This window comes from Streptomyces sodiiphilus (genome assembly GCF_039529215.1).
GTDB classification, from domain to species: Bacteria; Actinomycetota; Actinomycetes; order Streptomycetales; family Streptomycetaceae; genus Streptomyces; species Streptomyces sodiiphilus.
This window is the reverse complement of record NZ_BAAAMJ010000002.1, coordinates 57,672-114,293: the sequence shown is the minus strand read 5'-3', so window position 1 is coordinate 114,293 and position 56,622 is coordinate 57,672. Positions and strand designations below refer to the sequence as shown.

Here is a 56,622-nt window from a genome sequence, read left to right as displayed (position 1 = left end):
GCCACAGCACCCCCGAACCGCAGCGACGGCACCCCGGCAGCAGGTCGGCGGGACGCCGCAGTGCATCCGACCTCGCGACCACGGGAGCCTTCTCTTGGCCATGCCGTCCAGCAGTACGACGACCAAGCACATCTTCGTCACCGGCGGGGTCGCCTCCTCGCTCGGCAAAGGGCTGACCGCCTCGAGCCTCGGTGCCCTGCTCAAGGCCCGCGGGCTGCGGGTCACCATGCAGAAGCTCGATCCCTACCTCAACGTCGACCCCGGCACCATGAACCCGTTCCAGCACGGCGAGGTCTTCGTCACCAACGACGGTGCCGAGACGGACCTCGACATCGGGCACTACGAACGGTTCCTGGACGTCGATCTGGACGGCTCGGCCAACGTCACCACCGGCCAGGTCTACTCCTCGGTGATCGCGAAGGAGCGGCGCGGCGAGTACCTCGGGGACACCGTCCAGGTGATCCCGCACATCACCAACGAGATCAAGCACCGCATCCGGCGGATGGCCACCGAGGACGTCGACGTGGTGATCACCGAGGTCGGCGGAACGGTCGGTGACATCGAGTCGCTGCCTTTCCTGGAGGCCGTGCGCCAGGTCCGGCACGAGGTCGGCCGCGACAACGTCTTCGTGGTGCACATCTCGCTGCTGCCCTACATCGGGCCCTCCGGGGAGCTGAAGACCAAGCCGACCCAGCACTCGGTCGCCGCACTGCGCAGCATCGGCGTCCAGCCGGACGCCATCGTGCTCCGGGCGGACCGGGAGGTGCCCGTCGCCATCAAGCGGAAGATCTCGCTGATGTGCGACGTGGACGACGCGGCGGTGGTGGCCGCGATCGACGCCAAGTCGATCTACGACATTCCCAAGGTGCTGCACGGCGAGGGCCTGGACGCCTACGTCGTGCGCCGACTGGACCTTCCCTTCCGCGATGTGGACTGGACGCAGTGGGGCGACCTGCTGCGCCGCGTGCACCAGCCCGATCACGAGGTCACCGTCGCCCTGGTCGGCAAGTACATCGACCTGCCCGATGCCTACCTGTCGGTCACCGAGGCCCTGCGCGCCGGAGGCTTCGCCAACCACGCCCGGGTCAGGATCAAGTGGGTCACCTCCGACGACTGCCGCACCGCCGCCGGCGCCCGGGAGCAGCTGGCGGACTGTGACGCGATCTGCGTGCCGGGCGGCTTCGGGGACCGCGGGGTGGAGGGGAAGCTGCAGGCGATCACCTATGCCCGGGAGAACCGGGTCCCGTTGCTGGGTCTGTGCCTGGGTCTGCAGTGCATCGTCATCGAGGCCGCCCGCAACCTCGCCGGCATCGAGGGAGCGGACTCCACGGAGTTCGACCAGGGCGCGGCGCATCCGGTGATCTCCACCATGGAGGAACAGCTGGACATCGTCGCCGGCGAGGGAGACATGGGCGGGACCATGCGGCTGGGCCTGTACCCCGCCAAGCTGGCCGAGGGCTCCCTCGTGCGCGAGGTGTACGGGGGCGAGCCCTACGTCGAGGAGCGGCACCGCCACCGCTACGAGGTCAACAACGCCTACCGCGGTGAGCTGGAGAAGAAGGCGGGCCTGGTCTTCTCCGGCACGTCGCCGGACAACAAGCTGGTGGAGTTCGTCGAGTACCCGCGGGAGGTCCACCCCTACCTGGTCGCCACCCAGGCACACCCGGAACTGCGCTCCCGGCCGACCCGGCCGCACCCGCTGTTCGCGGGGCTGGTCAAGGCCGCTGTGGAACGCCGGACCGCGGCCCGGAAGGACGCCTGAGCCGTGGTGCAGCAGTTTCGCGACACGCCGGCCGACTTGCCGGTGCTGGCCACGGCCACGCCCTTCGCGGGGAACAAGACCAGCGTGCGCACCGACGACATTCGGTTCCCGGACGGCTCGGTGGCGCGGCGGGACTACCAGGTCCATCCCGGCTCCGTGGCGGTTCTGGCCCTCGACGAGCGGGATCGCGTCGCGGTCCTCTCCCAGTACCGGCACCCGGTGCGCCACAAACTGTGGGAGATCCCGGCCGGACTGCTGGACATCCCCGGTGAGAACCCGCTGCACGCGGCGCAGCGCGAGCTCTACGAGGAGGCGCATCTGAAGGCGGAGGACTGGCGGGTCCTCGCCGACGTGTACACCACCCCGGGCGGTTGTGACGAGGCGGTCCGGATCTTCCTGGCCCGTGAGGTCTCCGCCGCGGACGGCGAGCGGTACGCCGTGACCGGAGAGGAGGCCGACATGCAGCACGCCCTGGTGCCGCTGGCGGATCTGGTGCGCGGTGTCCTGGCCGGTGAACTGCACAACAACTGCCTGGTGGTCGGGGTCCTGGCCCTGCAGGCGGCGCGTGCCGGGGACGGCCTGGACGCGCTTCGCCCGGCCGACGCCCCCTGGCCCGCCCGGCCGTATCCGGCCTGACGGCCCTGGCGGGCTCCTGCCGTGCACTACCCTCGGGCCGTGGCGGAACGGGCGGTGAACAGCCAGGGCCCGGGAACGGGCCGGGCCGCGGGACCGGGGCCCGCCGCGGCGGCTCCCTTCCTCGGGAGGCGCGGCGAGCTGGCCGGTCTCCGCGCGGATGTCGGCCGTGCCGGGCTCGACACGCTGGCCGGCCATGCCTCCGCGCGCTGCCGGGTGCTGCTGATCGCGGGACGCCCCGGCACCGGCCGCACCGCACTGGCAGAGGAGTTCGCCAAGGAGTGGGCGGCGGCGGGGGAGTGCCCGGACGGCGTGCTGCGGGCCAGGCTCACCGGCCCCGGGCGTGAACCCGCGGACACCGGCCGGGTCGCCCGTGACCTGCTGGGCGCCGTGGGGCGGCAGCCGCCGCCGGGCGCCCCCGACGAGGATCTGACCGCGCTGCTGCGCGACTGTCTGCACGGCCGCCGGGCGCTGCTGCTGCTGGACGACGTCCACTCGGCCGGGCAGCTCGCCGAGTTCGTCCCCGACGGCCGCGGCTGCCTGGTGCTGGCCGTTTCCGGGGGCCCGCTCACCGGCGTGAGCGACGTGCGTCCCTGCACGCTGGGCGGCCTGGACCAGCCCGCCGCCGTCCGGATGCTCGCCAGGGGAGCCGGCGGGACACGGATCACCGTCGATCCCCGGGCCGCCGAGAGCCTCGCGGAAGCGTGCGGACATCTGCCCGCCGCACTGGCCCTGGCCGCCGGATGGCTGTGGGCCCGGCCGGAGGCCGCGGTCGCGCACGCCCTGCGCGCGCTGCGTGAATCCGGCCCCGAGGGCCCGGGGGACGTCGCCGAGCCGCTGCGGCGGGCCTTTCGGCTGGCGTGCTCGGCGCTCACGGGCACGGCCCTGCGGACCCTTCGTCTGCTCGCCCTGGCACCGGCCGGGCTGGCCGACGCCCACACGGCGGCCGCGCTGTCCGGCTGTCCGGTACCGTCCGCGGCCGCGGTGCTGGAGGAACTGGCGGCACGCGGCCTGCTGCACGTGGTGCCGGAGGGGCCCGCCGGCCGCCCGGGCCGCGGGTCCGCCCCGTGGTACGCCGTGCCCGGTTGCCTGGAGCCCCTGCTGCTCGGGCTGCTCCGGGACGGCGAACGCCCCGCCGAGGCGCGGCTGGCCCGGGCCCGGACGCTGGAGCGGACGGTGAGGCGGCTGCGGTCGTGCCGGGCCGAGGCCGAGCCCTGCGGTTCCCCGGGCCGGGAGTGGCTGGACACGGTTCCGGCCTCGCTGCGGTTCACCGACCGGGCTGCTGCCGCGCACTGGCTGGAGACCGCCCTGCCCGTTCTGCGGGCCGCGGCGGACGACGCCGCGGTGGGCGGGGACCTCGACACTCTCACCCAGCGGCTGGCGGACGCGCTGATCGGCGCCCTGGAGGCGCATCGCGGGCGGGAGCGGGCAGCGGCGGAGGTCTACCCCCTGTACGAGCTGATCGCGCGGACCGCCGGGCGCCGGGGGCTGCCCCGTCGGGCCGCCGCGGCACTGCTGTCCCTGGGAGATCTCGATGCGGGCGCCGGCCGCCGGGACCGGGCGCTGACCAGGTACCGGGGCGCTCTGGAGACGGCGGGGGCGGAGGGGGACCGCGCGGACCCCGTGACCCTCGGGCGGGCCGCCGAATCCATCGGCGCCACCTACGCGGAGCTGGAGGACTGGCAGCGGGCCGCCGACTGGTACGGCAGGGCCCTGGCCCGGTGCCTGTCGAGGGACGACCGGGAAGGGTCCGCCCGCCTGCACGGGCGGATCGGTGCGGCCCTGACCCGTGCCGGACAGTGGGAGGAGGCGCTGCGTGCCTGGCGGGCGGCCGCAGCGGCGCATCGCAGGCTCGGCGACGAGGCGCGGTACGTGCGGGCGCTGAGCGAGATGGCCGGGGTACTGGAGCTCGCCGGGCGTCCGGGTGAGGCCCGCCGCACGGCGCGGGAAGCTCTCCGCAGGGCGGAGCGGTGCGGCGACCCGCGGTCGCAGTCGGCGCTGCGGAGTCTGCTGGAGAGGGCCGCTCCGGAAACAGAATCCTCTGCTGTCACTGAGCAAGCCTCCTGCGAAACGCAGAGTCATCGTGACTGAAGTTGATGGTTTGCAAGGCTGGACAGCGAGGAATCCTTCATTAGACTGGCTGGACTGCAGGCGATCCGGCTGCTTCCGGCATTCATCCCATATCCTGAAGCCCCGGATGTGTCCCTTATGTCCGGCAATCCCCAGCTGCCACCGTCAACGCAAGGACCGTGATCGACGTGAAGGTCGGCATCCCCCGCGAAGTCAAGAACAACGAGTTCCGCGTGGCCATCACCCCGGCCGGAGTGCAGGAGCTCGTCGCAGGAGGCCACCAGGTCTATGTGGAGCAGGCCGCTGGCCTCGGCTCCGCCATTCCCGACTCCGAGTACACCGCCGCCGGAGCCGCCGTGCTGGACAGTGCGGACGAGGTCTGGGCCGTCGCCGACCTGTTGCTGAAGGTCAAGGAGCCGGTCGCCGAGGAGTACCACCGGCTGCGCAAGGACCAGGTCCTGTTCACCTACCTCCATCTGGCTGCCTCCCGCGCCTGCACCGATGCCCTGCTCGAATCGGGCGCGACGGCCATCGCCTACGAAACGGTCGAGGCGGCGGACGGCGGCTTGCCGCTGCTCGCCCCGATGTCCGAGGTGGCCGGGCGGATCGCGCCACAGGTCGGCGCCTACCACCTGATGAGCCCGGCCGGGGGGCGAGGTGTACTGCCCGGCGGCGTCCCCGGTACCGCGGCCGGGGAAGCCGTTGTGATCGGCGGTGGCGTCTCCGGCTGGAACGCGACGCAGATCGCCGTGGGCATGGGGTTCCGGGTGACCCTGCTGGACAAGGACATCAGCAAGCTCAGGGAGGCGGAGAAGGTCTTCGGCGGGCGGGTGCAGACCATCGCCTCCAACGCGATGGAGCTCGAACGGGCGGTCCTGTCCGCCGACCTGGTCATCGGTGCGGTGCTGATCCCCGGTGCCCGTGCGCCCAAGCTGGTCACCAACGAGCTGGTCTCCCGGATGAAGCCGGGAAGTGTCCTTGTCGACATCGCGATCGATCAGGGCGGCTGCTTCGAGGACTCCCGGCCCACCACCCATGCCGAGCCCGTCTTCACCGTTCACGACTCGGTGTTCTACTGCGTGGCCAACATGCCCGGCGCCGTGCCCCACACCTCGACGTACGCCCTGACCAACGCCACGATGCCGTACGTCGCCGAACTGGCCGGCCGTGGCTGGCGCGAAGCGCTGCGCAGGGACCCGGTGCTGACCCCGGGGCTGAACGTGCACGACGGCCGGGTCGTGTACCGCCCGGTGGCCGAGGCGCACGGCCTGCCGTACACCGAGCCGGCCGCCGTGCTGAGCTGAGTGCCGGTCAACTCCCGGCGTCAACCGGACGTGTTCCGGATACCCCGGGTCCGGGGCCGGCTCCGCGCGGCGGAGTCCGGCCCCGTGCCGCGCCTGCCGGGCCTCGCGGCCCGGGGCGACACGCGGCGAACGTTCCCCTTCGGGCGCTTCATCCCCCCGGCCGGGTGTCCGGCCGGCGGTGCCCGCACCCTTGACAACCGGAGGTGCGAGGACCGACACATCCGGGCCGGAACGGCGGATTGTGTTGCTGTGGACCGCCGACACGCCATAGAGTCGCCAATCGTCGGCATGGTGCCACGCTGACTTAGTCCAGAAGTTTCCTGGTCCCCAAGGAGGTAGGACGACTTGTGAATGAGTCGACAATTACTCCCGGGGGAGGACGACCAGGAGTGCCGGGGCCTCAACACGGCCTGCCGGGCCTGACGGACGTCGGCTCCGTCGCTGTCCATACCTTCGCAACCCACCAGAACCAGCCCACTATGACAGCGCATCAGAGCACGGACGGTCATGAGACGAGTGCCATGACCTCGGACCGCACGGACGGCGAGCCAGGCCGTCTGCCCGATTACGAGGAGATCCCGGACGGGCATTTCTACGACCCGGACGCGGAGTACGAACCCGACCCCGAGTACGCCGCCACCATCGCGCCCGATGCGGCCAGGCAGCGCCGGGAGCGCATCGGCCCCACCGGCCGGCCGTTGCCGTACTTCCCGATCCCCGGCCCGCTGAACGAGCGGGGACCGGCAAAGATCATCGCGATGTGCAACCAGAAGGGCGGGGTCGGCAAGACCACCTCGACCATCAACCTGGGGGCCGCGCTCGCCGAGTACGGACGCCGTGTCCTGCTGGTCGACTTCGACCCGCAGGGAGCCCTGTCCGTCGGGCTGGGCGTCAACCCGATGGAGCTCGAACTCACCGTCTACAACCTGCTCATGGAGCGGGGCATGGCCCCCGACGAGGTGCTGCTCAAGACCGCTGTGGCGGGCATGGACCTGCTGCCGAGCAACATCGACCTGTCGGCCGCCGAGGTACAGCTGGTCAGCGAGGTCGCCCGGGAGTCGACGCTGCAGCGTGCTCTTCAGCCGCTGCTGCCCGACTACGACTTCATCGTCATCGACTGCCAGCCCTCGCTCGGCCTGCTCACCGTCAACGCGCTCACCGCGGCGCACAAGGTGATCGTCCCGCTGGAGTGCGAGTTCTTCGCCCTCCGGGGCGTGGCGCTGCTGACCGAGACGATCGAGAAGGTCCAGGAGCGGCTCAATCCCGAACTGCACCTGGACGGCATCCTCGCGACGATGTACGACTCCCGTACCGTGCACAGCAGGGAGGTCCTCGCGCGCGTCGTCGAGGCGTTCGACGACAACGTGTACCACACGGTGATCGGACGCACCGTGCGTTTTCCGGAGACCACGGTCGCCGGTGAGCCCATCACCACCTACGCCTCCAACTCCGTCGGAGCCGCTGCCTACCGCCAGCTCGCCAGGGAGGTGCTCGCCCGGTGCCACGCCGAGTGAGTCTGCCGGCAGCCGACGAACTGTTCCGAACCACCGGAGGGGCCGGGGTGCAGCCCTCGGCCCCCTCTCCCGAGCCCTCCCCGTCCGACGGTCCCGCGGGGCACGGCGGGACGGGCGGACGGGCGAGCGTGCCGCCAGGCCAGGGTGAGCCCCGGCCGCCCGCTTCCGCGGGCAGCGGTGACCCCGTCCCGAACGGAAGTGCTGTCCGCCGCGAGGGCGCGGCCGAGGGCGCGGCAGCCGAAGAGGCGCCCGTCCCCGGGCAGGGCCGCCGTCCGGCCGCGGGCAGGGCACCGGTGCCGGCCGCCCCGGACAGGACCGGATCGGGGCGCAACGGCGCGGCGGGGCCCAGGAACGGCCAGCCCTCCGCGAAGGCGGCTCCCCGCCGGGGCAGGGCGGCACGCCGCCCAAGCGGCCGGGAGCGGCACGACGAGAAGATCACGGTCTATGTCTCCGCCGAGGAGCTGATGGACCTGGAGCACGCCCGGCTGGTGCTGCGGGGCGAGCACGGCCTGGCCGTGGACCGCGGACGGATCGTCCGGGAAGCGGTCGCGGTGGTCCTGGCGGATCTGGAGTCCCGGGGGGACGCGAGCATCCTGGTCCGCCGCCTGCGCGGACGCTGATCCGCCGTTGCCGTGGCGGAGCCCGCCCAGGCCACCCCGGGGCGGTAATCTGCCCCGGGATGGCCGCCTCCGACGATTCCGTACCCGGTGTCCGTTCCGCGCGCCGGCCGCTGGGACGGGGGCCGGGGGTGCCGCCGGGTCCCGCTGCCGGGCCGCCCGCAACGGCGGGTGGCGGGTGTGAGAGCGGATCTGCGGAGCCCGGGCCGCCCGCTCCCGGGGAGAGGGGGAAGGCGGCGGGCGAGGAGAGGGCCGGGGAGCAGGCCCGGGCGGAGCACGCCGGTGCCGAGCCGGACGACGGCCGCTTCACGGTGGTACTGGACAACTTCGAGGGCCCCTTCGATCTGCTCCTCCAGTTGATCTCCCGGCACAAACTCGACGTCACCGAGATCGCTCTGTCGAAGGTGACCGACGAGTTCATGGCCCACATCCGTGCCATGGGCCCGGACTGGGACCTGGACCGCACGACGGAGTTCCTGGTGGTCGCCGCGACCCTGCTCGATCTGAAGGCGGCGCGCCTGCTGCCCGCCGCCGAGGTGGAGGACGAGGCGGACCTCGCGCTGCTGGAGGCACGCGACCTGCTTTTCGCGAGGCTCCTGCAGTACCGGGCCTACAAGCAGGTGGCCGGCATCTTCGCCGACCGGCTGGCCGCGGAGGCCCACCGCCATCCGCGCACCGTCGGTCTGGAACCCCACCACGCCGGACTGCTGCCCGACGTGATCCTCACCATCGGCCCCGAAGGGCTCGCCCGGCTCGCGGTGAAGGCCATGCAGCCCAAGCCGAAACCGCAGGTCTACGTCGATCACATCCACGCCCCCCTGGTGAGCGTGCGGGAGCAGGCCCAGGTGGTGATCGCCCGGCTGCGGGAACGGGGGGAGGCGACCTTCGCCGAGATCGTCCGGGACGCCCCCGACACCCTCACCGTGGTCGCCCGGTTCCTGGCCCTGCTGGAGCTCTACCGCGAGCGGGCCGTCATCCTCGACCAGGAGGAAGCCCTCGGCTCCCTGGTCGTGCGGTGGTGCGGCGGGGACGCGGGGCAGCCCCTGGTGACGGACGAATTCGATCAGGAGCCGGTGGCCGGCGAGGAGGAGAGCCAGTGAGCGAGCAGAACCGCCGGGATGCCCCGGCCGTCCCCGGCTCCGGGGAGGAGGCCGCCCGGCCCGCGCTGCGTCCCGCCCTGGAGGCGGTCCTCATGGTGGTGGACGAGCCCGCCACCGAGGAGCACCTGGCCAGGGTGCTCGGCCGGACCCGCCGGGAGGTGTCCACGGCACTGCGCGAACTGGCCGAGGAGTACACGCGGCAGGAACGCGGCTTCGAGCTGAGGCTGGTGGCAGGGGGCTGGCGGTTCTACACCCGTCCCGAATACGCCGACGCGGTGGAGAGCTTCGTCCTGGACGGGCAGCACGCCCGGCTGACCCAGGCAGCCCTGGAGACGCTGGCCGTGGTCGCCTACCGGCAGCCGGTCAGCCGGTCCAGGGTCTCCGCCGTCCGGGGAGTGAACTGCGACGGGGTCATGCGCACCCTCCTGCAGCGCGGTCTGCTGGAGGAGGCGGGCACCGAACCCGAAACAGGTGCGATCCTGTACGTGACGACGCACTACTTCCTGGAGCGGATGGGCCTGCGGGGCCTGGACGAGCTGCCGGAGCTCGCGCCCTTCCTCCCCGAGGCGGACGCGGTCGAAGGCGAGAGCCTGGAGGGGGTGCCGTCGTTCCAGGTGGACGACAGCGGCGACTCATAGACGGATCACTGATGCGAAGCAGCGGCAGTAACAGCAACCGGAACTACCGGGGCGCGGGCAATGGCCGCGACGACAAGCAGAAGAGGACGGGCCGTCCCCGGCCCGAGGAGCGCCGGTACGGCAAGGACGGCGCACCTGCCTCCCCGGCCGGCCGGGGAGGCAGGCCGGGCGGGAAGCGGCCCGGTCCCGAGCGGCCCCGGGAGTACGAGGCACAGATCGAGGAGCGGAACCGCAGCCGGCACGGCAAGCCGGCCGTCCGGCTGCCCAAGACCTTCGGCGAACCGGAGGGGGAGCGGCTGCAGAAGGTTCTGGCCCGGGCCGGGATGGGTTCGCGCCGCGCCTGCGAGGAACTGATCGGCCAGGCCAGGGTCGAGGTCAACGGCTCGGTCGTGAGGGAGCAGGGCACCCGGGTCGACCCGGAGAAGGACGAGATCAAGGTGGACGGCCTGACGGTCGCGACCCAGGCCCACCTGTTCTTCGCCCTCAACAAGCCGGTCGGGGTCGTCTCCGCGATGGAGGACCCGGAGGGCCGCCCGTGTCTGGGCGACTACGTGCAGAACCGCGAGACCCGGCTGTTCCACGTCGGCAGGCTCGACACCGAGACCGAGGGCCTGATCCTGCTGACCAATCACGGGGAACTGGCCCACCGGCTGACGCATCCCCGGTACGGGGTCGTCAAGACCTACCTCGCCGCCATCCAGGGCCCGCTCCCGCGCGACCTGGGCAAGCAGCTGAAGAGCGGCGTGCGTCTGGAGGACGGCTATGCCCGCGCCGACCACTTCCGTGTCGTGGAGAACACCGGCAAGAACTACCTGGTCGAGGTCTCGCTGCACGAGGGGCGCAAGCACATCGTCCGCCGCATGCTGGCCGAGGCCGGCTTCCCGGTGGACAAGCTGGTGCGCACCCGCTTCGGACCCATCGCGCTGGGCGACCAGAAGTCCGGCTGGCTGCGCCGGATGACCAACACCGAGGTCGGGAGGCTGATGAAGGAGGTCGGTCTGTGATGCGCAGTGCGCTGGTGATCGGCAGTGGCCTGATCGGCACGTCGATCGCACTCGCCCTGTCCGGACGCGGTGTCCGGGTGCATCTGGACGATGACGACGCCGACCGGCGGCGCACCGCGGCGGCCCTGGGCGCGGGCACCGAGACCCCGCCGGACGGTCCGGTCGACCTCGCCGTGATCGCCGTCCCGCCCGCCCGCATCGCGGCGGCTCTGGCCGCCGCGCAGCACCGCGGCGCCGCGCGCGGCTACGTGGACGTCGGCAGCGTGAAGGGCGGGCCGCGCCGTGAGCTGGCCGCCCTCGGCGGCGATCTCACCTGGTACCTGGGCAGTCACCCGATGGCCGGGCGGGAACGCTCCGGGCCGCTGGCGGCCACCGCCGACCTCTTCGAGGGGCGGCCGTGGGTGCTCACGCCGACTGCCGAGACCGACACCGAGGTGCTCAACCTCGCCCTGGAGCTGGTGGCGCTGTGCCGGGCGGTTCCGGTGGTCATGGACGCCGACGCCCATGACCGCGCCGTGGCCCTGGTCTCCCACGCTCCTCAGCTGCTGTCCAGCCTGCTGGCCGCCCGCCTGGAGAGGGCCGACGAGGCGGCGGTGCGGCTGTGCGGGCAGGGCATCCGCGATGTCACCCGGCTCGCCGCCTCCGATCCCGGCATGTGGATCGACATCCTGTCGGCGAATCCGGGACCGGTCGCCGATGTCCTGGCCGAGGTCGCCACCGACCTGGAACGCACGGTGCACGCCCTGCGCTCCCTGGAGTCCGCGGACGAGGCGAAACGGGAAACCGGCACCGCCGGCGTGGAAACCGTCCTGCGGCGCGGGAACGCGGGCCGCGACCGGGTCCCGGGCAAGCACGGGACGGCTCCCGCCCGGTACGAGACGATCGCGGTGTTCGTCAGCGACCGGCCCGGGGAGCTGGCCCGCATCTTCGCCGACGCCGGCCGGGCCGGGGTCAACATCGAGGATGTCCGCATGGAGCACGCCACGGGGCAGCAGGCGGGTCTTGTGCAGTTGATGGTCGAGCCCGCCGCCACCGCGGTGCTCACCGCGGCGCTGCGGGAACGAGGCTGGTCACTGCGCTCTCCCTGAGCATCCGGGGGCGGGAGAGCGGCCGTGGCGGATGCCGGTAGCCTTGCCCCGGGCCGCCGTGCCCCTTTTCCTTCTGTTCTCCCGTGCTGTGAGAGAGGTTCGATCCACCGTGGCTGCAACCACCCAGGAGGCCCACCCCGTCGTCATCGCCATCGACGGGCCCTCCGGCACCGGGAAGTCCAGCACCTCCAAGGCCGTCGCGGCGCGCCTGGGGCTGGACTACCTGGACACCGGGGCACAGTACCGGGCGATCACCTGGTGGATGCTGAGCGGGGGCATCGACATTCACGACCCCGCCGCGGTGGCCGCGGCGGCCTCCAAGCCGGAGATCGTCTCCGGCACCGACCCCCTGGCCCCGGCCATCACCGTCGACGGCACCGATGTCTCCGGGCCCATCCGCGGCCAGGACGTCACCGCGGCGGTCAGCGCGGTCAGCGCCGTTCCGGAGGTACGGTCCCGGATCACCCGGCTCCAGCGCACGCTGGCCGCCGGAGCGCCGCGCGGCATCGTCGCCGAGGGACGGGACATCGGCACCACGGTCCTGCCGGACGCCGACCTGAAGATCTTCCTGACCGCTTCGCCCGAGGCCCGTGCCGCCCGCCGGAGCAACGAGCTGAAGGGAAACGGCGGGACTCCCGGCGTGGCGGCGACCCGCGAGGCTCTGCTGAAGCGTGACGCCGCCGACTCCGGACGGACTACGTCCCCGCTGGCGAAGGCGGGCGACGCCATAGAGGTCGACACCACAGAACTGACGCTGGAACAGGTCATCGAGCGCGTGATCGGCCTCGTCGAGGAGCGGAAGCAGCGGGTCCGGTGAGCGCACCCCGAGCGCGCGGGGCCGCGGTCGGACGCCGCATCGGCATCGGCCTGATGCGCGGGCTGTGGCGCCCGCGGGTGCTGGGCTCCTGGCGCGTTCCTCCCACCGGTCCCGCCATCCTGGCGGTGAATCATTCGCACATCGTCGACGGTCCCATGCTCATGGGGACCGCGCCCCGGCCGGTGCACTTCCTGATCAAGAAGGAAGCCTTCGTCGGGCCGCTCGACCCGTTCCTGCGCGGCATCGGGCAGCTGAAGGTGGACCGCGACGGTACCGACCGGGCCGCGGTCACCGGCGCGCTCGACGTGCTCGCCGGCGGCGGCGTCCTGGGAATCTTCCCCGAGGGCACCCGCGGGGAGGGCGACTTCGCGGCTCTGCGCGCCGGGCTGGCCTACTTCGCGCTGCGCTCGGGCGCACCGGTGGTGCCCGTGGCGGTGCTCGGCAGCGCCGAGCGCCCGGGAAGGCTGATCCGCGGCCTGCCGCCCCTGCGCAGCCGCGTCGACGTGGTCTTCGGCGAGCCCTTCACGGCCGACGACGGCACGGGCCGGCGGACCCGGGCGGCCCTGGACGAGGCCACCGTCCGGATCCAGGAGCGGCTGAGCGCGCACCTGGCCGACGCCCGGCGCCGTACCGGCCGCCCGGGCTGATCCGCCAGGAACAGGACGGTCCTTGGGGGACACTGGACCGCAAACGGACCACGAGGAAACAGGACTGCATGAACGACCAGAACCACACCGGCGGCACCGGCGGGTCCGGCCCGCTGGGCGAGGCCGAGTACGCGGAGTTCATGGAGCTCGCCGCGGAGGAGGGCTTCGACGCCGAGGAGATCGAGGGCGAGCTGGCGGCCGCGGGGCCCCTGCCGGTCCTCGCCGTGGTGGGCCGCCCGAACGTCGGCAAGTCGACACTCGTGAACCGGATCCTGGGCCGCCGCGAGGCGGTCGTGGAGGACCGCCCGGGGGTCACCCGGGACCGCGTGACGTACGAGGCGGAGTGGGCCGGCCGCCGGTTCAAGGTGGTGGACACCGGGGGCTGGGAGCAGGACGTGCTCGGTATCGACGCGTCGGTGGCCGCACAGGCCGAGTTCGCCATCGAGGCGGCCGACGCCGTGGTCTTCGTGGTGGACGCCACCGTGGGGGCCACGGACACCGACGAGGCGGTCGTCAAGCTGCTGCGGCGAGCGGGCAAGCCCGTGGTGCTGTGCGCCAACAAGGTGGACGGGCCCTCCGCCGAGGCCGATGCCGCCTACCTGTGGGGGCTGGGGATCGGGGAGCCGCACCCGGTCTCCGCGCTGCACGGCCGGGGGACCGGCGACATGCTGGACGCCGTTCTGGAGGCGATGCCCGAGGCACCCGCCGAGACGTTCGGGGCCGCGCCCGGAGGCCCTCGCCGCATCGCGCTGATCGGCCGCCCGAATGTCGGCAAGTCGTCCTTGCTGAACAAGCTGGCGGGGGAGGAGCGGGTGGTCGTCAACGAGGTCGCCGGCACCACCCGGGACCCGGTCGACGAGCTCATCGAGCTCGGCGGGAAGACGTGGATGTTCGTCGACACCGCCGGCATCCGGCGCCGCGTCCACCTCCAGGAGGGAGCCGACTACTACGCCTCGCTGCGCACCGCGGCGGCCCTGGAGAAGGCCGAGGTCGCGGTGGTGCTCATCGATGTGAACGAGCCCATCAGCGTGCAGGACACCCGCATCATCTCGATGGCGGTGGACGCCGGACGCGCGCTGGTGATCGCCTACAACAAGTGGGACGCCCTCGACGAGGAGCGCCGCTTCTATCTGGAGCGCGAGATCGAGCGGGACCTGGTGCAGGTCCAGTGGGCGCCGAGGGTGAACATCTCCGCCCGCACCGGACGGCACATGGAGAAGCTGGTGCCGGCGGTGGAGACGGCTCTGGCCGGCTGGGAGACCCGGGTGCCCACCGGCAGGCTCAACGCCTTCCTGGGGGAACTGGTCGCCTCTCACCCGCACCCCGTCCGCGGTGGCAAGCAGCCGCGGATTCTCTTCGGGACCCAGGCAGGGACCCGGCCGCCGCGCTTCGTCCTGTTCGCCTCGGGTTTCCTCGAGGCGGGCTACCGGCGCTTCGTGGAGCGCCGCCTGCGTGAGGAGTTCGGCTTCGCCGGTTCCCCGATCCACATGTCGGTGCGGGTCAGGGAGAAGCGCGGCCGGAAGAAGTGAGGCGGCGGCCGNCCCCCCGGCGTCCCGGCGGCCGGGAGGCAGCGCGGCGGGCAGGTGCCCGCCGGGCTGCCTCCGGTGACTGCCCCAGGACCCGGTGCCCCGGCCGCGGACAGTACCGAACCCCTCGAACCGGAACTCCTCCTCACCGGTGCGGTCGCCGGGCAGCGCCCGGAACAGCCGGCGGTACTCGGCGTAGAGCGCGTCGTAGATCGGTGTGGCCGACCGTCCGGGCGAGGGGTCGTAGGACGGACGCATGCCCGGGATTCCGGCCATCCGGCCGTGCCGGGGGGGACGCTGCTGTCGGGATGGTTCGTAAGGCTGCACGACCAACCAACGAGCAGGCACGCCGACGGATGCGGTCCCGCGCGGCGGTGCACCTGATCGTCCCATTGCCCGGGCGGCCGGTGCGGTCAGGTACCGGCCAGCGGCATCGCCGCGGCCACCAGCACACCACCGGCCACGGCCTTCTCCAGGGCCTCGCGCAGCAGGTCCTCCCGCGGCTGCTTGCCGATCGAGCCCACCGGGGCGGCGTACACCAGCACCGTGTTGTGCTGAGTGGCACTGGCCCGCCAGCCCTCCGTGACCGGCAGCGCCTCGTGCGCGCGCCACCAGGCCGCCGGCCGGCCGTCGTCGGGCGAGGGCTGCAGGATGGCGTGCAGCCGCCCCACGGCCATCAGGACCGACCAGCCCGGCACCGCGGGGGGGAGCTCGGTGAGATCGCCGACCGGTGCGAAGCCGTGCTCGGTCAGCAGCGGGAGGAAGTCGTCCCCGGGGCCGCTGGAGCCGGGGCGGGCGATGGGCGCGCTGGGCTCCACCACGAGTGCGGGATAGAGATGGTCGCCGACGAGAATCTGCCCGCAGGTCACACCGAGCACCGCGTGGCCGGTTTCTGTCTCCGGCACGGCGCCCGCGCCCGTGGTCGGCTGGGACGCGGGTTCCTCCGGCCGGCCGGTGATCGACCGGACGGCCCCCTGCAACTGCTCCTCGGACACCGGGACGACCTGGGAGGGGATGCAGGTGGCGTGGGCGAAGGCGAGGACAGCGGTCTCCTCACCGACGAAGAGGACGGTGCTGGTCCGCTCCTGCTGGGTGTCGCCCGGGGTGCGGCAGGAGGTGCAGTCGTAGGTGCCCGGCGCGTTCTCTCCGGCCAGCAGCCGGTCGGCCTCCTCTTCACCGATCTCGGCGCGTACGTCGTCGCTCACATCGAGCAAGGGGGACACAGTTGCTCCTTGGGTCAGGTCCCGCCCCCATCGGCGGGGTGCCCCGTGCTCAACGGCGGGAACGTCCCCAGGTCACGCCCCGTTGCGTGAGGAATCGGCAGCGGGGTGCCCCGGCCCGTGCCGGGGCCCGGGGGCACCCCGGGTGAAATCCGGTGTCACCTGTTCACCCGCGGCCTTTTCCCATTCATTCCGCCGCTTCGGAGGAGGTCCTTACCGAATTGGCCCGGAGAGGATTCAGCCGCCGGTTCCGGGGAATCGGAGAATGCGCCCGGCGGGAGGAGGACCGGCGGAGCGGGTGGGGCCGCGGGCCGCCCGGAGCTGTGACAGAAGTGTGACAGCACATGGATCCCGGCGGTACTTCCGGGTGGGCGGGGCCAGGCCGTACGGTGGCGCCATGGCATCTGGATCTTCCGAAGGACCGGGCGGACCGGGCACCCCCGGGGACGCTTCCCAGGACACCACCGAGAGCTATCTGGGCCTGCCGGCCGACTCGGCCGAGCAGTTGGCGCGCGACCGGGGGTGGCGCACCGTCCGCCGCCTCGCCCCGGACGCGATCATCACCATGGAGTACCAGGAGGGACGGCTCAACCTCGCCGTCCGGGACGACGAGGTCGTCCGCTGCTGGCAGGGCTGAGAGGGGGTCAGCCGCCGCCGCGGCTGCCGACCGGGCGCACCGGCTGCGGGTGCTCGGCTCGTCCGTGCGGTCTGGCCGGCTGGCGCAGCCGGACCTCCGTCAGCCGGGGAGCGCCGCCGGCCCGGGCGCCCGCCACGGGCTCGCCGAGCGGCTGGACCGGCTCCTCCACCCGGGCGGCGAGCCCGGTGGGGCGCGGGGCGACCGGCGGCAGCACCGGTTCCACGGGCGGCGTCCGGGCGGCGCGCAGTCGGCCCCACAGGCCCGTCAGCCAGGTCTCGGCCCGGGCGATCAGCGGCTCGCACCAGGGCAGGGCCAGCAGAATCAGGAGACCCGCGGCCCACCCGAGAAGGACATCGCTCACCCAGTGCGTACCGATGTAGACGGTGGTGGCGCCGACACCCAGTGCGAAGACCGCCGCGATGACCGACAGTATGCGGCGGGCCCGGGGGGTGGTGGCGAGATAGGCCAGGATGCCCCAGGCGACCACGGCGTTGGCGGTGTGGCCGGAGGGAAATATATCCCCGGTCCCGAACATCTCGTTGGAGCCGACCGCCGTGGCGTAGTGCGGTCCTTCGCGGCCCATGCCCAGCTTGGCCGCACCGACGGTGACGTTCAGCAGCAGCAGCGCGGTCGCCATGACAAGCAGCGGCCGCAGGGTGCGCTGCCGCCAGGAGCGCCAGCCCAGCCAGGCGGCGATCAGTACCGCGGTGGGGCCGCGCTGGCCCAGCACGACGAAGTAGTCCAGGAAGGCGTGCAGGCCGGGCCATTGCTTGTACGGCCGGAACAGCATCACCTGCCAGTCCAGCCGGACCAGCCAGGAGGTGCTCAGGACGGCGGCCACGATGGCCGCGTAGAAGCCGAGCGTGGCCCCCAGCAGCGTTCTGCGGGTGCGGCTCATACCGGGAGGCGCGGCGTCGGGGCGCTGCGGCTCCTGCTCCAGGCGGGCAAGGATTCGGTCGGTACGCACTCTCTCGAGATTACAGGGGGTGATAGCAGTGCTTCGACTCGAGGCTGCTTTTGTGATGCCGATGTGATGTATGAGCGCCGCTATTCGGCGCACTCCCGCACGCATTTCCCGGCCCTTCCGGGCTGCTGATTAACTGTTCATGGACTTTCTGTGCTGCCGTTCGGGTTGTTTTCGTTATCTCTGCTCCACTCAGGTGAACGAGCGGGATCCGCGGCGCTTCGGACGGCGAGGGCGGCCGGCGGCGCCGCCGCGTGCCGGGTCGTGCGACGGGACGGACGAGATGCACGGACGGCCCAAGGGCTGACGTACTCTTCTGATCGTCCACCTCTGCACCGCGCCCGGGGCGTATCGCGCCCACGGGGTCCCCGACGGTGGCGGACGAGGTGTGAGCGTGCGTGACAGGGAGGTGTGGAGATGTCCGGGACGACCCCGCCCGGTACAGCCGGCACGGGCGCCCCCCGGCGTGCCGCGGGCCCGTTCACCTCCGGCGGGAAGAACCGCTGGACCGTGCTCGTCGTCCTGTGTGTCAGCCTCCTGCTGGTGGCGATCGACGCCACGGTGCTGCACGTGGCTCTGCCGGCGGTGACCGCGGATCTGCGGCCCGGGCCGATCGAGCTGCTGTGGATCGTGGACACCTACCCGCTGATCTGCGCCTCCTTGCTGATTCTTTTCGGCACGCTCGGGGACCGGATCGGCAGGCGCCGGGTCCTGATGCTGGGCTATGCCTGTTTCGGGCTGGCCTCCGCGCTGGCGGCACTGGCCGCCACTCCCTATCTCCTCATCGCGGCCCGGGCACTGCTCGGCGTCGGCGGTGCCATGATCATGCCCGCCACGCTGTCGATCCTGCGGCAGGTCTTCCCCGAACGCCGCGAACGGGCGCTGGCCATCGGCATCTGGAGCGCTGTGGCCGCCGTCGGAGCGGCGATCGGCCCGCTGGTCGGGGGAGCCCTGCTGGAGTACTTCTGGTGGGGCTCGGTCTTTCTGATCAACATCCCCATCATGGTGGTCTGCCTGCCGGTCGGCTACTGGCTGCTCCCGGAGTCCACGGGGGACCGGGCCGGCCCCTGGGATGTCCTGGGAGCGCTGATGGCCGCGACCGGCCTGTTCAGCGTCATCCTGGCGGTCAAGAGGATCGGCAGCGGGGACATCTTCGGGCCGGGCACGGTGCTGGCGGCCGGGCTGGGGGCTCTGCTGATGGCGCTCTTCGTCCGGCGGCAGCGCAGGCGCAGGTACCCGCTGATCGACCTCACGGCGTTCTCCCGGCCCGCGTTCGGCACCTCGGTGGGCTGCATCGTCCTGACCGTGCTGGCGCTGGTCGGCCTGGCCCTGATCGCCGCCCAGTACCTGCAGCTCGTCCTCGGGCTCAGTCCGCTCCAGACGGGCCTGCGACTGCTGCCGCTGAGCCTGGCCGCGATCGCCGCCGGGCTTCTGGGGTCACGGATGCTCCAACGGCTGGGTCCGCGGACGATGGTCGCCTCGGGCTTCGTGCTGACCGCGGTGGCGGTGCTGACGCTGACCACGATGGGGGACACCGACCGGCCCGCCGTGCTGATCGGCGGGTTCGTGATGCTGGGCTTCGGTCTGGAGACGACCCTCTTCGGTTCCTACGAGTCGATGCTGAGCGATGTGCCCGCCCGGCAGGCCGGCGGTGCCGCGGCGATCGGGGAGACCGCCTACCAGTTCGGGGCCGGTATCGGCATCGCGCTGCTCGGCAGCATCATGAACGCCGTGTACGCGCCGGCGGTCCGGGGGGTGGAGGGACTGTCACCGGGAGACGCCTCGGCGGCCGGTCACTCCCTGGGAGAGGCGTATGTCGTCGCCGGACGGCTCGGCGAGGCCGGGGAGGTGCTGCGCGAGGCCGCCCGCACCGCCTTCGTCCACGGCATGCGCCTGACGCTGGCCGTCAGCGCCGTGCTTCTGCTGCTGGGCGCCCTGGCGGCGCTGCGGCTGCCCCGTGGCATCGTGAAGGCGCACCGGCCCGCGCCGCAGCCGGAGAAGCGGGAGGACGCGCCCCGGCCGCTCTTGCCCACCGGGGTTACCCGGCCGTAACGTCGGGCCGCACTCGTATCCCGCTCGCCCGGAGGATCTCCATGACCGCCACGCCCCCGCTCGACCCCGCCGATCTGCTGGGCCTGGACGACCTGCTCGGTGACGAGGACCGGGAGGTCCGGCGGACGGTGCGGGCGTGGGCGGCCGACCGGGTGCTGCCGCACATCGCCGGGTGGTACGAGCGCGGCGAACTGCCCCAGGTCCGCGAGCTGGCCCGGGAGCTGGGGGCGCTGGGAGCCCTGGGCATGTCCCTGGAGGGCTACGGCTGCGCCGGTGCCTCCGCGGTCCAGTACGGCCTGGCGTGCATGGAACTGGAGGCCGCGGATTCGGGCATCCGGTCCCTGGTGTCGGTGCAGGGCTCGCTCGCGATGTACGCGATCCACCGCTACGGCTCCGAGGAGCAGAAGCAGCAGTGGCTGCCGCGGATGGCCGCCGGCGAGATCATCGGCTGTTTCGGACTGACCGAACCCGACCACGGCTCCGACCCGGCCGGCATGCGGACGCGCGCGGAGCGGGACGGCAGCGACTGGGTGCTCACCGGACGCAAGATGTGGATCACCAACGGCTCGGTCGCCGGGGTGGCGGTCGTGTGGGCCAGGACGGAGGAGGGGATCCGGGGCTTCGTGGTTCCCACCGGCAGTCCGGGATTCTCCGCTCCCGAGATCCACCACAAGTGGTCGCTGCGGGCCTCGGTGACCAGCGAGCTCGTCATGGACGGGGTCCGGCTCCCGGCAGAGGCGGTGCTGCCCGGTGCCCGCGGCCTGCGCGGGCCGCTGAGCTGCCTGACGCACGCCCGGTACGGCATCGTGTGGGGGGCGATGGGCGCGGCCCGGAGCTGCCTGGAGACGGCGGTGGAGTACTCCCGGACCCGGGAGCAGTTCGGCAGGCCGATCGGGGGGTTCCAGCTCACCCAGGCGAAGCTCGCCGACATGGCGGTGGAACTGCACAAGGGAGTGCTGCTGGCCCACCACCTCGGGCGGAGGATGGACGCCGGGCGGCTGCGCCCCGAGCAGGTCAGCTTCGGCAAGCTCAACAATGTCCGCGAGGCTCTGGAGATCTGCCGGACGGCGCGCACCGTCCTGGGGGCCAACGGCATCTCCCTGGAGTACCCGGTGATGCGGCACGCCACCAACCTGGAGTCGGTGCTCACCTACGAGGGCACCAGCGAGATGCATCAGCTGGTGCTCGGCAAGGCGCTGACCGGCCTGGAGGCGTTCCGCTGAGCGGCCGCCGTCCGGTCCTCCCCCGCTCGTGGGGCGGGGACCGGACGGCGCGTCAGCTCTGGTTGAAGAAGTCCCCCCGGGGGCCGCGGGCGGCGTTGCCGCTGAGGACCTGGTAGTCCGCGGGGGTCAGCAGGAAGACCCGGTTGGCCACCCGCTCGATGGTCCCCCGCAGGCCGAAGGTCAGCCCGGCGGCGAAGTCCACCACGCGCTTGGCGTCGGCGGCCTCCAGCGCGGTGAGGTTCACCACGACGGGGACTCCGTCCCGGAACAGCTCGCCGATGTGCCGGGCGTCCCCGAAGCCGTCCGGGGTCACCGTGGCGATCCGGCCGCCCTGGCCCTGCGCCGCCTCGGCCGTTCCCCTGACCCGGGGGTCGGTCGTCCAGGCCTCGGCGCTCTCCCCGGGCTCCGGCCCCTCGGCGTACTCGTCGTCGTAGTAGCGCATCTCCCGGTCGTCGACGAGGCCCAGCCAGGCACTCGCCTTGCGCACCGATCCCATGGACGCCTCCTCTCTCCTCCGCGGCCCACTGATTCCGTCAGCGATCCGCCGCGGGCCGTCCACTTCCCTATCGTCGTTGATGATGCGGACATTCCGCCAAGCGATCGGCCATATGAGCCGGGATTCGTGACGGTTCTGGTGCACGTGCCATGGCGCCCCATCAGCAGGATTGTCGTATTGATCCGCTGACAGAGCGTAAGTTCTGCGCCTGCCGCCGACCGGGTGAGCGGAGAGGTGGAAGGGCTCCTCGGCTTCCGCCGTGTCATGACATCCGAACGCCGGAGGGCGCTCAGCGGACCCGGACGGGGGATTTTCGGACAGGTCTAGTCCTCACCCTGTGGGGCGTGCCGCGTGCGCGGAGTGCCGGTGGTGGCCGCGATCCCCCGGGCGGTGGGACCGCACGGCCTGTTCGCGCGATTGTGCGGGGGTCGTACGGCCATGTGCGCGAGGCGTGATCTCGTCCTTGTGTCTGACCTGATGAGATCGGAATACTCACACCACCGCTTGGCATGGACGTGACCGGAGACGGTCGATCCGTGCTCTCTCCGGAGCCCGATGACTGATGACGGCTCCAACCCCCACAGGAGGAAACGAGCGTGACTCACCGACGTACCATCAACCGGCGCGTGCTCATCGCCGCCACCGGCGTCGCGGCCCTCATGGCCGGAACCTTCGCCGCGGCGCAGGCAAGTGCCAACCCCACCCCCACGAATGCTCCTGCGACCCTGTCCTCGGAGGCGGCCGGCGAACTGGCCACCACCCTGGCCGAGGACATGAAGGTCGATCAGGAGAGCATGTACTACGACGCCGAGACCCAGCGGCTCGTGGTGAATGTCGCCGACGAGATCATGGCTGCCGGCGTCGAGGCGAGCGGTGTCGAGATCCGGCAGGTCGACCACAGCCTGGCCGAGCTCAACGAGGTCAAGGCCGGCCTGGAGGATGTCGCGATCCCCGGCACCGCCTGGGCCATCGACCCCGTGACGAACAAGGTCCAGGTCTCCGTGGACTCCACCGTCACCGGTGACGACCTCGCCGCGGTCGAGGCCAAGGTCGCTGAGTTCGGTGACATGGCCTCGCTGGAGAACGACCCCGGCACGTTCGAGGCGTTCATCGCCGGCGGCGACGCCATCTACTCCTCCGGCGCACGCTGCTCGCTCGGCTTCAACGTCACCGCCGGCAACGGGGCCCGGGCCTTCCTGACCGCGGGCCACTGCGGCAACGTGGGCAGCAACTGGTCGGCCACCTCGGGCGGCGCGTCGATCGGCCAGATGACCAGGAGCACCTTCCCCGGTCAGGACAACGCGCTGGTGATGGCCACCGGCGCCGCCAGCCACCCCAGCGCCGTCAACCTGTACAACGGCAGCCAGCAGCAGATCACCGGTGCCGGCAACGCCACCGTCGGTCAGAGCGTGCAGCGCAGCGGCAGCACCACCGGCCGGCACAGCGGCTCGGTGACGGCCCTGAACGCCACGGTGAACTACGCGCAGGGCAGCGTGACGGGCATGATCCGCACCAGCGTCTGCGCCGAGCCCGGCGACAGCGGTGGCGCGCTCTTCGCGGGGTCGACCGCGCTGGGCCTGACCTCCGGCGGCAGCGGCAACTGCTCCTCCGGCGGCACGACCTTCTTCGAGCCGGTCACCCGCGCGCTGAGCGCCACCGGCGCCCGGCTTCCGTGAGGACCGTAACGAAGAGGTGAAAAGGCGCCCACCGTCGTGAACACGCGGCGGACGCGGTGANGGGCCCCCCGCGCCGGGGGCGGGGGGGCTCCGTCGGTGCGGTCACTTCGGAGAGGACCGCGGGGGGAGGCGCAGGGTGTTCGGGATCATCAGGCCGTGCCGTCACCGGTTGTCCGAAAATTTGCGCGTGGAGTGGACGGCGCACCTGTGCGGTCTCTGTCTCGCTCTGCGGCGCGCCCACGGACAGTCGGCCCGGCTCGCGACGAACTACGACGGGCTGCTGGTCTCCGTGCTGTACGACGCGCAGCGCGCGCCCGGGGAGAACGCCGGTGCCGGGGGGCGGCGCACGGCGGGGCCCTGCCCGCTGCGCGGCATGCGGACCGCTCCCGTGGCATGCGGAACCGGGGCCGATCTCGCGGCGGTGGTGTCGCTGGTGCTGGCCTCGGCGAAGATCCGCGATCACGTCCACGACCGGGACGGAGCCCTGGCCCGGCCGGCGCTGGCCGCCGCGGCACGCGGCGTCGCGCGACGCTGGGACCGGGCCGGTGCCCGGGGCGGTGCCCGGCTCGGGTTCGACACCGCTGTGCTGGTGGATGCCGTGGAACGGCAGCCGCGTCTGGAGGCGCTGGCCGGCCCGGGGAGTCCGGTGCTCGCGGTGACCGAGCCCGCCGAGGTGGCCACCGCTGCGGCCTTCGCCCACACCGCCCGGCTCGCCGGACGGCCCGCGAACGCGGCTCCGCTGGCCGGAGCGGGCCGGTTGTTCGGCCGGCTGGCCCACCTGCTGGACGCGGTGCAGGATCGGGCGGCCGACGAGGCGGCCGGGGGGTGGAACCCCCTGACCGCGACCGGCACCGGGACGGCGGAGGCGCGCAGACTGTGCGACGAGGCGGTGCGGGGGGTGGAGCGGGAGCTGGCGTCGGCGGAGTTCTCCGACGGCCGGCTGGTGCATGTCCTGCTGGTCCACGAACTGCGCCGGGCCGTGGACCGTACTTTCGGGGCGGCCTGCGCTCATACCGGACCCCCGGCTCCCGAGCCGCGCGGACGGGGACTGCTCGCCGGATGCGCGGTCTGGGCCGGGCTGCTGTGCACCTGCCGGATCTGCTGCCGGGAGACCTACCCGGACCCCTGGACCGGCAAGGAGCGGGAGGGCTGGTGCCACAAGGCCGACTGCTGCGATTGCTGTGACTGTTGCAACTGCGGGGGCAGCGATTCCTGCTGCGGGTGCGGCTGTGGGTGCAGCTGCTGCGACTGAGGCCGCGAGGGGCGACCGTGCGGCGGGCCGGGCGCCCGGCCCGCCGCACGGTGCCGCGGATCAGCCTTCCGAGCCGCGCTCGGCCGCCACCAGCTCCGCGATCTGCACGGCGTTGAGCGCCGCGCCCTTGCGGAGATTGTCGTTGGACACGAACAGCGCCAGGCCGTTCTCCGCCGTCTCGTCGCGGCGGATGCGCCCCACGTAACTGGCGTCCCGTCCGGCCGCCTGGAGGGGGGTGGGGATGTCGGACAGCTGCACGCCCTCCGCCCCGGCGAGCAGCTCACGCGCCCGCTGCGGGCTGAGGGGGCGCTCGAAGCGGGCGTTGATCTGCAGGGAGTGGCCCGAGAAGACGGGGACGCGCACACAGGTGCCCGAGACCTTCAGCTCCGGGATGCCGAGGATCTTGCGGCTCTCGTTGCGGAGCTTCTGCTCCTCGTCCGTCTCCTCCAGGCCGTCCTCGACGATGGAGCCGGCCATCGGCAGCACGTTGAACGCGATCGGCCGCACGTAGGTGGCGGGGGCAGGGAAGTCCACCGCCGTGCCGTCGTTCGCCAGCCGGGTGGCGTCCTGGCCGACGGCGCTGCGGGTCTGCTCGTCGAGCTCCCGGACGCCGGCCACCCCGCTGCCGGAGACCGCCTGATAGGTCGCGACGACCAGAGCGGTGAGCCCCGCTTCGGCGTGCAGCGGCCGGAGCACCGGCATGGCGGCCATGGTGGTGCAGTTCGGATTGGCGATGATGCCCTTCGGCCGCCGGGCGGCTGCCTGGGGGTTGACCTCCGAGACGACCAGCGGGACGTCCGGGTCGAGCCGCCAGGCGGAGGAGTTGTCGATCACCACGGGGCCGGCCTGCGCGACCTGCTCCGCCAGGGCCCGGGAGGTCGCGCCGCCCGCCGAGAACAGGACGATGTCCAGCCCGGAGTAGTCGGCCGCGGCCGCGTCCTCGACCGTGATCTCGCCGTCCTTCCAGGGCAGAGTGCGTCCCGCGGACCGGGCGGAAGCGAACAGGCGGAGCTGGTCGACCGGAAACTTCCGCTCGGCCAGAATCTCCCGCATCACACCGCCGACCTGGCCGGTGGCTCCGACGATCCCGATCTTCATGAGGCTCCTCGTTGTCGTGTCACTCGTTCTTGCGTCCCGCCCCTGCCCCCTACCCTGCCCCCCGCGGTCCAGCGGGGGCCACTTCTTTGACATCGGTCACACCGGGGGAACGGGCACTCCGAGAAGAAGCGCCTCTCCCCGGGTGACCTTCAGCCCTCCAACAGGGCCGGCAGTTTGCGCATGTCGTCGAACACGACGGTGCCGGGTCCCTCGAGCCAGGCGGCGGGCGTCAGGCCCCCGGCGTACCCGTAGGAGCGCATGCCGGCCGCCCGCGCGGCCCTCACGCCGTACTGGCTGTCCTCGACCACCGCGCAGCGCTCGGGGTCGACGCCCGACCGGGCGGCGGCGTGCAGGAAGAGGTCGGGGGCGGGCTTGCCGCGCGGCACCTCGGCCGCGCTGAAGATGCGGCCCGCGAAGCGGTCGTAGAGCCCGGTGCGTCCCAGGGTGCGCCGCATCTTGGCGTGGCTGCCGCTGGAGGCGATGCAGTGCGGGACGTTGAGGGCGTCCAGCGCCTCGGTGATCCCGGGCACCGCGGTCAGTCCGGCGTCGATCGCCTCGTTCAGCCGCCGCACGTACTGCTCGGCCCATACGGCGGCCGCGGCGTCGCCGAGGCGGGCGGCGATCTGCTCGCCGACCGCGCTCTCGGAGCGGCCGAGGAACCGGTCGATGATCTCCTCCTCGGTGAGCGGCCAGCCGAGTTCGCTCCCGAGGCCGGCGCAGACCCGCAGGGCCAGGGGCTCGCTGTCCACCAGCACGCCGTCGCAGTCAAAGATGATCAGTTCAAGGGGAGGAGCCACCCGGCCAGGCTAGCGCCGGGGATACGGCCTGCTGCCGCGGGGCTGCTCCTCTTCCTGGCCCGCCCCTCCTGGAGGGGAGCGATCGGATCCGGCCGCGGGGATGATCCTCCACCCGGGTGACCTGCCGTTCCCTGGGGTCGCACAGTTGTTCGATGGCTGGTTTATGGTGGGAGGCGGACAGTGGTGTGGTGGGGGATGCGGACGTGGCAGGAGGTGCGGATGTCCGGGTTTGTGCATCTGCACGTGGCCTCCGGGTTCTCCGTCCGGTACGGCGCCTCGCACCCCGAACGGCTGGCCGAGCGGGCCGCCGAGCGCGGCCTGGACGCCCTGGCCCTGACCGACCGGGACACCCTGGCCGGGGCCGTGCGCTTCGCCAAGGCGTGCGGCCGTTTCGGTGTGCGGCCGCTGTTCGGTGTGGAACTGGCCGTGGACGATCCGCTGGAGGAGGCGGGCCGCGGGCGCACCGTACGGCGCCGGACCCCGGTACGCGGCGGAGCCTTCACCGATGAACCGGCGCAGCGGGTGGTCTTCCTCGCCCGCGGCGGAGCGGAGGGCTGGGCCCAGCTGTGCCGGCTGGTCACCGCGGCCCACGCGGGGGGCGGGGAACGCCCGGTGCTTCCCTGGTCCGGTATCACGGAGAGCGCGGTGGACCGGCTGACCGTGCTGCTCGGGCCGCACTCCGGGCCCGGACGGGCCCTGGCGGCGGGCCGCCCCGACCGGGCGGCGCGGCTGCTCGGTCCCTGGCGGGACGTCTTCGGGGACGCCCTGCGGCTGGAGGCCGAGGCGGGCGGGCCGCTGCGGACGGCCGCCCGCACGCTCGGTCTCGCCGCGGAGGAGCGGATCGTGCCGGTCCTGACCAACGCGGTGCGCTACGCGGACCCCGGGCAGGGGCCGGTCGCCGACGTGCTGGACGCCGCCCGCCGGCTGGTCCCCATCGACCCGCGCGGGCAGAGGGACGGTGGGGAGCGATGGCTGAAGGGGGCGCCGGAGATGGCCGAGGCCGCCGCCCGTATCGCGGATGCGGCCGGTTACGGGCGCGCCGCCGCCCGCCGGCTGCTGGAGCACACCGCCGCGACGGCCGCCGGCAGCCGGGTCGACCCGGAGGACGACATCGGCATCGGCCGGGTGCACTTCCCCGAGCCGCACCTGGTGGGGGCGGACAGGCGCACCGCGGACCGGGTGCTGCGCTCACGGTGCACGGCCGGCCTGGTGGCCCGCCGCCTGGAGCGGGATCCGGTGCGCCGGGAGCGGCTGGACCGGGAGCTGGAGATCATCGGCCGGCTCGGCTACGCCTCCTACTTCCTGACCGTCGCCCGTGCGGTGGACGACATAAGGGAGCTGGACATCCGGGTCACCGCCCGGGGGTCCGGGGCGGGCTCGCTGGTCAACCATCTGCTCGGCATCGCGCATGCCGACCCCGTGGAGCACGGCCTGCTGATGGAGCGCTTCCTCTCCCCGCGCCGCGCGGTGCTCCCGGACATCGACATCGACGTGGAGTCCGCCCGCCGGCTGGAGGCCTACCGGGCGATCTTCGCCCGCTTCGGGGGGCAGCGGGTCGCGACCGTCGCGATGCCCGAGACCTACCGGGTCCGGCACGCGGTCCGGGACGTCGGCCTGGCGCTGGGGATGGATCCGGCCGAGGTGGACCGGCTGGCCAAGGCGTTCCCGCACATCCGGGCGCGGGACGCCCGCTCGGCACTGGCCGAACTTCCGGAACTGCGCGGTATCGGCGCCGGTGAGGGCGGGGAGCGGATGTGGGAGCTGGTGGAGGCCCTCGACGCGCTGCCCCGGGGCATCGCCATGCACCCGTGCGGAGTGCTGCTCTCCGATGCCTCGCTGCGCGACCGCACCCCGGTGGTGCCGACCAGCGGGGAGGGCTTTCCCATGTCCCAGTTCGACAAGGAGGACGTGGAGGATCTCGGGCTGCTCAAGCTCGACGTGCTGGGGGTGCGGATGCAGTCCGCCATGGCACACGCGGTCGCGGAGGTGGCCCGGGTCACCGGGGAGGGGCCGGATCTGGACCGGATCCCCGAGGGGGACCCGGAGACCTACCGGCTGATCCGCTCCGCGGAGACGCTCGGCTGCTTCCAGATCGAGTCGCCGGGCCAGCGGGACCTGGTGGGCCGGCTCCAGCCGTCCTGTTTCCACGACCTGGTTGTCGACATATCGCTGTTCCGGCCGGGTCCGGTCGCGGCGGACATGGTCCGCCCCTTCATCGAGGCGCGGCACGGCCGCAGGGCCCCGCGCTACCCGCATCCGGATCTGGAGCCCGTGCTGCGCGAGACGTGCGGGGTGGTGGTCTTCCACGAGCAGGTCATCGGGGTGCTGTCGGTCATGACCGGCTGTGACCCGGCGATGGCGGACGAGGCCCGGCGGGCGCTGTCCGACCGCGAGCGGCAGGGGCGGGTGCGGGCCTGGTTCGCCCGGGAGGCCGGCCGGCGCGGGTACTCGTCCGACGTCGTCGCCCGCACCTGGGAGATCGTCGAGGCCTTCGGCTCCTACGGTTTCTGCAAGGCGCACGCCGTCGCCTTCGCGGTCCCCACCTACCAGTCCGCCTGGCTGAAGGCGCATCACCCCGCAGCCTTCTACGCGGGCCTGCTGGAGCACGACCCGGGGATGTATCCCAAGCGGCTGCTGCTGGCGGACGCCCGGCGCCGGGGGGTGCCGGTGCTGCCGCTGGACGTGAACCGGTCGGACACCGGCTATCGAATCGAACTGGTGTGCGGGGGAGAGGGGAAGGGAGAGGACGAATGGGGTATCCGGCTGGCGCTGGGGGACATCCAGGGCATCAGGGCGGAGGAAGCACACCGGATCGCCGCCGGGCGTCCCTACGCGTCCCCGGCGGACCTGCTGGACCGGGCCCGGCCCTCCCGCCCGGTCTCCGAACGGCTCGCCCGCGTCGGGGCGCTGGACTCCTTCGGCGCCAACCGCCGCGACCTCCTGCTGCACCTCGCCGAACTGCACCGGCAGCAGCGGGGGAGGGGAGCCGGCGACCGGCTGCCGGTGCCCGGCGAGGGCCTCCCGCCGCGGGCCGGGCTGCCCGACCTGGACGCGGGGGAGCGGCTGGACGCCGAGCTGGGGATCCTCGGGATGGACGCCTCCGGGCACCTGATGACCGGGTACCGGGCCTTCCTGGAGGAGCTCGGTGTCCTGTCCGCCCGCCGGCTGCGCGACGCCCGGCACGGGGAGACGGTCCTGGTCGCCGGAGCCAAGGCCGCCACCCAGACGCCGCCCATCCGCTCCGGGAAGCGGGTCGTCTTCGTCACCCTGGACGACGACACCGGGCTGGCCGACTGCGCCTTCTTCGAGGAGAGCCATGCCGCCTGCGCACACACGGTCTTCCATTCCTGGCTGCTGCTGGTGCGGGGGGTGGTCCAGCGGCGCGGTCCGCGCAGCCTGAGCGTGGTCGGCGAGGCCGCCTGGGACCTCGCCGGACTGGCGGCACTGCGGGAGAGCGGCGGGCTGCCGGCGGGGGCCGCCGGGCTCGCCGCCCCTCCCGCCGCCGGGCCGGACGGAGGCGCCCCGCCGGAGAAGCGCGGGATCGAGCTGTCCACCGGCTACACCCTCCACCCCTGGGCCGATCTTCGTCCTGCCGGGGAGGCGCCCGGAAGCCGCAGACTGTGGCACGCCAGCCCCGGGAGCGCGGGATGAGCGCCACGGGCCCCGGCGCAGGGGAAGCGGGCGCCGGGAATGTGCTCTACGTGTGCTTCGAGGAGTGCCCGGAGGAGAGGTATCCGCTCCTGCTCGGCCTGCTGCGCGAGATCACCCCCGTCGTCCAGCCGCTGCCGCCCGACGCCGCTCTCGCCGATGTCCGCGGCGGTCTGCGGTACTTCGGGCTCGACGCCACCGGACTGGCCGGGATGATCCGGGTCCGGGCGCTGGCCAGGTACGGCACCGACTGCACCATCGGTGTGGCGGGCAACCCGCTCCTGGCACGGATGGCGGCCCGGGCCGGTGCCCCCGGCGCGGTTCGGGAGGTGCCCGGCGACCCCGCCGCCGTCGCCGCGTTCCTGGACGGCAGGCCGGCCGCCGCCCTGCACGGTGTCGGGCCGGCTGCCGCCCGCGCCCTGTGCTCCTACGGCCTGGACAGCGCGGGCCGGATCGCCGCGGCGCCTCCCGCCACCGTCCAGCGCATCCTCGGGGCGGCGGCCGGGCGCCGCGTCCACGAGCTCGCCCGCGGTATCGATCCCACCTCCGTCACCCCGGGGGACCTGCCCCGCTCGGCGGCCGCGGAGTACCGCTTCGGCCGTGACGAACTCGACGCCGGGCGCCGCCGCCGCGCCCTGCTGACGCTCGCCGACCGGCTCGGCCACCGGATGCGGGGGGAGGGCCGGGTCGCCCGTGCCCTGACCCTGACGGTGCGGTACGCCGACCGGTCGGTCACCACCCGCTCCAGGGCCCTGGCCGAACCCACCGCCCACACCCCGGCGCTGGCCGCCCTCGCCTATGCCCTGCACGACGGACTCGGCCTCCAGCGGGCCCGGGTCCGTTCGGTGGCGCTGCGGGCGGAGCGTCTGGCCGACGCGGCGGGAGCGGCGCGCCAGCTGTCCCTCGACCCCGGGGACGAGCGGCGGCGCCGGGCCGAGGCCGCCGCCGACCGGGCCCGGCGCCGTTTCGGGCCCCGGGCGGCCGGTCCGGCAGGAGCGCTGGACGAGGACGCGGCGTGAGACCTGCCGGCGTCGTCCGCGTCCCCGCCGGGCCGGCTGCCCGGGGGAGCCGGACCGGCGTCACTCGTACAGGCGACGGGCGTAGGCGGGACCGTAGTGCTGCTCCAGGACCTCCAGCGGGTCCCCGGGCCGCTCCAGTGCCTTGGAGATCCGGGCGCGCGAGGGCAGGGCCGAGGGCCGCCAGCTGTCCGGGTCCCAGGTCCCCGACCGCAGGAAGGCCTTCGAGCAGTGGTGGAAGACCTCCTCGACCTCCACCTGCAGCGCCAGCCGCGGACGGTGGCCCCGGACGGTCATCCGGTCGAAGAAGGGGGCCTCGCGCACGATCCGGGCCCGTCCGTTGACACGCAGGGTGTCCCCCCGGCCGGGCAGCAGGAAGATCAGCCCCACCTGGGGATTGGCCAGGATGTTGCGGAACCCGTCCATCCGCTTGTTGCCCGGCCGTTCCGGCAGCGCGATCGTGCGGTCGTCCAGCACGAGTGCGAAACCCGCCGGGTCGCCCTTCGGCGAGACGTCGCACGAGCCGTCCGCTCCCGCGGTGGCGACCAGGCACAGGGGGGAACGGGCCAGCCATTCGCGGTCCAGCGGGTGCAGCCGGTCGCGCACCTTGTCCCGGGCGTGGGGGGCGGGCTCACCGGCCACCTCCCGCAGTTCCTCCTCGGAGGTGATCTCCACCAGCTCACTCCCGCTCAACTCCCGCCCCTTCCAAGAGTGTTCTGCCCGGTTGCCGTGAACCGAGCCTACCGGCGCCGCCGGCGGACGAGGCGGTGCCGCCGCCTCCCTGAGGTGGGGGGAAGAAGGCGGCGGCACCGGGTGCGGGGGGACTCGTGGGGGGCGTGCGGGGGCGTGGAGGCGGTCAGGCGCGGTGGCGTCCGGCGGCACGGCGGCGGGTGGCGAACAGCACCACGGCTCCGGCGGCCAGGGCGCCGGCTCCGGCCAGGGCCGCCGGCGCGAGACCGCTGTCCGAGCCGGTCGCGGCGAGGCGGGCCTCCTGCGCCGTTCCGCCCTGCGGGACCGGACCGCCCGTCGCCCCGTTCTCCCCGGCCTGCCCGGTCTCCCCGGCGTCCGCGTCGCCCGGGGCTTCGCCGGCATCGGCGGGCTCCGGTGCTTCGGTGTCACCGCGCGTTCCCGTGTCCGGAGTGCCCCGGCTCGGCATGCCCGGAGTGCTCGGCCGGGCCTGAGTCCGCCTGGCCGTCCTGAGTCGTGTCCGTGGACCGAGGGGTGGCCGCGGAGCCGTCGAAGACGACGTCGGAGCAGGTGTAGAAGGCTTCCGGGGAGTCGGAGCGCTGCCAGACGCTGTAGATCAGGTGGCGGCCGGGTCCGCCTGGGAACCTCGGAGTCGATGACGTAGGCGCCGTTCTCCAGAGCCAATAGCAACCCGAAGGACCCCTACGCCGTGAACAACACCTTCTACGACGACCTCCACACCTACGTGGAGGATACGACCGGTGTCCCAGTGCCCGACCTGGCGGCTGGTGACTCCCCGGCCGACCGGCGTCTTGTCGCGGCCCTGGGCCGGGCCGCGACCGCCGCGGCGAAGATCACCAAGGGCAAGGTCGACCCGGCCGCCCCCACCGGACTGCGGTACGCCCGCATCCACACAGACGCCATCGTCCGGGAGACCGACCGGTGGATAGCCGACACCCTTGGCCACAAGGGCTTCGGCTCCGCCTGACACTGGAATGCCCGGCGACCGTGGGAGGCCGACACCGCTCCAGTCTCACCTCGCCGGCTGGGTCTTACTGGGCGCACGACGTGCGCCCGCGACCGTCTGGGGCGGTCCATCAAGGGCTCTGCTGCCGAAACCTACGCGGATGATGGCGTACTCCGCTGGCGGCCCGGCCCGGCCCGGCCTCAGGCCGGTAGGTGGTCACCACGACCGGCGGCGGCTGCGCGGCTGTCTGGAGGACCTGCGTGTGAACCGGGTGCTGCTCATCCTGGACACCACCACCCTGGGGCGGCTGAGAGCGAGACCTTCGGCCGTTGCCGTCAGGAGGCCCGCTGCTTGCGTTCCAGTCCCTTCGCTGAGGCGCGGCGTGCGGGGTCGAGCACGTCCACGGCCGAGCCCGCGCCGTGATCCGGCTCTTCACCCCATTCTCGGAGACGGGCCGCGACGCGGCCGAGGCACTCGTCTCCGGGCGGCACGTCGAGGTAGAACAGTGACTCGTCCGGGCGGCGGTCGTCTCCGCCCCAGCGCACGAGGCCGTCGAGCTCCGCGAGGATGTCCCGGACGACAGTCTGCTGCTGCGGGTGGCAGCCGCCCTTCAGGCCGGGCGGGTAGTGGCCGGGGCGGATCTGCACTGCTGTTCCTGATGCCTGGTTACTCTCCGGCAGCCCTTTGCGGACGGCCGCGGGGCTGCGCCAGCCGACCACGTCTCCGTCCCGCAGCTCCTCGATCTCGTTGTGGAAACGTCGGATCACGTGGACGAGGATGGCCTCCACGTCTCCGGTGCGCACAGCGACTCCTTCGAGCGGAGCCCCTGTGACCGGGCGGGTCCAGACGGACCCGCCGTCGTCGACGACCTTCTCCATCGGTCAGCTGTTGGGACTGTCGCCTCCCGCCAGTACACGTCTGGCGGTCTCTTCGGCCCTCGCCGTTTCTCTGGTCGAAGTGTTCCCTGAACGCCTCGTAGTCGAAGTTGTTGCCCGAGGCCGGTGCAGGTTGGCGGACGCCTGCCGTGAAGGCGTCCGGGATCACGAGTGAGCTGATACCCACAGCTCCGACGATGCCCGCGGAATACTGCAGAACCTTTCGCCGGGATACTCCCTGGCCATCCTCATTTCTTCCTCCTGAGGTGGATGGGCCATCCTGCGGTCTTCGTCTGTCGGTTTCCGAGCGCTAGGCCGGCGGACATCACTGCCGCCAACGCCAGGACCGCGACCACCGGATTGACATAGCCGGGTACGCCGGCGGTGTAGCTGGTGCCGTCGCTCATGGAACACACCAGGCGAAGCGGGATGTACTGGCCCTCGTAGCCGTCGACGGCTGTCATGCGGTCACGTCCCACGACCTCCATGCAGGCGTTGAAGGCGGAGTCGCCAGTGGTGAAGACCAGTTGGATGACGCCCCAGGTGTAGCAGGCGACGGATCCGGCTCCGCACAGGACGGCCAGGTCCCTCCACCGGGCGTCAGCCGTCTTTGGCGGTCCCCCTCGCTGGGCCCAGGAGGAGCAGAGGAACACCGCGCAGACAGCGACGGCGACTGGCCCGGCGAGGATGAGCCCCAGCAGTACGGCCGGACTATGCGTCGCGAAACGATCCGCTGACATTCGGAGTCACGCACCCCGGATGATGCTGTTGCACCGCTCGAAGATCTGGTAAAGCGCCATACGCTTCTGCGCGTGTTCCTCCGCTTCGTTTCCCCACCCCTGGGAGCGTCGCAGGACCTCGAATATCTCCCGGTCGGTGTAGTCCAGTCGCGGGCGGCGGATGATCGTCTCTCCGCCCGGCGGGTTGACGCCGCCCGGCTTGCCGTCGGCCCCCCACATATGGATCAGCGGGACCGTCGCGATACTGAAGTCGTTGTTCTGGTTGAGCTGGTGCCACATGACCCACAGGTCACTGTCAACGTCTGGGTCGAGGATCGGTCCTTCGGCAAGGGCATTGTTGATGCAGTGGTTCCAAGCAATGATGCCGACCGTGCCGCTGATCTGAGCGACCCCTGCACTGGAGTCACGCACGGGGGTGATGGTGCTGCCGCCGGTTGCGGTGTGGCAGTAGACCACAGCGGCATCAACAGTGAGATCCATCAGGTCATAGTGGCACATCTCCCAGTAGGCGGAGGTCTGGATGAGCGCCTTGCGCATCTGGTAGCGGTGGGAGATCTCCGTCATCAGCCGGCCCTCTGCCATGATCGACTCAAGGCACTCACTATGGGAATAGATCCTGTTGAGCGAGGATTCCGGGAAGCCGATCGACTCCATGTACGCGCCCACGTCGTGCTGGAGACTGAGATAGTAGGCGCCGTCGAAGTAGGTGTCCGGCAGTCCGATGCGCGGGGGGTTGAAGCTCCCCTGTCCGACATCGCGACCGGAGGCGATGTTGTTGTCGATGTTGATGTACCCGTCCCCAGAGCCGACGCTGATCGTTGCGATCTGGTCGTAGGCCCAGTCCCGCGGAAGGGAATAACCGTAGTTCCCCGAGAACCCGGCGGACATGTCGGAGACGAAACTGGCAGTGGAGAGCTCGGCGTCACCAACCCGCGTGCACACGTTGCGAGGCCGTAGACACCCACTTCGTAAGGGCTTCCGAAGACGGCCATGCCGTCCCGGATGCCGCGAAGTGCGGAATTATCCCCTCCGTCACCTGGTAGTCGAGTGCGTCGAAGTCGACGGCGAAGAAGATGCGCGTGCCGTACTTGAACCCGTAGTCGTGAGAGGCGTTGGCCTCGATTCGTCAGCGGTGATCACTGCGAGGCGAGGTGGTGAGTTCGCCCCGTTTGTTCCGCCGGTGGGCGGACGGGACCGTCGCGTGTCGCCGCGGGCTGCGCCGGGTTCCACGGGCCCGGGGACTGCGGGTGCTCTCCTTTCTGGTCCTTGTCGGGGCGGTTCTGTGCGGGTCAAGTGGGCTGTAGGCCGGCGAGCCGGTTCCAGGCGAGGGCGAAGGCGGCCGACCAGGGCCACGACGCGTCGAGGCGGAGGTGCCGGACGCGGGCATGTCGGGCGAGGCGGCCGGCCTGGTGGTAGATCCGCATCCGCATGGTCTGGGGCTCGGCGTCGGCCAGGTCCTCTTGGTCGTGCAGGGCGAGGAGGCGGAGCCAGGCGTCGAGGTCGGCCGCGACGTTCGCCGCGAGCATCCAACCGCGGTTCGAAGTCCACGACTTGGCGGGCAGGTTGTGCAGGCCCATCGCCTTGTTCGTGCGGACCCGGTCCTCCACGACGGCGTGATGACGGTGCAGGGCATCAAGCCATTGCCGTCTGGTGGGAGCCTGGGACGCCCCAGAACTTCGTGATGTTGGTGGCGATGATCGAGTACTTCCAGCCGGTCTTCTTCTCGAGGTCGGTGAGGTTCTCGGTGTGCCGGCCCGACGGGCGGACCCGGCGGGCTATCAGGCGCATGCCCTTCAGCCAGCCTTCCCGCTTGTTGAGGCCGGTCAGCTCCGCGAGGCCGCTGTGATCGCCGTCGTGCGGTTCGCCGTCCTGCTTCAGGCTGGACTCCCAAACAGATTCGGGGAGTTCGGCGATGGCGGTCTCGTCGGCGGGGGTGATGGTCCAGCCGGTGGTGAAACGGACCCGGCGTCGGGTGGTGGTCAGCTTCTCCATGTGTTCGTGCAGGCCGTGGGTGGCGCCGGCCCCGTCGAGGCGGATGAGGATCTTCGCGCTGGAAGAACCGGGGATCTGCTGCAGGGCCTGGTCGAGGATGCTGATGTGGTCCGCGGCGGTGTTCGATCCGGCGCTGCCGGTCCGCAGCAGCATGGCCAGGCACTCCTGCGTGTTTGCGTACCACGCGGCCAGCGGATGGAAGCCGAACGTGCGCTTGAACGTGGCCGAGGCGCCCTCTTTCTTGGAGGCGGCGGTGATGATCGTGGCGTCGATGTCGACGATCACCCAGCCATGGAGGCGTTTCCCGGCGACGGTCAGCCAGGGAAAGCCCTCCGGCCGCGGGGCCAGCCAGGTCCAGACGATCCGGCGGACCCTCGCGTGGGCGCGGGCCACAGCGGCCAACGTGGTGTCGTCGAGGCCGGCCAGCAGCCGGCGGATCGTGGAGGCCGAGGCGGACGGGCCGAACACCCGCTGCTGGTGGAGCGCGAGTTGCTCGGCCTCGAGCACGCTGCGGGCGCCGAGCGCGATCGATATCGCGAGGTGGACGAACACTGCGGCGCGGTCGCGCCATCCGCTCCCGCCCGCCGGGAACACCCTGGTCAGCGCGGTGATCAGCCCGCTTCGGTCCGCCAGACGACGCAGGAGCACGGCTCCGCTGTGGCCGACGATGCCCTTGCCGTCGGCCCCGACCCGCAGGCCGTGGTCCCACGCGGTAACGTTGCGCACCGGAAAGGTGTCCTGACTTCTGTACCGGATATGACTTCAGCAATCACATCCTTGCAGGTCACGGGCACCTTTCTACTGCCAGGGCGTCAGCTCACCCAATTCCGCTGAACAGTCGAGGTTGACGGCTGCCAGCGCGGCGGCCTTCCCCTGCTCGTAGCTGAAGTACTGCGCTCCGTTGCCATACGTCTGGTAGATCGGCAAGACCCGGAGTCCGTTCTCGGCGATGGTGGCCAACTCGCCAGGCTGGATCGCCATCTCGGGCAGGCCGGCGACGCTGGGGTTCGTCAGGTAGCGCCCGATGTAGCGGTATCCCTCAGCCTTCAGGGTGTCGGCCCTCGCCTGAGTAATCTTCGTGGCGCCGTCGCACGCCGTTCCGCGGCGGGTGGCATCCCCGGTGGAAACCGGCAGCGAGGCCCAGGTCTGGTAGTCGCCGATGCCGGATACAGGGAGGCGGCAGAAGCTCTGGAACTGCGAGACGGCGCTCGACATGGTGTTGTCGAAGACACTTGAGAAGGTGACATCGGGACGCTGGTCGAGAACCATCGCAGCGCTGAACAGGAGCGGCCAGGTACCCCTGGAGCCGAGATGGACGGTGTTCTGCCGCGGACCGGCCTGCGTACCGGGCCCGAAGACACCGTTGGCCGTGCCGTCCGCCATGCCCAATTCGTACTGGATGGCCAGCAGCATGGATCTGGCAACATCGCGCGAGTGGTGTCCGTCGCAGGGGATGATGAAGAAGTCCTGCCGGTTGGCATACCGCCACAAGACTGACGAAATGCGCTTGTGATGCGAAACTTGCCCCAATAGCTCAATTTCTGCCAATTCCAGGCGTGTGTGGGCCCGTCATGCGCGCCCTATGCGCGTTCCGAAAGTCGAAGGAACTGTGAAGCGTATCCGGATCGTCCTCATCTCCGTTGGCATCCTGCTCGGTGTGCTGGCGCTCGGCGGCATCGGCGTGGCAGCCGTCAACATCTACCAGCAGCTGAACGCGACGCCCGACCACCCGCCCGCGGCCCGCCCGATGATCCCGTCGGCGCCACCGGAAGCGGACGAGAAGAAAGCGGAGCAGTGGGGCGATATGCTCCGCACGCGCGCGGCGGGCGCCGACTATACGATGAACGACGCGGCCGACCTCGACGAGGGCTGACGCTCCGCTGCCGCGGAGGTCACCTCGATCTCCAGCAACGAGGTCGTGCGTCATGTCGTCATCCGCACCGCTCTGGAGCCTGACGACCGGGCGGCGGTCGGCCAGATTGCCACCGTCTTCTCGCTCTGGCAACAGAGCGGCGCGGACGTGGGGGAGCTCGCGCCCCCGGGAGCGGGCTGGGTCCAGCCGGGAACTGGAGGAGCCGTCTCGGTCTACGCCACCGACAGTTCCCTGCTACTGGCCAACGTGGAGTTCTGACCGGTGCCCCTCTGGTCCGGTGCGGCACCGATCCTGCCGCCGGTGACCCAGCCGGCTGGAAGCCGACTCACCCCCGCGGTCACCCAGGATCAGCGCTCAACCGGATCGACGAGTTCCGGGCCGAGCACGGTCACGATCCGGTGGTGGGGAATTGCTCGCTGGTCGCGCCAGGCCGATCGAAGCTGGGTGTAGCTCGGGGTCGCGGTGAGGGTGGGGTGAGCCTGACTTTCATGAAGCCTTTGCCGTCGACAATGACTATGAGGGGCGGGATGCACACGTTGAGTGTGGGCCGTTGAGGTAGGTCCCGGTGAGGATGCCGTCGTGGCCGGTGGCTCGGGCGGTGGCGTCCAGGTTGGGGTGATCGGTTCCGCCGGGGGCGGTGAGGGTGTCGAAGTCGACGGGGGTGAGTTCGGGTTCGCCCTGCCAACGTACGGCTCCTGGCTGAACTGGATCGAGGCCGAGTTCGCAGCCCTGCGCTACTTCGCACTCAACGGCACCGACCATCGCAGCCACGATGAACAGAACGCCGTCATCGCCGCCTACGTCGGCTGGCGCAATGCCCGCGCCGGGCAGAAGACAGCCTTCGCGCCCGACTCGCCGATCCGCTCATGGACCGCGGGGCATCAGGTTCAGCGGCCCGAACTCGTCGACACATATCACTCGACCGTCGGCGGGCGGAGTGTCGTACAACGCCAGGTTCCAGGTGGTGGTGGTCTTCCAGGAGACCTTGCCGGCGCGCAGGATCCGGCGCAGGGTCTCCCGGCTGATGGCCGCGGTCACCTTCTGCTTGCCCAGGTGCTCGGCAAGCTTGCTCAGGCTCCAGGCGGAGAACTGCAGTGATCTTCCAGTCAGCGGGGGACGTCCGGGCGATCAGGCAGATGTGCTCGCGCACCTCGTCACTGATCGTCTTGGGGCGTCCCTCGCTCCATGCCGGGTCCAGCGCGTCGAGCCCTCGTTCGTTGAAGGCGTGGATGACGTCGCGGACGTAGTCCTCGCCGACCTGCATCAGCGTGGTGATGTTCTTGACCGTCCGGCCCTGAGCGGACATCAGGACCACGATCGCCCGGCGGAGTCTCACCGGGTCCTTCGCGGTCCGGCTGATCCGCTGCAGCTTCCGGCCCTCCTCCATGGTCACCGGCCGCACGAACACACTCGGTCGACGTCCGACGATCACCTCCAAGATCAGGTCCTGGAGACAGTCTGCAGTCCGACGAGCAGCGGGCCGATTACCCGGCCAAGGCTGTGTGACGAACCGCCAACCCGGCCCGTCAAGGAAAACACGCTGGTGGAAGGCCTGCTGACGATCCTTATGGTGCGGTTGGGGACGGGCTCACAGGTGGTTAAGGATCCCCGTCGCCGTGCGGTGCGGGAGCCGCGGCGAGAGGGCACGGGCCTGACGGGCAGTGCCGGAAAGAGGGACACGGAGTTGACAAGGTTAGGCATGCCTAACCTAAATTGATCTGTGTGGACGGGCGGTCTCCGGCCCCCGCCGCGACGAAGGGCACCCGCATGCCGACTCCGGTTCTCCGCCGCTCCCCTCTGAGCGGCACCGCATCCGCGGCCACCGGCCGGCGCGCCCGTGCCCGGGCCGCTCCGGCCTGACGCACCCCCAGCCCTCCCCTCCCGGCCGGCCGCCCAGCCGACGGCCACGACACACGCAAGGGACACCAGACCCCCATGAGCATGCCCGGCCACGCTCCGCCCGTGCCCGCGCCACCCACCCTGCTGGAGCCCGACCTGCTGGCCGCCGACCCGGCCGGGCTCGCAGACGTCGGCCGGCTCGTCACCGAGCTGACCCGCGAGGCGGCCGGTGCGCTGCGCCGCCGCTCCGGCCCGCTGCCGGCCGTCACCCCGCAGGAGCTGGCCCGGTCGGTCGACCGGCAGCTGCCCGACGGCCCGCTGCCGCGCACCGGGGGAGGCAGGGCCGCGCTGCACGCCCTGGCCAGGGCCTGCGCGGCCGGCACCGTGGACCTCGCCGACCCGCGGGCGGCAGCGCACCTCCAGCCGCCCTCCCTCACGGTGGCGGCGGCCGCGGATGTCCTGGCCTCGGTGTTCAACGCCTCGGTCGACACCTGGGACAGCGGGCCCTACGCCGTCGAACTCGAACGCCGGGTCATCCGCGCACTCGCCGGTCTCACCGGATTCGGGGCCGGCTCGGACGGCGTGCTGACCCCCGGCGGCACCGCCTCCAACCTCCAGGCCCTTCTCATCGCCCGTGACACGGTGCTGCGCGACCGCCGCGACGTGCGCGGGCACGGGCTGACCCGGCTGCCCGTCCGGCCGGTGGTCCTGTGTTCCGAACTCGCCCACTTCTCCGTGTCGAGGGCCTGTGCTGTCCTCGGACTGGGCGAACACGCCGTGCGCCCCGTCCCGGCCGACTCCGCGTACCGGATGACTCCGGAGGCGCTGGACCTGGCCCTGCGCTCCCTGGCGGCGGACGAACTCCCCCTCGCCGTGGTCGCCACGGCGGGAACGACCGACTTCGGCTCCGTCGACCCCCTCCCCGGGATCGCCGCCGTCACCCGCGAACACGGGGTGCGCCTGCACGTGGACGCCGCCTACGGGGGAGGAGCGCTGTTCTCGGACCGGATGCGCCCCCTGCTGGCGGGCATCGAGGCCGCCGACACCGTCACGCTCGACCTGCACAAGACCGCCTGGCAGCCCGCCGCCGCGAGTGTGCTGCTGGTCCGCGACCGCGCCGGCCTGGAGGCCACCACCGGACTGCGGGTGGCCTACCTCAACCCGGACGACGACGGCGAGGCCGGCTACGACGGACTGCTCGGCCACTCCCTGCAGACCACCCGCCGCGCCGACGTCCTCAAGGTCGCCGCGACCTTCCTGGCACTCGGTCAGGAAGGCATCGGATCCATGCTGGAGGCCTGCCACGACCTGGCCCGGCACGCGGCCACGGCGGTGCGCTCCCACACCCGCCTGGAACTCGTCACCGAACCCGCCCTGACCACCGTGGTGTTCCGCTACCTGCCCGCCACCACCACGGACCCGGAAGCCTGCGACCGCATCAACGGCGCCCTGCGCAGACGGCTGCTGAGCGAGGGAACCGCGCTCATCGGCCGCACCGAGTCCGGCGGCGCGGTGCGCCTGAAACTCACCCTGCTCAACCCGCAGGCCCGCACCACGGACATCGACGAGCTGCTGGCCGCGGTGGTCGCGGCCGGCCGCGCGGTGGAGAGCGGGACCCCGCAGCCGACAGTGCCAGGGCCGGCGGAGCCGGCCGACCGGAAGGAAACCCCCCATGAGTGACACCGCCGCCCCCGCTCCCGCCGACGGGACGCCGGTGCTGGACCTGGCCGCGGTCGGCATCGGCCCGTTCAACCTGTCGCTGGCCGCTCTCGCCGACACCGCGGGTGGCTTCTCCTTCGAGGCATGGGACCGGCGCCCCGTCTACGACTGGCATCCCGGCCTGATGTTCGACTGGGCCAAGCTCCAGGTCAGCTTCCTGGCGGACCTGGTCTCCCTCGTTCGGCCCGACAGCCGCTGGTCCTTCCTGAGCTACCTGGCCGACCGGGACCGGATGTATCCGTTCTACATCGCCGAGCGTTTCCACATGCCGCGCCGCGAGTACGCCGACTACTGCGCCTGGGCCGCCCACCGGATGCCCGGCTGCACCTTCGGCACCGAGGTGGAGCGGGTCGAGTGGGACGCCGCCCGTGAACTGTGGGAGCTCACCCTGCGGGACACCACGAGCGGCGCGGAGCGCACCCGGCTGGCCCGCAACGTCGTCCTGGGTGTCGGCAGCGAGCCCGTCCTGCCGCCCGCGCTGCGCGATGCCGGCGAGCGGGTCATCCACTCCGCCGAGCACCTGCACCGCGTCGACGGCCTGATCGGCGACGGCGTGCGGGACATCACCGTCGTCGGCTCGGGCCAGTCCGGGGCCGAGGTCTTCCTCGATCTGATGCGGCGCCAGCGCGACACCGGCTGGGCGGTCACCTGGCTCACCCGCTCCTGGGGCTTCGCCCCCATGGACTACTCGAAGCTGGTGCTGGAGTACACCACCCCGGAGTACATGACGTACTTCCACGGCCTGGCCCCGGAGGTGCGGGACCGGCTGGCCGCCTCCCAGTGGCAGTTGCACAAGGGCATCAGCACCGAGACCATCGACCTCATCCACGACGAGTTGTACGACCACCTGCTCGACGGCGACCGGCCGCCGGTCCGGCTGCTCCCGGCCACCGCCGTCCGCGCCGCGGAGAAGACCGGGGACGGGGTCCGGCTCACCCTGTCGCACGCCGACACCGGTACCGAGGCCACGCACGAGACCGGTGCCGTCATCGCGGCCACCGGCTACGCCCCCCGCCGCCCGGAGTGCATCGCCCCGCTCGACACTCTTGTGCGGTGGGACGAGAAGGGCCGCTACGACGTCACGCCCGGGCACCGCGTCCGCACCGTCCCCGAGGTCACCGGAGGGCTGTTCGTGCAGAACGCCGAGCAGCACACGCACGGGGTCGCCTCCCCCGACCTCGGCATCGGCGCCTACCGCAGCGCGGTGATCCTCAACGCGGTGGCCGGACGGGAGGTCTTCCGCCTCCCGCGGCACACCGCCTTCCAGACCTTTTCCCCCCGCTGACACCTCCGCCGCCCGCCACCGGTCTGCGGGCGGCGGGCGGCGGGGGAGTGGGGCACAATCACCGGCGTGACTTTCACCATCGACCCGGGGGCGGCGACCCCGCCCTACGAACAGCTCCGCTCCCAGATCGCCGCCCGGGCGCGCAGCGGTGGCCTGCCCGCCGGGTACCGGCTGCCCACCGTGCGCGGGCTGGCCGGTGAACTCGGGCTGGCGGCCAACACCGTCGCCAAGGCCTACCGGACGCTGGAGGCGGACGGGGTGATCGAGACCCGGGGCCGCAACGGCACGTTCGTGGCGGCGTCCGGCGGCGCCGCGTCGCGGCAGGCGGCGGCCGCCGCACTGGAGTACGCGCAGCGCGCCCACCGTCTCGGCCTGGACCGGGAGGCCGCCCTGGAAGCGGCCGGGGAAGCGGTCCGGGCGGTCTACGACGGAACCTGACCGCGGCCGCTCCGCCACAGCCACACGGCCGTGTCGCCGGGCAGGTGCCCGTCCTCGATGCGGTCACTGGCCAGCAGCACGCCGCAGTCCGCGGGCAGCGGCAGCGGGGTGGACGAGAAGTTCACCGCGCACCGCAGATTCGGTCCACGCCCGAAGACCAGGGCCCCTTTCGGCGCGTCGAGCCACCGCAGCGGCCGGCCGGCGAACCCCGGCTGCTCGCGGCGCAGTCGCAGGGCCGCCCGGTAGAGCTCCAGCATCGAGCCGGGCGCTCCGGACTGGGCCTGTGCGGTGAGCTCGCGCCAGGCCGCCGGCTGCGGCAGCCAGGGCGCGCTGCCCGGCGGACCGAAGCCGAAGGGCGGGGCGCTGCCGGACCACGGCAGCGGGACGCGGCAGCCGTCCCGGCCGCGCACGGTGTGGCCCGAGCGTTCCCACTTCGGGTCCTGCAACAGTTCCTCGGGCAGGTCCTCCACCTCCCACAGGCCCAGCTCCTCGCCCTGGTACAGGTAGGCGCTGCCCGGGAGCGCCAGCATCAGCAGCGCCGCGGCCCGGGCCCGCCGGGTGCCCAGCGCCAGGTCGGTGGTGGGGGTCACGGTCTCGTCGGAGCCGACCGCGGTGTCGCTCCGGCCGTAGCGGGTGACGTGCCGGGGCACGTCGTGGTTGGACAGCACCCAGGTGGAGGGCACGCCGAGCGGGTCGAGCGCGCCGAGACTGCTGTCGATGACCTCGCGGAGCGCCGCCGGCTCCCAGGGCGAGCGCAGATAGGAGAAGTTGAACGCCGTGTGAAGTTCGTCCGGGCGCAGGTAGCCGGCCAGCCGTTCGTCGCGGACGTGGGCCTCGGCGACGAAGAGCCGGTCGCCGGCGTAGCCGTCGGCGATGGCGCGCCAGGAACGGTAGATGCCGTGGACACCGTCCCGGTCCCAGTGCGGGTGGTCCGCGGTACGCGGGTCCGGGCCGAAGACCGCCTCCTCCGGGAGGCCGATATCCGGCAGGTCCGGATGCTTGTCCAGGCCGTGGGCGACATCGATGCGGAACCCGTCCACCCCGCGGTCGAGCCAGAACCTCAGGATCGACTCGAACTCCTCCCGCACTTCCTGGCAGGCCCAGTTCAGGTCGGGCTGCTCGGGGGCGAACAGGTGGAGGTACCACTGGCCCGGGGAGCCGTCCGCGTTCGTGGTCCGGGTCCAGGCACGCCCGCCGAAGCGGCTGCGCCAGTCGTTCGGCGGCCGGGAGCCGTCCGGTCCGCGGCCGTCCCGGAAGATGTAACGCTCCCGGGCGGCCGACCCGGGCGGCGCGGTGAGCGCCTCGGTGAACCACGGATGCTCGTGGGAGGTGTGGTTCGGGACGAGATCGAGGACGACCCGGATGCCGAGCGCGTGGGCCTCGGCGATCATCTCCTCGGCCTCGGTGACGGTCCCGAAGGACGGGTCGATGCCGCGGTAGTCGGCCACGTCGTAGCCGCCGTCCGCCATGGGCGAGGGATACCAGGGGTTGATCCACACGGCGTCGGCGCCGAGCTCGGCGAGGTAGGGCAGGCGGCTGCGCAGCCCGGCGATGTCGCCCATGCCGTCGCCGTTGCCGTCGGCGAAGCTGCGGATGTAGATCTGGTAGATGACGGCGGTGCGCCACCACGGAGCGGCGGTGGGGGTGCGGTGGGGGTCGGAGTGCGGCACGGGAACTCACCTGCTCGTCGGGGGAAAGTCGGGGGAAAGTCGTCAGCGGTCGTCGGGGCGCCTCAGGGGGGCGTCAGGGCTTCGGGAGGGCGCCGGGAGGAGGGGCGGGCGGTGCGCACCGGACCGGTGGTGCCCCGGATCACCAGCCGGGTGGGCACCACGGTGTGGCCCGGTTCCTCCCCCCTTCCGGCCAGCGCGCCGATGATCTGGCGGGCGAGGAGTTCGCCCTGCCGGGCGACCGGCTGCCCGATGGTGGTCAGGTCCAGCAGCTCGGACGTCTCGTGGTCGTCGAAGCCGATCACGGACACGTCCGCCGGTGCCCGCAGGCCCATCCGGCGCAGGGTGCGCAGCGCGCCGAAGGCCATCTGGTCGGATTCGGCGAACACCGCGGTGGGCGGGTCGGGCAGGCTCAGCAGGCGCGCCATGGCGGCGGCACCCTCCTCGATACCGGCGTGTCCCCGGGCCTCCAGCTCGGAGTCGGGGACGATGCCCGCCTCGGTGAGTGTCGCGCGGTAGGCCTCCCGCCGGGCGATGGGGGTGGCGAACCCCCGGGGATCGTCGGGTGCCCCGGTGATCATTCCTATCCGCCGGTGGCCGAGGTTGATCAGGTGCCGGACGGCGGTGGCGGCGCCCGCCCGGTTGTCGATGCACACGCCGCCGAACCCCGGAATCCGGCTGCCGAGCACGGTGACCGGTACTCCCATCGACGCCAGCGCCTCGGTCTCCGGCGCGGACAGCGGCAGGTTCAGGACGATCAGGCCGTCCACCCTGCGCCGCAGCGGCATGCGGGTGAAGAACCGCCGGTGCACGCGTGCGTCACCCAGGTTGTGCAGCAGCAGGTCGAGGTCGTGGGCGCGCAGGACCGCGTCGATTCCGGCCAGCACCTGGCCGTAGAACCAGCGGTTGACGAACGGCAGCACGACGCCCACGGTGCCGGTCCGTCCCGAGGCGAGCCCGGCGGCGTGCGGGGACACCGAGTAGGAGAGCTCCTCCGCCGCGCGCAGGACCCGTTCCCGGGTCGCCTCCGACACGTGCGGCAGCCCTCGCAGGGCTCTGGAGACGGTGGCGGTGGAGACGCCGGCCCGGCCGGCGACATCGGTGATGCTGGCTCTCATCGGCGACGGTCCCTCCCCTCGGGCCGCAGCAACGTACTGCCGGGACGGCACCGGCCGCAATCGTTTTCACCGGACGATCCGGGTGGGACCGGCCGGCACTGTCGTGATCAGGACAGTTTCGGAGCGGGACGGCACGGATCCCCTGAGGCAGCCTGTGAGCAGTGATGCAATCGTTTACATCCGTCCCCGCCCGGCAGCCGGACCCGGCGGCGCCCCTCCGGGAGGGCGGCTAGGGTGCCCGGATGACCGGTTCTCGTCCCACCGCCCTTGTCCGCCGCCCCGGCCCTCGTCTCGCCGAGGGTCTTGTCACGCACATCGAACGCTCCTCGGTGGATCCGGCTGCGGCGCTGCGGCAGTGGCAGGGCTATGTCGCGGCGCTGGAACTGCACGGCTGGGAGATCCGCGAGGTGCCCTCGGCCGACGACTGCCCCGACGCCGTGTTCGTCGAGGACACCGTCGTCGTCCACCGCAACGTCGCGCTGATCACCCGCCCCGGCGCGGCCTCCCGGCGTCCGGAGACCGAGGCTGTGGAGGAAACGGTCGCCGCATTGGGCTGCGCGGTGGCCCGCGTCCGGGAACCGGGCACCCTGGACGGCGGGGACGTCCTGAAGGTCGGCGACACCGTCTACGTCGGCCGCAGCGGGCGGACGAATTCCGAGGGAATCCGGCAGCTGCGCGCGGTCTTCGGTCCGCTGGGTGCCACCGTGGTCCCGGTGCCGCTCGACCGGGTGCTGCATCTGAAGTCCGCGGTGACCGCTCTGCCCGACGGCACGGTGGTCGGCCACCGGGCGACGGTCGGCGACAGTGGCCTCTACCCCCGGTTCCTTCCGGTTCCCGAGGAGAGCGGTGCCCATGTGGTGCTGCTGGGCGGAAACGCCGTGCTGCTGGCGGCGAGTGCTCCGAGGACCGCCGAGCTGTACGCGGACCTGGGCTACACGCCCGTTCCCGTGGACATCGGCGAGTTCGAGAAGCTGGAGGGGTGTGTGACCTGCCTCTCGGTCCGTCTGCGGGAGCTCCCGGGTGTCTGAGAAGATCGTCTTCCGCCCTGCCGGCGGGGGTGCCGTGCCACCTGCGTGCGCCGGTGCGCCGTGGCGGGCTCCGGCCCACCTCGGTGTCGTCAACACCGTTGGCGGGCAAGGTGAATTACGGGACCGGGATACCCGCACGTCCTCGGGGCGCGTTAGGGTTGTCCTGCCCGGACCGGGTGCCCTCGTACGGGTGGGAGAGTCATGGATCAGATAACAGCGCGCAGCAGGCCGCGGGTGCCTGCCATCGATTGCGGGAGCGGTGCCGGCAGCTCGCGCCTGGACCGTCACCTGAGCGTGCTCTCCGGTCCTCCCGTGCCTCAGCGCGACACGGAAGAGGCGTTCACGCTGATGCGTGAGCTGACCCGGCGCGACGAGGAGTCGGTGCGGACCAGCCGCGGGGCGAAGGTTCTGCTGCTCGCCCCCCTGCGCCGGCTGCGCCGGACCCTGTTCGGCGGGCGCGGCTGACGTCATCCGGCCGCCGGCCGGTATCGCTCACTCGGGTGCGGCGTCGACCGTCACCGAGAAGGAGAACCGGTCACCCCGGTAGTGGATGCGTACCACATCCACGGCCTGGTCCTTCTCGTCGTAGGCAACGCCGGTGCAGTGCAGGATGGGGCTGAGCAGCGGCACGTCGAGCAGCTGGGCGGTCTGCGGGTCGGCCAGCCGGGCCTGGACGGTGTTGGCGATCCGGCTGACGGAGACCCCCGCCACGTCCCGCAGCACCTTGGTCATCGGCCACCGTTCCAGGTCGGCCGGGTCGATACGGCCCGCGACCTGGGGGTGAAGGAGGTTCTCCGCCCAGTTCGCCGGCTCGCCGCTTTCCCGGTCGCAGCGCAGCCGGCGGAAGCTGATGACCTCCGAGACGCCGGGGAAGTACGGCACCAGCTCGGTGGGGACCGGCACGGGCCCATGTCCCAGCAGGGTGGTGCGTTCACCGGACTGCTGGGCCACGATGGCGTCGACCGTACCGAGCAGCCGCACCGGGGCCGCCGGGCGGGCATCGGGTTCGATGAAGGTGCCGCGGCGCCGGTGGCGGCTGATGAGCCCCTCGTTCTCCAGTTCCTTGAGCGCCTGCCGCATGGTCAGCACGCTCACGCCGTAGTGGCCGGCGAGCTGCTCCTCGGTCGGCAGGCGCAGCGGAGCCTCAGGGGCCCGCCCCAGGATCGAGGCCCGCAGCGACTGGGAGACCTGGTACCACAGTGGCAGCTTCCGGTTCAGCGCGAGTGAATCGGGTGCGAATACGGTCACGGCGGGCGCTCCGGGAGGATGATGGTACGAGGTTATGAGAAGTGCCGCTCCAGACCCTGCCACACCTCGTCGTACCCGCGCTGCAGGTGTTCACCGCTGATCGCTTGTTCGGTGGCGGTTACCGGCCAGCGGGTCTCGAACATGAAGGCGAGACCGTTGTCCACCCGCTGGGGCGCCAGCTCCGCGGCGCTGGCACGGTCGAAGGTCTCCCGGTCCGGCCCGTGGGCCGACATCATGTTGTGCAGTGACCCCCCACCGGGCACGAACCCCTCGGCCTTCGCGTCGTAGGCCCCCTCGATGAGCCCCATGTACTCGCTCATCACATTGCGGTGGAAGTAGGGCGGCCGGAACGTGTCCTCGCCGACCAGCCAGCGCGGGGCGAAGACCACGAAGTCGGCGTTGGCCAGTCCGGGGGTGTCCGACGGCGAGGTCAGCACGGTGAAGATCGACGGATCCGGGTGGTCGTAGCTGATCGTGCCGATCACATTGAAGCGGCGCAGGTCGTAGCGGTAGGGCACCAGGTTTCCGTGCCAGGCCACCACGTCGAGGGGGGAGTGGTCGTAGACGGCGGCCCACAGGTTCCCGCAGTACTTGTTCACGACCTCCACCGGGCCCTCCGCGTCCTGCCAGGCGGCCACCGGTGCCTCGAAGTCGCGGGGGTTGGCCAGTCCATTGGCGCCGATGGGTCCCAGATCGGGGAGTACGAAGGGCCGTCCGTAGTTCTCGCACACATAGCCGCGGGCCGGCCCGGCGGGCAGCTCCACCGAGAAGCGCACGCCCCGCGGGATCAGTGCCATGTGTCCGGGTTCGGCGCGCAGCCGCCCGAACTCGGTGTGCAGCAGCAGCGCGCCGCTCTGCGGGACGATCAGCAGCTCGCCGTCCGAGTCGCTGAACACCCGGTCGGTCATCGAGGTGTCGGCGGCGTACAGATGGATGGCGATGCCCGCGCGCTGCCGTACGTCCCCGTTGCCGCCCAGCGTCCACAGGCCGGAGACGAAGTCCGTCCCCGCCGGAGGCTTCGGCAGCGGGTCCCACCGCAGCCGGTTGGGGTCGGGCACGGTTTCCTCGAACGGTGCGCTGCGCAGAGAGCCGTTGCCGGTCCGGGCGAACGGGGGATGCGCGGCGGAGGGCCGGATGCGGTAGAGCCAGGACCGGCGGTTGTGGGCGCGCGGCTCGGTGAAGGCGTTGCCGCTCAGCTGCTCGGCGTACAGGCCGAGGGGGGCGCGCTGCGGTGAGTTCCGCCCGATGGGCAGCGCGCCGGGGACGGCCTCGCTGCTGTGCTCGTTCCCGAAACCGGACAGATAGCTCAAGGCCTGCGCATCGCTCATGACAGCTCCCGCCGCTCCAATATTCCTGCATATGACCATAGGAATCTAGGGGATGTGCGTCAACGTTCCTCACCGGTAGGGATCGGCGCGGTCGGAGGGGGTCCCAAAAGATGAACAAGGCTCTACTCTTTCGGCTCATGCGGAGCCTCCGGAAGCTCGTCCCCGCCCTGATCGTCCCCGCCCTGGCCGCCGTGCTGCTGGGCGCCGGCACCGCCCTCGCCCACGAGGAGCGGGAGCTGGAGTTCCCCGACGGCAGCGGCAGCGTCCCCGAGTACCGGGAGGGGGAGCCGGACCTGCTGGTCTGCAAGACCGACCCGGACGATTTCGCCGAGCGCATCGCGGACTTCCCCGAGGAACTGCGCGAACGCAACCTCGAACTGTTCGACCGCTGCCTGCGGGAGGGCTACCGGCACCTCCAGGAAGCCGTCGACGCCGTCGAGGAACCGGGCACCTCCATCGCCATGCTCCCGGGCGTGTACGAGGAGGAGCCCTCACGCGCCGAACCGTCCGGCGAGTGCGCGGCGCTGGACGCCCCGTGGTCGCGGTTCGGGGTGACCGACTACCAGATCATGACCTTCGAACAGCATCTGCAGTGCCCGCACAACCAGAACCTGGTCGCGGTCCTCGGCATCGAGGGCCTGCAGATCGAGGGCACCGGGGCGAGCCCGGAGGACGTCGTCCTCGACGCCGGCTACACCCGGCTCAACGCCCTGCGGGCCGACCTGGCGAACGGCGTCTACCTGGCGAACTTCACCGCCCAGCGCACCCTCTTCAACGCCGTGTACGTGCTCGCCACCGACGGCTTCGTCATCGACCGCCTGGTGGGGCGGTGGAACGAGGAGTACGGGTTCCTCACCTTCGCCAGCGACCACGGCCTCTACACCGACTGCGAGGCGTACGGGAACGGCGACTCCGGGATCTACCCCGGCAGCGCCTCCGACATCAACGCCGGCGTCGATTCCTACGACGTCGACCGGTACGCCATCGAGATCACCGGCTGCCGGTCCCACCACAACATGGTGGGCTACTCGGGAACGGCCGGTAACTCGGTATGGGTGCACGGCAACGAGTTCCACCACAACCAGGCCGGCGCCTCGATGGACAGCGTCTTCCCCGACCACCCCGGCCTGCCGCAGAACCACGCCCTCTTCGAGAACAACCTGATCCACACCAACAACCAGAACTACTACCGGTATGTGAAGGACGGCACCTGCGCGCTGCCGGTCGCCGACCGAGGCTACGAGGACGGCGTCGTGTGCCCGGCGGTGTCCATGCCACCGGGCACCGGCATCATCACCGCCGGAGGAAACTGGAACCTCTTCCGCGACAACCATGTCTACGGCCACCAGCGGACCGGGTTCTACCTCACCTCCGCGCCCGCCTTCGTCCGCGGGGAGAACGCCCTGGGCAAGCAGGCCGACACCTCCCACCGCAACCGCTACGCCGGCAACGTCCTCGGGAAGAGCGAGACGGGCGAATCACGGCCCAACAAGCTCGACGTCTGGTGGGACGGCCAGGGCAAGGACAACTGCTGGCAGTCCGACGCCGCCCCCAGCAACCCGCCGGTGCTGCCCGAGTGCGGCGAGCAGGCCGGCGTGGTCTCCGGAGGCTCGCACCGGCTGGTCGGCGAGCCGGCCAAGATGGCACACCAGCTGGTCTGCGCCGAGTACGACATCGGCTCCGCCACCGTCCCCGGCGGCTGCGACTGGTACGGGGCCCGCGGCATCGAGCGGGTCGAGATGCAGCTCGCCCTGGCCGTCGCGGTGGTCCTCGCCCTGGTCGGCGGAGTCCTGTGGTGGCGCCATCTGAGAAGCAGCGTGCCGGCCACCGTCGCGGCGGCGCTGGGCGTGGCCGGTCTGGTCCTCGAGATCATGGGCGCCACCGGCTCCTACGCACACACCGTCGTGGTGCCGCTCGCCCTGCTCCTGCTGGGCCTGTGGTGGCTGGGAACCGGAGCCGCGCTGCGCGGCACCCACCCCGGGTTCGCCGCGGTCACCCTGCTGCTGGGCGGCGTGACCCTGCTGGACGCGGTGGACAAGTCGGTGCTGCTGATCCCCTGGCTGCCCCTCAGCCCGGGCTGGCTGCGCGGTCTGGTCGGACTGGTCTGGGTGGTGTGGGCCGTCGCGGTGGCCGCGCGCCGCCCGCAGGCCGCACCGGAACCCGCGGGCCGTCCCGCCCCCGGCCGGGCGAAGGCGGACGCGTGACCGGCCGGGAGCGCCGGGGCCGCCCCTGCGCCCGGAACGGCCGCCGCGCGGACGCCCTTCCGGCCGTGCTGCTCACCGCCGCCGTCCTCGCCGCCGGCGGCTGCCGGGAGGGAGGGCAGGAAGCCGACGGGCCACCCGGCACCGCCGGGGAGGTCGCGCTGTCCATCACCGTCACCGAAGGCACGGTGGACCCGCCGCCCGGACGCGCCGAGGTCCGCCGGGGCGACCGGATCACCCTCACCGTCACCAGCGACAGCGCCGACGAACTCCACGTCCACGGATACGACCGGCTGCTGGAACTGCGCCCGGACGAGCCCGCCACCCTCTCCTTCACCGCCGACCGCACCGGGCTGTTCGAGGTGGAGACCCACGGCGCCGGACTCGTCCTCACCCAGCTCGAAGTGCGGTGATATCCCTCGCTCATGGCCTGGGCGGCCGCCACGACCTCCCGGTGCCGGCGTTCTACGCCTTCGCCGGCGCCTTCGCGGCACTGCTGATCTCCTTCCTGGCACTGGGCCTGCTGTGGTCGCGCTCCAGGTTCCGCGGCGACCGGGCAGGGAAGCCGGTCCCGCACGCGGTGCAGCGGGCCGCCGACGCCCCGGTCACCCGGCGGCTGCTGCGCGCCGCCGGGCTCGGGGCCTTCCTGTTCACGCTGGCGGTGGCGCTGGCCGGAAACCCCGACCCCGCCCGCAATCCCGCACCCGGGCTGCTCTACGCCGTGCTGTGGACGGGACTCGTCCCGCTCTGTCTGCTCCTGGGCCCCGTCTGGCGCCTCGTCGACCCGCTGCGCACCCTGCACGCGCTGGGCTGCCGCCTGCGGGGCCGCGACCCGGCGGCCGGCGCCCGCGAGCTGCCGGCCCGGCTGGGGCACTGGCCGGCCGCCGCCGGACTGCTGGCGTTCGCCTGGACCGAACTGGCCTCCCCGCAGCCCGCCGCCCCCGCCACCGTCGCCGCCTTCATGCTCGGCTACAGCGCCGTCCAGCTCGCCGGCGCGGCCCGGTACGGCACGGCCTGGTTCGACCGCTGCGACCCCTTCACCGTCTACTCCGGGCTGATCGGCTCCCTCGCCCCGCTGGGCCGCCGCCGGGACGGCCGGCTGGTGCTGCGCCTGCCGTTCCACGGCCTGGACGCCGTGCCCGCCCTGCCCGGCCTGACGGCCACGGTCTGCGTCCTGCTGGGCAGCACCGGCTACGACGGCTTCACCACCCTCCCGCAGTGGGTGCGGCTGGTGCAGTCCGGCCCGCTGGACCCCACGCTCACCCGCACTCTCGGGCTGCTGACCACGATCGCCCTTGTCGCCGCGCTCTTCGCGGTCTGCGCCTCGGCCCGCTACGCGCACACCCTGATACCCATCGCCGTCGGCTACCTCATCGCCCACTACCTCACCCTGCTGCTGGCCGAGGGCCCGCGCACCTTCCTGCTCGTCGCGCACGTCCTGGGCGTGACCGACGGGCTCCCGGGCGCTGCCGTGCTGCCGGTGGACCCCGGAACGGTGGCCGCCGTGCAGGTACTGGCGGTCATCGCGGGGCACGTGGTCGGGGTGGTGGCGGCTCACGACCGCGCGGTGCGCCTGATGCCCCCGGAGCGGGCGGTGGCAGGCCAGGTCCCGCTGCTGATCCTGATGGTCTGCTACACCCTGGGCGGGCTGGGCCTGCTGTTCGCCGCGTGAGGGGAGAGGATGGTGGGGTGCATGCCCCTTCCCTGCGCCGGATCCCCGTCCAGCAGCGCAGCGCCGACCGGCTGGAACGGATCCTGGACGCCTGCGCCGCGCTGCTGGACGAGGCCGGGTACGACGCGCTGACCACCCGCGCCGTGGCCGACCGGGCCGAGGTGCCCATCGGATCGGTCTACCGGTTCTTCGCCGGCAAGCAGGCCATGGCCGAGGCGCTGGCGCACCGCAACCTGGACGCCTACACCGGCCGGGTGGCCGGCCGGCTGCGCGACCTTCCCGCCCCCGACGGCGCGGCGGTCCTGGACGCGGTGCTGGGCGAGTACGTCGCGATGAAGCGCTCGGTGCCCGGTTTCACCCTGATCGACTTCGGGACGCCGGAGACCAGCGCCTCGGGCAGCGCCGACCGCGAGGTGGCCGCGCGGCTGCGGGAACTGCTGGCCGACCGTCTGGGCCTGGATCCCGGGCAGCCCCGGCTGGCCGTCGCCTGCCTGGCCGCCGTGCGCGCCGCCGACGCCCTGGTCGGCCTCGCCTTCCGCACCGATCCGGCCGGCGACCCGGAGCTGATCGAGGAGACCCGGATCATGCTGCACGGCTACCTCGCGGATGTCATCGAGGGCGCGTGGCCGGTGGAGCCCGCCGGCGGCTGAGCCGGTTTGGGCGGGTGGCGCGGACGCAGGGCGCCGTGCTTGTCCTCGTGAGCTGAGCCACGGTGATGTCCGGGCTGCTGACACCTGGCCGACTGCTTAGTATGTTGACGGCATGCAGGCAACCGACGGTTCCCGGTCCGACATCCGCCCCGCTCGCAGCGTTCGCGCCGCGGTCCTGACCGCTGTGGGGGAGCCGCTGCGGCTCACCCGCATCGAGCTGCCCGACCCCGGCCCGGGGCAGGTCCGGGTCAGGCTCGCGGCCGCCGGGGTGTGCCACTCCGACCTCTCCCTGAGCAACGGCACGCTGCTCGCCCCCGTGCCGGCGGTGCTCGGCCACGAGGGCGCGGGCACCGTCGTGTCCGTAGGCGAGGGTGTGACCGGCGTGCGGCCGGGCCAGAAGGTGGTCCTCAACTGGGCGCCGGCATGCGGGGACTGCCCCTTCTGCCGGCTGGAGGAGCCCTGGCTGTGCGCGAACGCCAACGCGGCCACCACCACTCCCTACGCCCGCACCGAAGAAGGGCAGGAACTCTACCCGGCGCTCACCGCGGCGGCGTTCGCCGAGGAGACCGTGGTGCCCGAGCGGGCGGTCCTGCCGCTGCCGGAGGGAGTCCCGCTCACCGACGCGGCGCTGCTGGGCTGCGCGGTGCTGACCGGCTACGGCGCGATCCGGCACAGTGCCAAGGTGCGCCCGGGGGAGTCCGTCGCCGTTCTCGGCATCGGCGGCGTCGGCCTCGCGGTGCTCCAGTCCGCCCGGCTGGCCGGTGCCGGGCAGATCGTCGCCGTGGACATCTCCGAGGAGAAGGAGGAACTGGCGCGGGCCGCCGGGGCCACCGACTTCGTGGTGGCCTCCGAGGCCACGAGCAAGGAGGTCAAGCGCCTGACCGGCGGCCTGGGCGCGGACGTGGCCGTGGAGTGCGCCGGCCGTGCCGAGACCATCCGGGCCGCCTGGAGTTCCACCCGCCGCGGCGGACGCGTCACGGTCGTCGGTATCGGGGGCAAGGACCAGCGGGTCAGTTTCTCCGCGTTGGAGATCTTCCTGTCGGCGCGTACGCTGTCCGGCTGTGTGTACGGCAACTGCGACCCGTCCCGTGATCTTCCGGAGCTGGCCGAGCACGTCCGTGCCGGGCGCCTGGACCTGTCCGCGCTGGTGACCGGCCACATCGGACTGGAGGACATCCCGGAGGCGTTCGAGGCCATGCTCGCCGGCCGCGGCGGGAGGGCCCTGGTGGTCTTCGGTGACGGAGAGGACGGCGGCGGCCGGAACTAAGCGCTCGCTCAGCCATCCGGTGTAAGGTGTCAGGATGCCAGAAACAACGGGTGGACTGGTCGGGAGTCCGGCAGGGAGTGCCGCGCAGGACACGGCTCAGCGACTGATGCGGGCGGCCGTCGAGGCCTTCGCCGAGCGGGGGTTCCACGCCACGACGACGCGTGACATCGCGAGCCGCGCCGGGATGAGCCCTGCCGCGCTCTACATCCATTACCGGACGAAGGAGGAGCTGCTCTACCGGATCAGCCTGGTCGGCCACGAGCGGTCGGTGCGCATTCTCACCGAGGCCGCCGAGGGGCCCGGCGGCCCGGTGGAGCGGCTGACCGCCGCGGTCACCTCGTTCGTCCGCTGGCACGCGGAGCGGCACACCACCGCCCGGGTGGTGCAGTACGAGCTGTCGGCCCTCGCCGAGGAGCATCTGGCCGAGATCTCGGCCCTGCGGCGGCGCACCGGGGAGATCATGCGGGGCATCCTGGCGGAGGGGGTGGCGGCGGGCCAGTTCGAGATCCCCCACATCCGCAGCACCGCCCGCGCGATCCTCTCGCTGTGCATCGATGTGTCCCGCTGGTTCGACCCGTCCGGTCCGGACGGTCCGGACGTGCTCGCCGCCCGCTACGCCGCACTGGTTCTCAGGATGGCGGGAGCGGGCGGCGGTGCGGAGGCCGGCGGTGCGCCGGCCGGTACGGTCACAGGTAGTAGCGGCTGACGCTCTCGGCGACGCAGACGGGCTTCTGTCCGCCCTCGCGCTCGACGGTCACCAGGGCCGTCAGCTGGACGCCGCCGGCGACGTCGGACACGTCCGTGATCCGGGCGCCGGCGCGCAGCCGTGAGCCGACCGGCACCGGGGACGGGAAGCGCACCTTGTTGACGCCGTAGTTCAGGCCCATCTTCACGCCCTCGACCCGGATCAGCTGCGGTACGAGCACCGGCAGCAGGGACAGGGTCAGGTAGCCGTGCGCGATGGTGGTCTTGAACGGGCCGTCCTTGGCGCGCTCGGGGTCGACGTGGATCCACTGGTGGTCGCCGGTCGCCTCGGCGAACCGGTCGATCCGCTCCTGGTCGATCTCCAGCCAGTCGCTGGTGCCCAGCTCCTGGCCGACCGCCGCCTTCAGTTCCTCGGCCGACGCAAAGACCCGCGGCTCCGCCATGCTCAGTTCCTCCCGGTCGGATGGGGCGGGCTAAGCGCTTGCTCAGCCCGATGTGTCAGCATGCGCCCGCCCCCGCCCCGC

54 protein-coding genes and 2 pseudogenes are annotated in these 56,622 nt (G+C 72.2%); 35 read left to right on the top strand and 21 right to left on the bottom strand.

Annotated elements, in window-relative coordinates:
* Nucleotides 1-100 precede the first annotated feature (100 nt).
* The 13 genes from pyrG (at nucleotide 101) to der (ending at nucleotide 14,723) form a co-directional block, all read left to right on the top strand.
* A complete protein-coding gene (gene pyrG / locus ABD299_RS01245; protein WP_344258044.1) occupies nucleotides 101-1,762 on the top strand; it encodes a CTP synthase in 1,662 nt (553 codons plus the stop codon).
* Between the two features lie 6 nt (nucleotides 1,763-1,768).
* Entirely contained in the window at nucleotides 1,769-2,398 is a 630-nt protein-coding gene (locus ABD299_RS01240; protein WP_344258081.1) for an NUDIX domain-containing protein, read from the top strand.
* A gap of 39 nt (nucleotides 2,399-2,437) precedes the next feature.
* A complete protein-coding gene (locus ABD299_RS01235) occupies nucleotides 2,438-4,486 on the top strand; it encodes a tetratricopeptide repeat protein (protein ID WP_344258042.1) in 2,049 nt (682 codons plus the stop codon).
* 167 nt (nucleotides 4,487-4,653) lie between these two features.
* Nucleotides 4,654-5,769 carry an alanine dehydrogenase gene (gene ald / locus ABD299_RS01230; RefSeq protein WP_344258079.1) on the top strand — a complete coding sequence of 372 codons (1,116 nt, stop codon included), beginning with the start codon at nucleotides 4,654-4,656 and terminating at the stop codon, nucleotides 5,767-5,769.
* 347 nt (nucleotides 5,770-6,116) lie between these two features.
* On the top strand, nucleotides 6,117-7,283 hold the full coding sequence (locus tag ABD299_RS01225) for a ParA family protein (RefSeq protein ID WP_344258041.1): 1,167 nt from the start codon (nucleotides 6,117-6,119) through the stop codon (nucleotides 7,281-7,283).
* Nucleotides 7,280-7,903: a hypothetical protein gene (locus ABD299_RS01220; protein ID WP_344258077.1), complete on the top strand. Its 624-nt coding sequence runs from the start codon at nucleotides 7,280-7,282 to the stop codon at nucleotides 7,901-7,903. Before ABD299_RS01225 ends, ABD299_RS01220 begins: the two co-directional genes overlap by 4 nt.
* A gap of 59 nt (nucleotides 7,904-7,962) precedes the next feature.
* On the top strand, nucleotides 7,963-9,000 hold the full coding sequence (locus tag ABD299_RS01215) for a segregation and condensation protein A (protein WP_344258040.1): 1,038 nt from the start codon (nucleotides 7,963-7,965) through the stop codon (nucleotides 8,998-9,000).
* A complete protein-coding gene (gene scpB / locus ABD299_RS01210; RefSeq protein ID WP_425581224.1) occupies nucleotides 8,997-9,638 on the top strand; it encodes an SMC-Scp complex subunit ScpB in 642 nt (213 codons plus the stop codon). The genes ABD299_RS01215 and scpB overlap by 4 nt, the downstream gene beginning before the upstream one ends.
* 11 nt (nucleotides 9,639-9,649) lie before the next feature.
* Nucleotides 9,650-10,642, top strand: coding sequence for a pseudouridine synthase (locus ABD299_RS01205; protein ID WP_344258039.1), 993 nt, complete (start codon nucleotides 9,650-9,652; stop codon nucleotides 10,640-10,642).
* Nucleotides 10,642-11,730, top strand: coding sequence for a prephenate dehydrogenase (locus ABD299_RS01200; protein WP_344258038.1), 1,089 nt, complete (start codon nucleotides 10,642-10,644; stop codon nucleotides 11,728-11,730). Before ABD299_RS01205 ends, ABD299_RS01200 begins: the two co-directional genes overlap by 1 nt.
* A 109-nt stretch (nucleotides 11,731-11,839) precedes the next feature.
* Complete coding sequence (cmk, locus tag ABD299_RS01195) at nucleotides 11,840-12,547, top strand: (d)CMP kinase (protein ID WP_344258037.1); 708 nt, start codon at nucleotides 11,840-11,842, stop codon at nucleotides 12,545-12,547.
* Nucleotides 12,548-12,600: 53 nt separating this feature from the next.
* Nucleotides 12,601-13,194, top strand: a complete 594-nt coding sequence (locus ABD299_RS01190; RefSeq protein WP_344258074.1) for a lysophospholipid acyltransferase family protein — start codon at nucleotides 12,601-12,603, stop codon at nucleotides 13,192-13,194.
* A gap of 68 nt (nucleotides 13,195-13,262) precedes the next feature.
* A complete protein-coding gene (der, locus tag ABD299_RS01185; RefSeq protein ID WP_344258035.1) occupies nucleotides 13,263-14,723 on the top strand; it encodes a ribosome biogenesis GTPase Der in 1,461 nt (486 codons plus the stop codon).
* A 410-nt stretch (nucleotides 14,724-15,133) separates the two neighbouring features.
* On the opposite strand, the gene ABD299_RS01180 is transcribed toward der, so the two are convergent.
* A complete protein-coding gene (locus ABD299_RS01180) occupies nucleotides 15,134-15,943 on the bottom strand; it encodes a hypothetical protein (protein WP_344258034.1) in 810 nt (269 codons plus the stop codon).
* A gap of 394 nt (nucleotides 15,944-16,337) precedes the next feature.
* Between ABD299_RS01180 and ABD299_RS01175 the strand changes: the two genes are divergently transcribed.
* Nucleotides 16,338-16,577, top strand: coding sequence for a hypothetical protein (locus tag ABD299_RS01175; protein ID WP_344258033.1), 240 nt, complete (start codon nucleotides 16,338-16,340; stop codon nucleotides 16,575-16,577).
* Nucleotides 16,578-16,584: 7 nt separating this feature from the next.
* Here ABD299_RS01175 and ABD299_RS01170 read toward each other — a convergent pair whose 3' ends face one another.
* Nucleotides 16,585-17,544, bottom strand: a complete 960-nt coding sequence (locus tag ABD299_RS01170; RefSeq protein ID WP_344258031.1) for a phosphatase PAP2 family protein — start codon at nucleotides 17,542-17,544, stop codon at nucleotides 16,585-16,587.
* A gap of 414 nt (nucleotides 17,545-17,958) precedes the next feature.
* On the opposite strand from ABD299_RS01170, the gene ABD299_RS01165 reads away from it, so the two are divergent.
* Together ABD299_RS01165 and ABD299_RS01160 are read left to right on the top strand one after the other, a co-directional pair.
* Nucleotides 17,959-19,593, top strand: coding sequence for an MFS transporter (locus ABD299_RS01165; protein WP_344258030.1), 1,635 nt, complete (start codon nucleotides 17,959-17,961; stop codon nucleotides 19,591-19,593).
* A gap of 41 nt (nucleotides 19,594-19,634) precedes the next feature.
* Nucleotides 19,635-20,816 (top strand): acyl-CoA dehydrogenase family protein, encoded by a 1,182-nt coding sequence (locus tag ABD299_RS01160; RefSeq protein WP_344258028.1) that lies wholly within the window; start codon nucleotides 19,635-19,637, stop codon nucleotides 20,814-20,816.
* Nucleotides 20,817-20,868: 52 nt separating this feature from the next.
* On the opposite strand, the gene ABD299_RS01155 is transcribed toward ABD299_RS01160, so the two are convergent.
* Nucleotides 20,869-21,312, bottom strand: coding sequence for a cell division protein SepF (locus ABD299_RS01155; RefSeq protein ID WP_344258026.1), 444 nt, complete (start codon nucleotides 21,310-21,312; stop codon nucleotides 20,869-20,871).
* A 596-nt stretch (nucleotides 21,313-21,908) separates the two neighbouring features.
* On the opposite strand from ABD299_RS01155, the gene ABD299_RS01150 reads away from it, so the two are divergent.
* Both ABD299_RS01150 and ABD299_RS01145 read left to right on the top strand, forming a co-directional pair.
* Nucleotides 21,909-22,988 carry a S1 family peptidase gene (locus ABD299_RS01150; RefSeq protein ID WP_344258024.1) on the top strand — a complete coding sequence of 360 codons (1,080 nt, stop codon included), beginning with the start codon at nucleotides 21,909-21,911 and terminating at the stop codon, nucleotides 22,986-22,988.
* Between the two features lie 136 nt (nucleotides 22,989-23,124).
* Nucleotides 23,125-24,240 (top strand): DUF5685 family protein, encoded by a 1,116-nt coding sequence (locus ABD299_RS01145; RefSeq protein WP_344258022.1) that lies wholly within the window; start codon nucleotides 23,125-23,127, stop codon nucleotides 24,238-24,240.
* A gap of 60 nt (nucleotides 24,241-24,300) precedes the next feature.
* Here ABD299_RS01145 and ABD299_RS01140 read toward each other — a convergent pair whose 3' ends face one another.
* Entirely contained in the window at nucleotides 24,301-25,338 is a 1,038-nt protein-coding gene (locus ABD299_RS01140; RefSeq protein ID WP_344258020.1) for an aspartate-semialdehyde dehydrogenase, read from the bottom strand.
* A gap of 149 nt (nucleotides 25,339-25,487) precedes the next feature.
* Nucleotides 25,488-26,135 carry an HAD family hydrolase gene (locus tag ABD299_RS01135; RefSeq protein ID WP_344258019.1) on the bottom strand — a complete coding sequence of 216 codons (648 nt, stop codon included), beginning with the start codon at nucleotides 26,133-26,135 and terminating at the stop codon, nucleotides 25,488-25,490.
* Between the two features lie 219 nt (nucleotides 26,136-26,354).
* Between ABD299_RS01135 and ABD299_RS01130 the strand changes: the two genes are divergently transcribed.
* On the top strand, nucleotides 26,355-29,786 hold the full coding sequence (locus ABD299_RS01130; protein WP_344258018.1) for a DNA polymerase III subunit alpha: 3,432 nt from the start codon (nucleotides 26,355-26,357) through the stop codon (nucleotides 29,784-29,786).
* On the top strand, nucleotides 29,783-30,802 hold the full coding sequence (locus tag ABD299_RS01125; RefSeq protein ID WP_344258017.1) for a DNA polymerase Y family protein: 1,020 nt from the start codon (nucleotides 29,783-29,785) through the stop codon (nucleotides 30,800-30,802). Before ABD299_RS01130 ends, ABD299_RS01125 begins: the two co-directional genes overlap by 4 nt.
* Before the next feature lie 60 nt (nucleotides 30,803-30,862).
* Here the strand turns inward: ABD299_RS01125 and ABD299_RS01120 are convergent, their stop codons facing one another.
* The 3 genes from ABD299_RS01120 to ABD299_RS25095 form a co-directional block, all read right to left on the bottom strand.
* Nucleotides 30,863-31,492, bottom strand: a complete 630-nt coding sequence (locus tag ABD299_RS01120) for a pyridoxamine 5'-phosphate oxidase family protein (protein WP_344258016.1) — start codon at nucleotides 31,490-31,492, stop codon at nucleotides 30,863-30,865.
* A gap of 163 nt (nucleotides 31,493-31,655) precedes the next feature.
* A complete protein-coding gene (locus ABD299_RS01115) occupies nucleotides 31,656-31,955 on the bottom strand; it encodes an LPXTG cell wall anchor domain-containing protein (protein ID WP_344258013.1) in 300 nt (99 codons plus the stop codon).
* Nucleotides 31,915-32,256, bottom strand: coding sequence for a lytic polysaccharide monooxygenase (locus ABD299_RS25095; protein ID WP_425581227.1), 342 nt, complete (start codon nucleotides 32,254-32,256; stop codon nucleotides 31,915-31,917). The genes ABD299_RS01115 and ABD299_RS25095 overlap by 41 nt, the downstream gene beginning before the upstream one ends.
* On the opposite strand from ABD299_RS25095, the gene ABD299_RS01105 reads away from it, so the two are divergent.
* Nucleotides 32,196-32,474: a hypothetical protein gene (locus ABD299_RS01105; protein ID WP_344258012.1), complete on the top strand. Its 279-nt coding sequence runs from the start codon at nucleotides 32,196-32,198 to the stop codon at nucleotides 32,472-32,474. The two genes, ABD299_RS25095 and ABD299_RS01105, sit on opposite strands and share 61 nt — an antisense overlap.
* Before the next feature lie 314 nt (nucleotides 32,475-32,788).
* Here ABD299_RS01105 and ABD299_RS01100 read toward each other — a convergent pair whose 3' ends face one another.
* The 7 genes and pseudogenes from ABD299_RS01100 to ABD299_RS01070 all read right to left on the bottom strand — a co-directional run.
* Nucleotides 32,789-33,256, bottom strand: coding sequence for a hypothetical protein (locus ABD299_RS01100; protein WP_344258011.1), 468 nt, complete (start codon nucleotides 33,254-33,256; stop codon nucleotides 32,789-32,791).
* Nucleotides 33,257-33,576: 320 nt separating this feature from the next.
* Nucleotides 33,577-34,068 carry a hypothetical protein gene (locus ABD299_RS01095; RefSeq protein ID WP_344258009.1) on the bottom strand — a complete coding sequence of 164 codons (492 nt, stop codon included), beginning with the start codon at nucleotides 34,066-34,068 and terminating at the stop codon, nucleotides 33,577-33,579.
* A gap of 6 nt (nucleotides 34,069-34,074) precedes the next feature.
* Nucleotides 34,075-34,956, bottom strand: a complete 882-nt coding sequence (locus ABD299_RS01090) for a hypothetical protein (protein ID WP_344258007.1) — start codon at nucleotides 34,954-34,956, stop codon at nucleotides 34,075-34,077.
* A gap of 34 nt (nucleotides 34,957-34,990) precedes the next feature.
* Nucleotides 34,991-35,143 carry a hypothetical protein gene (locus ABD299_RS01085; protein WP_344258072.1) on the bottom strand — a complete coding sequence of 51 codons (153 nt, stop codon included), beginning with the start codon at nucleotides 35,141-35,143 and terminating at the stop codon, nucleotides 34,991-34,993.
* Nucleotides 35,144-35,357: 214 nt separating this feature from the next.
* Nucleotides 35,358-35,675: a transposase gene (locus ABD299_RS01080; protein WP_344258006.1), complete on the bottom strand. Its 318-nt coding sequence runs from the start codon at nucleotides 35,673-35,675 to the stop codon at nucleotides 35,358-35,360.
* Nucleotides 35,676-35,700: 25 nt separating this feature from the next.
* Nucleotides 35,701-36,786 carry a transposase gene (locus ABD299_RS01075; RefSeq protein ID WP_344258005.1) on the bottom strand — a complete coding sequence of 362 codons (1,086 nt, stop codon included), beginning with the start codon at nucleotides 36,784-36,786 and terminating at the stop codon, nucleotides 35,701-35,703.
* A 117-nt stretch (nucleotides 36,787-36,903) separates the two neighbouring features.
* Nucleotides 36,904-37,545: pseudogene (locus ABD299_RS01070) on the bottom strand (glycoside hydrolase domain-containing protein); the annotation flags it as partial.
* A 124-nt stretch (nucleotides 37,546-37,669) separates the two neighbouring features.
* Between ABD299_RS01070 and ABD299_RS01065 the strand changes: the two are divergent.
* From ABD299_RS01065 to ABD299_RS01055, 3 genes are all read left to right on the top strand, one after another.
* A complete protein-coding gene (locus ABD299_RS01065; protein WP_344258004.1) occupies nucleotides 37,670-37,933 on the top strand; it encodes a hypothetical protein in 264 nt (87 codons plus the stop codon).
* Nucleotides 37,934-37,978: 45 nt separating this feature from the next.
* Entirely contained in the window at nucleotides 37,979-38,191 is a 213-nt protein-coding gene (locus ABD299_RS01060) for a hypothetical protein (protein ID WP_344258003.1), read from the top strand.
* Between the two features lie 321 nt (nucleotides 38,192-38,512).
* On the top strand, nucleotides 38,513-39,031 hold the full coding sequence (locus tag ABD299_RS01055; protein WP_344258084.1) for a hypothetical protein: 519 nt from the start codon (nucleotides 38,513-38,515) through the stop codon (nucleotides 39,029-39,031).
* A 43-nt stretch (nucleotides 39,032-39,074) separates the two neighbouring features.
* Here the strand turns inward: ABD299_RS01055 and ABD299_RS25090 are convergent.
* A pseudogene (locus tag ABD299_RS25090) lies at nucleotides 39,075-39,320 on the bottom strand (helix-turn-helix domain-containing protein); the annotation flags it as partial.
* A gap of 575 nt (nucleotides 39,321-39,895) precedes the next feature.
* On the opposite strand from ABD299_RS25090, the gene ABD299_RS01050 reads away from it, so the two are divergent.
* From ABD299_RS01050 to ABD299_RS01040, 3 genes are read left to right on the top strand one after another with little or no spacing between them, the layout of a single operon-like run.
* Entirely contained in the window at nucleotides 39,896-41,452 is a 1,557-nt protein-coding gene (locus tag ABD299_RS01050) for a pyridoxal phosphate-dependent decarboxylase family protein (RefSeq protein WP_344258001.1), read from the top strand.
* Nucleotides 41,445-42,776, top strand: a complete 1,332-nt coding sequence (locus ABD299_RS01045) for a lysine N(6)-hydroxylase/L-ornithine N(5)-oxygenase family protein (protein ID WP_344258000.1) — start codon at nucleotides 41,445-41,447, stop codon at nucleotides 42,774-42,776. The genes ABD299_RS01050 and ABD299_RS01045 overlap by 8 nt, the downstream gene beginning before the upstream one ends.
* 57 nt (nucleotides 42,777-42,833) lie before the next feature.
* Nucleotides 42,834-43,214 (top strand): GntR family transcriptional regulator, encoded by a 381-nt coding sequence (locus tag ABD299_RS01040; protein ID WP_344258071.1) that lies wholly within the window; start codon nucleotides 42,834-42,836, stop codon nucleotides 43,212-43,214.
* Here the strand turns inward: ABD299_RS01040 and ABD299_RS01035 are convergent.
* Both ABD299_RS01035 and ABD299_RS01030 read right to left on the bottom strand, forming a co-directional pair.
* On the bottom strand, nucleotides 43,199-44,884 hold the full coding sequence (locus ABD299_RS01035) for a glycoside hydrolase family 13 protein (RefSeq protein WP_344257998.1): 1,686 nt from the start codon (nucleotides 44,882-44,884) through the stop codon (nucleotides 43,199-43,201). The genes ABD299_RS01040 and ABD299_RS01035 overlap by 16 nt on opposite strands.
* A gap of 62 nt (nucleotides 44,885-44,946) precedes the next feature.
* Entirely contained in the window at nucleotides 44,947-45,999 is a 1,053-nt protein-coding gene (locus tag ABD299_RS01030) for a LacI family DNA-binding transcriptional regulator (protein ID WP_344257997.1), read from the bottom strand.
* Nucleotides 46,000-46,241: 242 nt separating this feature from the next.
* On the opposite strand from ABD299_RS01030, the gene ddaH reads away from it, so the two are divergent.
* The gene (ddaH, locus tag ABD299_RS01025) at nucleotides 46,242-47,027 is read left to right on the top strand and encodes a dimethylargininase (protein WP_344257996.1); all 786 of its coding nucleotides are present in this window, start codon (nucleotides 46,242-46,244) and stop codon (nucleotides 47,025-47,027) included.
* 201 nt (nucleotides 47,028-47,228) lie between these two features.
* Nucleotides 47,229-47,492 (top strand): hypothetical protein, encoded by a 264-nt coding sequence (locus ABD299_RS01020; protein ID WP_344257995.1) that lies wholly within the window; start codon nucleotides 47,229-47,231, stop codon nucleotides 47,490-47,492.
* A gap of 27 nt (nucleotides 47,493-47,519) precedes the next feature.
* Here the strand turns inward: ABD299_RS01020 and ABD299_RS01015 are convergent, their stop codons facing one another.
* Both ABD299_RS01015 and hmgA read right to left on the bottom strand, forming a co-directional pair.
* Complete coding sequence (locus ABD299_RS01015) at nucleotides 47,520-48,275, bottom strand: GntR family transcriptional regulator (protein ID WP_344257994.1); 756 nt, start codon at nucleotides 48,273-48,275, stop codon at nucleotides 47,520-47,522.
* Nucleotides 48,276-48,307: 32 nt separating this feature from the next.
* Nucleotides 48,308-49,603 (bottom strand): homogentisate 1,2-dioxygenase, encoded by a 1,296-nt coding sequence (gene hmgA, locus ABD299_RS01010; protein ID WP_344257993.1) that lies wholly within the window; start codon nucleotides 49,601-49,603, stop codon nucleotides 48,308-48,310.
* Nucleotides 49,604-49,740: 137 nt separating this feature from the next.
* On the opposite strand from hmgA, the gene ABD299_RS01005 reads away from it, so the two are divergent.
* From ABD299_RS01005 to ABD299_RS00980, 6 genes are all read left to right on the top strand, one after another.
* Entirely contained in the window at nucleotides 49,741-51,807 is a 2,067-nt protein-coding gene (locus tag ABD299_RS01005) for a right-handed parallel beta-helix repeat-containing protein (RefSeq protein WP_344257991.1), read from the top strand.
* The gene (locus tag ABD299_RS01000) at nucleotides 51,804-52,217 is read left to right on the top strand and encodes a cupredoxin domain-containing protein (RefSeq protein WP_344257989.1); all 414 of its coding nucleotides are present in this window, start codon (nucleotides 51,804-51,806) and stop codon (nucleotides 52,215-52,217) included. Before ABD299_RS01005 ends, ABD299_RS01000 begins: the two co-directional genes overlap by 4 nt.
* Nucleotides 52,217-53,476 (top strand): hypothetical protein, encoded by a 1,260-nt coding sequence (locus tag ABD299_RS00995; RefSeq protein WP_425581226.1) that lies wholly within the window; start codon nucleotides 52,217-52,219, stop codon nucleotides 53,474-53,476. Before ABD299_RS01000 ends, ABD299_RS00995 begins: the two co-directional genes overlap by 1 nt.
* A gap of 17 nt (nucleotides 53,477-53,493) precedes the next feature.
* Complete coding sequence (locus ABD299_RS00990) at nucleotides 53,494-54,126, top strand: TetR/AcrR family transcriptional regulator (protein WP_344257986.1); 633 nt, start codon at nucleotides 53,494-53,496, stop codon at nucleotides 54,124-54,126.
* 112 nt (nucleotides 54,127-54,238) lie between these two features.
* Nucleotides 54,239-55,393, top strand: a complete 1,155-nt coding sequence (locus ABD299_RS00985) for a Zn-dependent alcohol dehydrogenase (RefSeq protein WP_344257985.1) — start codon at nucleotides 54,239-54,241, stop codon at nucleotides 55,391-55,393.
* Between the two features lie 34 nt (nucleotides 55,394-55,427).
* On the top strand, nucleotides 55,428-56,099 hold the full coding sequence (locus tag ABD299_RS00980; protein ID WP_344257983.1) for a TetR/AcrR family transcriptional regulator: 672 nt from the start codon (nucleotides 55,428-55,430) through the stop codon (nucleotides 56,097-56,099).
* Here the strand turns inward: ABD299_RS00980 and ABD299_RS00975 are convergent.
* Nucleotides 56,080-56,541 (bottom strand): MaoC family dehydratase, encoded by a 462-nt coding sequence (locus ABD299_RS00975; protein WP_344257982.1) that lies wholly within the window; start codon nucleotides 56,539-56,541, stop codon nucleotides 56,080-56,082. The genes ABD299_RS00980 and ABD299_RS00975 overlap by 20 nt on opposite strands.
* Nucleotides 56,542-56,622: the final 81 nt, after the last annotated feature.

Excerpts from the sequence above, each read along its gene's own strand:
- pyrG (WP_344258044.1), top strand. The coding sequence starts at position 101 with ATGCCGTCCAGCAGTACGACGACCAAGCACATCTTCGTCACCGGCGGG.
- ABD299_RS01215 (WP_344258040.1), top strand. The coding sequence starts at position 7,963 with ATGGCCGCCTCCGACGATTCCGTACCCGGTGTCCGTTCCGCGCGCCGG.
- ABD299_RS01205 (WP_344258039.1), top strand. The coding sequence starts at position 9,650 with ATGCGAAGCAGCGGCAGTAACAGCAACCGGAACTACCGGGGCGCGGGC.
- ABD299_RS01200 (WP_344258038.1), top strand. The coding sequence starts at position 10,642 with ATGCGCAGTGCGCTGGTGATCGGCAGTGGCCTGATCGGCACGTCGATC.
- ABD299_RS01190 (WP_344258074.1), top strand. The coding sequence starts at position 12,601 with ATGCGCGGGCTGTGGCGCCCGCGGGTGCTGGGCTCCTGGCGCGTTCCT.
- der (WP_344258035.1), top strand. The coding sequence starts at position 13,263 with ATGAACGACCAGAACCACACCGGCGGCACCGGCGGGTCCGGCCCGCTG.
- ABD299_RS01175 (WP_344258033.1), top strand. The coding sequence starts at position 16,338 with ATGGCATCTGGATCTTCCGAAGGACCGGGCGGACCGGGCACCCCCGGG.
- ABD299_RS01165 (WP_344258030.1), top strand. The coding sequence starts at position 17,959 with ATGTCCGGGACGACCCCGCCCGGTACAGCCGGCACGGGCGCCCCCCGG.
- ABD299_RS01160 (WP_344258028.1), top strand. The coding sequence starts at position 19,635 with ATGACCGCCACGCCCCCGCTCGACCCCGCCGATCTGCTGGGCCTGGAC.
- ABD299_RS01155 (WP_344258026.1), bottom strand. The coding sequence starts at position 21,312 with ATGGGATCGGTGCGCAAGGCGAGTGCCTGGCTGGGCCTCGTCGACGAC.
- ABD299_RS01140 (WP_344258020.1), bottom strand. The coding sequence starts at position 25,338 with ATGAAGATCGGGATCGTCGGAGCCACCGGCCAGGTCGGCGGTGTGATG.
- ABD299_RS01130 (WP_344258018.1), top strand. The coding sequence starts at position 26,355 with ATGTCCGGGTTTGTGCATCTGCACGTGGCCTCCGGGTTCTCCGTCCGG.
- ABD299_RS01125 (WP_344258017.1), top strand. The coding sequence starts at position 29,783 with ATGAGCGCCACGGGCCCCGGCGCAGGGGAAGCGGGCGCCGGGAATGTG.
- ABD299_RS01115 (WP_344258013.1), bottom strand. The coding sequence starts at position 31,955 with ATGCCGAGCCGGGGCACTCCGGACACGGGAACGCGCGGTGACACCGAA.
- ABD299_RS01095 (WP_344258009.1), bottom strand. The coding sequence starts at position 34,068 with ATGTCAGCGGATCGTTTCGCGACGCATAGTCCGGCCGTACTGCTGGGG.
- ABD299_RS01090 (WP_344258007.1), bottom strand. The coding sequence starts at position 34,956 with ATGTCCGCCGGGTTCTCGGGGAACTACGGTTATTCCCTTCCGCGGGAC.
- ABD299_RS01045 (WP_344258000.1), top strand. The coding sequence starts at position 41,445 with ATGAGTGACACCGCCGCCCCCGCTCCCGCCGACGGGACGCCGGTGCTG.
- ABD299_RS01030 (WP_344257997.1), bottom strand. The coding sequence starts at position 45,999 with ATGAGAGCCAGCATCACCGATGTCGCCGGCCGGGCCGGCGTCTCCACC.
- ddaH (WP_344257996.1), top strand. The coding sequence starts at position 46,242 with ATGACCGGTTCTCGTCCCACCGCCCTTGTCCGCCGCCCCGGCCCTCGT.
- ABD299_RS01020 (WP_344257995.1), top strand. The coding sequence starts at position 47,229 with ATGGATCAGATAACAGCGCGCAGCAGGCCGCGGGTGCCTGCCATCGAT.
- hmgA (WP_344257993.1), bottom strand. The coding sequence starts at position 49,603 with ATGAGCGATGCGCAGGCCTTGAGCTATCTGTCCGGTTTCGGGAACGAG.
- ABD299_RS01005 (WP_344257991.1), top strand. The coding sequence starts at position 49,741 with ATGCGGAGCCTCCGGAAGCTCGTCCCCGCCCTGATCGTCCCCGCCCTG.
- ABD299_RS00985 (WP_344257985.1), top strand. The coding sequence starts at position 54,239 with ATGCAGGCAACCGACGGTTCCCGGTCCGACATCCGCCCCGCTCGCAGC.
- ABD299_RS00980 (WP_344257983.1), top strand. The coding sequence starts at position 55,428 with ATGCCAGAAACAACGGGTGGACTGGTCGGGAGTCCGGCAGGGAGTGCC.
- ABD299_RS00975 (WP_344257982.1), bottom strand. The coding sequence starts at position 56,541 with ATGGCGGAGCCGCGGGTCTTTGCGTCGGCCGAGGAACTGAAGGCGGCG.